Consider the following 56,584-nt stretch of genomic DNA (forward strand, 5'->3'; position numbering starts at 1 on the left):
TTGTCGCGGCGTCGATCTGATGCGCGGACCGCAGGCGCTCGGCCAGCGCCTTGAGCTGGTCGCCGCTGCGGGCGGCGAGCAGGAGGTGGCAGCCCTCCTCGGCGAACGCTTCGGCGGCGGCTGCACCGATGCCCTTGGACGCGCCGGTGATCAGGACGCGCTTGCCACGCAGATGCAGATCCATGGGAGTTACTCGCAGGAAAGGAACAGGATGAAATCAGTAGGCGGTCGGCCGCGCCACGGTCAACATTGCAGTGCAGCGTTGCACTGCCGCTGACTTTGGTCCATTGCAGTGCGATCAAAAAGGCGGCGGTTGCCGGACTAATCAGGGACGTTTTCGATGAGCAAGAAGCAATACCGGATCGCGGTCATTCCCGGCGACGGCATCGGCAAGGAAGTGATGCCCGAAGGCCTGCGCGTTTTGGAAATGGCAGCGAAGAAGCATGGAGTTTCCCTGCATTTCGATCATTTCGACTTCTCGTCCTGGGACTATTACGAGAAGCACGGCCAGATGATGCCGGACGATTGGAAGGAAAAGATCGGCAAGCACGACGCGATCTACTTCGGTGCGGTCGGCTGGCCGGCCAAGATTCCCGATCACGTTTCGCTGTGGGGTTCGCTGATCAAATTCCGCCGCGAATTCGACCAGTATGTGAACTTGCGCCCGGTGAGGCTGATGCCCGGTGTGCCGTCACCGCTGGCGGGCCGCAAGCCCGGCGACATCGATTTCTGGGTGGTGCGCGAGAACACGGAAGGCGAATATTCCTCCGTCGGCGGCCGCATGTTTCCGGACACCGACCGGGAATTCGTGACGCAGCAGACCGTGATGACTCGCGTCGGTGTCGACCGCATCCTGAAATTCGCCTTCGAGCTTGCGCAGTCGCGGCCGAAGAAGCACCTGACTTCGGCGACCAAGTCCAACGGCATCTCCATTACCATGCCCTATTGGGACGAGCGAGTGGAGGCGATGGCGAAGAAGTATCCAAGCGTGAAGTGGGACAAGTACCACATCGATATTCTGACCGCGAACTTCGTGCTGCATCCGGACTGGTTCGACGTCGTGGTCGGCTCCAACCTGTTCGGTGACATCCTGTCCGACCTTGGCCCCGCCTGCACCGGCACCATCGGCATTGCGCCGTCCGGCAACATCAATCCCGAGGGCAATTTCCCATCGGTGTTCGAGCCGGTGCATGGCTCGGCGCCCGACATCGCGGGGCAAGGCATCGCCAACCCGATCGGCGCCATCTGGTCGGGTGCGATGATGCTCGAGCATCTCGGCGAGAAGGAAGCCGGCAAGTCGATCGTCGATGCGATCGAGCGAACGCTCGCCGAACGCACACTGCGCACCAGGGATCTCGGCGGCAACGCCGACACGACAGCCTGCGGCAAGGCTGTGGCGGAGATGGTGGATTAGGATGCTGCTTTCCCTCTCCCCTTGTGGGCCCCCTTGTGGGAGAGGGTGGCTTCGATGCGAAGCATCGAAGACGGGTGAGGGGTCTCTCTCAGCGAGTGAGACTCTCACCATTGAATTCGCGGATACAACCCCTCATCCGGCGCTTCGCGCCACCTTCTCCCACAAGGGGAGAAGGGAAGAGTAGCGTCATAGCTGCCCTATCTTCGATCAACCCACGATCTTTTCGATCGCCGCCTGATCGAGCCCGAACCGCTTCCCGGCCTTCAAAATCTCCTGCCACGTGGTCGGGTCGACCGGAATGCCTTCAGCCAGGCGCTTCTTCTTCGTCTCGCGCTCGGGTTCGCCGGCGATCCTCACCTTGTCGACGCCGGGGGCAGGAGGCGAGCCGGTGTGCCAGGCGACGAAGCTCTCGACTTCGCGCGCCAAATTGTCGCCCGTGCCGAGTTTGGTCGGGTCGATCAGGATCGAGAGCATGCCGTTGAGGACGCGGCGCTTGCCGTCGGCCGGGCCTTTGACCACCTCGCCACCGGAGAGTGCGCCGCCGAGCAGTTCGCACACCAGCGCCAGTCCCGAGCCTTTGTGCTCGCCGAACGGGAGGATGGCGCCGTGCGGGGCAATCACGGTGTAGCGCGGATTGTTGGTGGGTCTGCCCTCGTTGTCGATGATGGTGCCGGGTTCCAGCTCGACGCCCTTGTTGTGGGCGACGCGTGTCTTGCCCTGCGCGATCTTGCTGGTGGCGAAGTCGAGCACGATCGGCTCCTTGCCGGCGCGCGGGATGCCGACGCAGAACGGGTTGGTGCCGTGGCGTGCATCGCTGCCACCCCAGGGCGCCACGATCGGGCGCGAGATCACGTTGACGAAGTGGATCGATACCAGCCCGTGGTCGATGCACTGCTCGGCCCAGTGGCCGATGCGTCCGATATGGTGCGAGTTCGACAGGCCGACGACGCAGACACCGTTGCGCTTGGCGCGCTCGGCACCGAGCTCCATCGCTTCATGGCCCATCACCTGGCCGTAACCGGTGAGGCCGTCAAGGGTGAGCAGGGGGCCCGTGTCCATCACGATCTTGACGTGCTGGTTGATGGCGAGGCCGCCTTCGACGACCGCTTCGACATAACGCGGGATCATGCCCACGCCATGGGAGTCGTGGCCCTTCAGGTTTGCCTCGACGAGGTTGGTGGAGACCAACTCGGCTTCGCGGTCCGTGGAGCCGCCCGCCTTGGCGATGGCGCGGATGGCGTTGGTGAGCGGCTGTGCCTTGATGTTGCGATACTCGGCCATTGTTGTTGTTCTTATCCCATTGCGATCCGGCGGCAGTGTTGCCACGCCGCCTCGATTAGATTCTCGCTCGCCTCCGGCGTGCGGAAGGCCGAATGCGCCGACAACGTCACGTTCGGCAGTTTTGTCAGCGGATGATCTCCGGGCAGCGGCTCGATGTTAAAGACGTCGAGGCCGGCATGGCGGATATGACCGGATTTCAGCGCGTCGATCATCGCTTGCTCGTCGACCACCGCGGCGCGGGCGGTGTTGATGAGGATGACCCCCGGTTTCATCGCAAAAATCTTCTCGCGGGTGATCATGCCGCGGGTCTCGTCATTGAACTGCAGATGCAGCGATACAACGTCGCTTCTCGCCAGTACCGTGTCGAGATCAGTGAACTCCACGCCGGGATGGCTCTTCGGCGAGCGGTTCCAGGCAGTCACCTTCATGCCGCTGCCCGACGCGATACGCGCGACTTCCGCGGCGATGCCGCCGAAGCCGATGAGGCCGAGCGTCTTGCCGGTGAGCTGCATGCCGTCCTCGCGCAGCCAGTTGCCGACACGCATCTCGCGATCCATCATCGCGATCCCACGGGCCGACGCCCACATCAGCGCGATCGCGGATTCCGCGACCGCCGTGTCGCCATAACCCTTGATCAGATGCACGGAGATGCCGAGCTCGGCGAGCTCTTCGGGGTTCATGTAGCTGCGCGCGCCGGTGCCGAGAAACACGACGTGCTTGAGGCCCGTGCATTTCTTTGCGACTTCGGTCGGCAACGCGGTGTGATCGACGATCGCGATCTCGGCGCCGTCGAGGATATCTGGATACTGTTCGGGCTTGATGTCGGGATCCCTGTGGATCCGCACCTTGGCATCGCCGGGCTGCTCCAGCCGCTCCATGATTACGGCCAGGGCTTCGTTGGCGTCGACGAAAACTCCGCGCATGGCTCTCTCCGATCAGGACGCGACGCCGGCGATCGCCAGCACGGTATGCATCAACACATTGGTGCCCGCGGCGCAGTCGGGCTGCGTCGCATCCTCCAGCTCGTTGTGGCTGATGCCGTCCTTGCAGGGCACGAATACCATGGCGGCCGGCATGATGGTGTTGAGGTTGCAGGCGTCGTGGCCGGCGCCGGAGGTGATGCGGCGCGAGGAATAGCCGAGCGTCTTCGCCGCATTCTCGACCGCCGCAATGAGCTTGGGATCAAAGTGTGTCGGCGGCTTGCGCCAGACCAGGTCGATGGTCACCTCGACCTTGCGGCGCGCGGCGATCTCGGCGATGGCCGCGCGCAGGTCGCGATCGAGCGCATCCATGATTGCGCCATCCGCGCTGCGGCAATCCATCGTGAAGGCGATCTCGCCGGGAATGACGTTGCGCGAGGGATTTGCGATCACGGCCTCGCCGATGGTGCCGACCGCGTTCGGCCCATGCTTCTTCGCAATGCTCTCCATCGCCAGCACGATCTCCGACAGCGTCGCCAGCGCATCGCGCCGCAGCGGCATCGGCGTTGAACCTGCGTGGCTCTCGAAGCCGGAAATCTTGCCGTCGTACCAGAGCACGCCCTGGCCGGAATCGACCACGCCGATGGTCTTACCTTCGGCTTCCAGAATGGGACCCTGCTCGATGTGCAGCTCGACGAAGCAGCCGAGCTTCTGGAAGCCGACCGGCTTGTCGCCGCGATAGCCGATGCCGTCGAGCGCCTGGCCCACGGTCGTGCCCTCGGCGTCCTTGCGCGACAAAATGTCGTCGGTGGTGAAGTCGCCGACATAGGCGGCGGAGGCCATCATCGCAGGCGCGAAGCGCGAGCCTTCCTCATTGGTCCAGTTGACGACGCAGATCGGCGCCTCGGTCTCGATTCCGGCGTCGTTGAGCGTGCGGATCACTTCGAGCGCGCCGAGCGTTCCCAGAATGCCGTCATACTTTCCGCCGGTCGGCTGCGTATCGAGATGCGAGCCGATGCCGACCGGCAGCTTCGACGTGTTCCGTCCCTTGCGCAAGCCGAACTGAGAGCCGAGCGCATCGACATGCACCTCCAGGCCGGCGTCCTCGCAAGCCTTGCGAAACCAGTCGCGCACCTGCTTGTCCTCGGCGCTCAAGGTCAGTCGCCGCACGCCGCCTTTAGCTGTCGCGCCGAATTGCGCGGTCTCGTGAATGGAGCCCCAGAGGCGGGCGGAATCGATTTGCAGGTTGGTGGCGGCTCGGCTCATGCGGTCAGTCTCTCAATTGTCCGGCGTCTTTTTCAATGACGCGCTGGCGCGGGCTCGTCAACCGCGAGGCTGCTCTGCGCAATCTGCCGTGCAAGCTCGGCGACGCGCTCCACCGCCACGACGTCGGGCGAGGCGAGCCAGCTCGCCGTGAACGTCAGCGGTGCGATGTTCAGATCCGTATCAAGCAGTTGCAGCCGCCCGTCCGCGAGCTCGTTCTCGACGATGGCGTTGGGGATCACGGCGATGCCAAGTCCCTCGATCGCCATGTGAATGACGGTCGCAAGCGAAGCGGAGGCGTGCAGGCGGATCGGCGGCAGCTCGGGCCGGTCGAACACCTCGCGCACGACCTCGTAGGGCCTGGTCTTGCGCGGGAAGGTGATGATCGGAAACCGCGCCAGCTCCGCCCGAGTGACCGGTCCATCGCCAAGTCCGAGCGAGGGGCTTGCGAGCAGGCCAATGGGATAATCCGCCAGCACGCGGTTATGTACGCCGGAGGCCGACAGCGGTCCCACCACAAATGCAAGCTCGATCTCCTGCGCGAGCAGGCGTGCGGTGAGGTTCGGCGTGATGTCGACCTCGATCTCGAGCGACAGGTTGGGATAGACTTCGTTCATGCTCTTGACGAGCCGCGGCAGCCAAGTATGCACGATGGTCTCGGCGACGCCGAGCCGCATCACGCCGCGCATCGCCGAGCGATCGCCGACCTCGGCCACCATTGCGGCGCGCAGGCCAATCAGCTTCTCCGCATAGACCATCATCTGCCGGCCGCTCGGCGTCGGCGAGGCCACGCGATGGTCGCGGTTGAGGAGCTTCACGCCCATCTCGCGCTCCAGTTGGGCGATACGCTGCGAGATCGCGGGCTGGGTCGTATTGAGCCTTTGTGCAGCGCCACGAAAGCTGCCGAGCTTCACAACCCAGAGGAACGTCTCGATCGATCTGAAGTCCAGCATTGGAAGGATTTTCCCGATCGATAAGGCATATTTATCGATATTGATTAGAAACGAAGATTAGACTTTATAGCACGCCTGGTGTTGGCTGTCTTTGTCGAGTTTGTAGGCAGGTCGATCACATGACTGTTTTGGTGGCAGCGCAGCAAACTCAAACGCCCGACACCCTCCCGAGCCGCCAGGCGCGGCTTGCTTATCGAGGTGGTCAGGTCGGCTCGACCGCTGGTGTCGCCCCCGGCTTCGTCCAGGGCAATTTGGCGATCTTGCCGGCGGAATATGCCAGCGCCTTTCACCGTTTCTGCCAGCTCAATCCGAAACCGTGCCCGATCATCGGTATGTCCGACGTCGGCAGCCCCCACATTCCCTCGCTCGGCGCCGATCTCGACATTCGCACCGACGTGCCGCGCTACCGCGTCTGGCGCGACGGCGAGGTCGTCGACGAGCCGACCGACGTGACGAAGCATTGGCGGGACGATCTCGTCACCTTCGTGCTTGGCTGCTCGTTCTCATTCGAAGAGGCTCTGCTCGACGAGGGCATGCCGATCCGCCACATCGAGCAGAACGTGCGCGTGCCGATGTACCGCACCAACATCGCGTGCGGCGAGTCCGGTCCGTTCGCCGGTCCGATGGTGGTGTCGATGCGCCCGTTCAAGGCGGCGGATGTGATCCGCGCGGTGCAGATCACCTCTCGCTATCCCGCCGTGCACGGCGCGCCGGTGCATCTGGGCCATCCCCACCTGATCGGCATCAAGGACATTGCCAAGCCCGACTATGGCGATCCGGTGCCGGTCGCCGACGACGAGATTCCGGTGTTCTGGGCGTGCGGCGTCACGCCGCAATCGGTGATTAACGCCGCCAAGCTGCCATTCGCGATCACGCATTCGCCGGGCTTGATGCTGGTGACGGATCTCAAGAACAGGAACATGGCCGTGATTTAGCGGGCAGGATTTGCTGCTTCTTCGGGCTTTACTGCATCCATCGATCGCTTCATTCGATCAATCAAATTAAGTAACAGGGGACTTTGCCATGACGATCTCTCGCCGCGACGTGTTGTTAGGTGCCACCGCCACTGCCGCGCTGGTACCGTTGGCGGCCCGTGCGCAGACCTCGGAAGTCGTGATCGGCGTCATCTATCCTTTCTCCGGCGGCAGCGCCCAGCAGGGTGTCGACGCGCAGAAGGCCTATGAGACCGCGCTCGAGGTCATCAACAAGAACACCGATTTCGACCTGCCGCTGGCGAAGGGCGAAGGCCTGCCGGGCCTTGGCGGCGCCAAGATCCGCCTCGTGTTCGCCGACCACCAGGCCGATCCGCAGAAGGGCCGCGCCGAGGCCGAACGCCTGATCACGCAGGAGAAGGTTTCCGCCATCATCGGCACCTACCAGAGCGCGGTCGCGGTCACCGTCAGCCAGATCTGCGAACGCTACCAGATCCCATTCGTGTCCGCCGACAACTCGTCGCCAAGCCTGCATCGCCGCGGTCTCAAATATTACTTCCGCGCCTCCCCGCACGACGAGATGTACTCGGCCGCGATGTTCGACTTCTTCGACGCCATGAAGAAGAAGGGCACCAAGATCGAGACGCTATCGCTGTTCCACGAGGACACCATCTTCGGCACCGATTCCGCCAACGCCCAGGCCAAGATCGCCGGCGAGCGCGGCTACAAGATCGTTACCGACATCAAGTACCGCGCCAACTCGCCGTCGCTCTCCGCCGAGGTGCAGCAGATCAAGACCTCCAATGCCGACGTGCTGATGCCGTCGAGCTACACCACCGACGGGATCCTGCTGGTCAAGACCATGGCCGAGCTCGGCTACAAGCCGAACGCGATCGTGGCGCAGGATGCCGGCTTCTCCGAGAAAGCGCTCTACGACGCCGTCGGCGACAAGCTCGAAGGCGTGATCTCGCGCGGCACCTTCTCGCTCGACCTCGCGCAGAAGCGCCCGATGGTCGGCAAGATCAACGAGATGTTCAAGGCGAAATCGGGCAAGGATTTCAACGATCTCACCTCGCGCCAGTTCATGGGCCTGATCATCCTGGCCGATGCGATCAACCGCGCCAAGTCGGCCGATGGCGAGAAGATCCGCGATGCGCTGGCGGCGACCGACATCCCGGGCGAGCAGACCATCATGCCCTGGAAGCGCGTCAAGTTCGACGAGACGGGCCAGAACAACGACGCCGATCCGGTGCTGCTGCAATATGTCGGCGGCAAGTTCGTCACCATCTTCCCGCCGCAAGCCGCGATCGCCGATGCGATCTGGCCGATGAAGTAAGCGGCGCGCAGGGCAGGTGGGGGACCAAATACTGTGACAGCCGAGAGGACCGAACTGCTTCACCGCATCGTCATTGCGAGCGTAGCGAAGCAATCCAGGAATGTATCCGCGGAGACAGTCTGGATTGCTTCGTCGCATCAGCGCAAAATTGCTTCGCAATTTTGTCGCGAGCTCCTCGCCATGACGGATGCCGTAGCTCCCGCCCTCATCCCTGCGCAACGGCGAAGCCGTTGTCGCCGGAGGAGCGGGCGCAGCCCGCGTCTCGAAGGACGATGGCGGGCCCATCCTTCGAGACGCGCGCTGGGGCGCGCTCCTCAGGATAAGGGCGTATTGCGGGGGACAACCTTTTGACAGCCCAAGCCATAATCCAAAGTCTCGCGAGTGGCCTGCTGATGGGCCTGCTCTACGGACTGATCGCCGTCGGCCTCGCGCTGATCTTCGGCCTGATGGACGTCGTGAACTTCGCCCATGGCGAGTTTCTGATGATCGCCATGTACGTCAGCTTCTTCCTGTTTGCGTTCTTCGCCATCGACCCGCTGCTGTCGGCGCCGCTGGTCGCCGCGACACTCTTCGTGTTCGGGGCGGTGGTCTATCTGTTGATCGTACGCTTCGCCATGCGGGCAAAGGCCAATGCCGGCATGGTCCAGATCTTCTCGACCTTCGGCCTGGCCATCGTGATGCGCGGGCTGGCGCAGTTCTTCTTTACGCCGGACTACCGCAGCATTCCGCAGTCTTGGCTTGGCGGCAAAACCATCTCGGTCGCCGGCGTCTTCCTGCCGGAGCCGCAACTGATCGGCGCGCTGGTCTCGATTCTCGCCTTTGCTGGCCTCTACTTCTTCATCCACCGCACCGACTTTGGCCGCGCGCTGGAAGCGACGCGTGAAGACCCTGGCGCGGTGGCGCTGGTCGGCATCGACAAGAACCGCGTATTCGCGCTGGGCTGGGGCCTCGGCGCCGCGCTAGTCGGTCTCGCGGGCGCGATCATGGCGAGCTTCTTCTATATCTATCCCGACGTCGGCGCGTCCTTTGCGCTGATCGCCTATGTCACGGTTGCGCTCGGCGGCTTCGGCAGCGTGTTCGGCGCCTTCGCCGGCGGCATCGTCGTCGGCCTCGTCGAAGCCACCACCGCGCTGGTGCTGCCACCCTCGCTGAAATCGGTCGGCATCTACGCCGTGTACCTGCTGGTCGTCTTCATCCGGCCGCGCGGCCTGTTCGGGCAGATGTGATGGACAAGAATTTTGCCGCGCGGCGCCGCCGCGACCTGATCATCGCCGCGGTGCTGGCCGCACTGGCCGCGCTCGCGCCGCTGTTCGTGAAGGACGTCTACGTCCAGAATATCCTGATCCTGACCTTGATGTATGCGGCGCTGTCACAGAGCTGGAACGTCCTGTCCGGCTATTGCGGACAGATCTCGCTCGGCCACGCGCTCTATTTCGGCATCGGCGCCTACACCACCGAGCTCCTGTTCACCAAGTTCGGCGTGCTGCCCTGGTTCGGCATGCTTGGCGGAGGCGTGATTGCGGCCTTGATCGCAATGGGGCTCGGTTATCCCTTCTTCCGCTTGCGCGGCCATTACTTCGTGATCGCGACTATCGTCATCGCGGAGATCGGGCTGCTCTTGTTCCAGAACTGGGAATGGGCGGGGGCCGCGATGGGAATTACCATTCCGGTGCGCGGCGACAGCTGGCTGAAATTCCAGTTCATGCGCAGCAAACTGCCGTACTTCTATTTCGCGCTGGTGCTGTGTTGTCTCGCCTGGTTCGTTACCTGGTGGCTCGAAGACTCCAAATGGGGTTTTTGGTGGCGCGCGGTGAAGGACAATCCGGAAGCTGCCGAGAGCCTCGGCGTCGTCGTGTTCAACTCGAAGATGGGCGCGGCTGCCGTCTCAGCTTTTCTCGTTGCCATCGGCGGCGCCTTCTATGCGCAGTTTCTCGCCTATATCGATCCTGAGAGCGTGATGGGCTTCCAGTTCTCGCTGCTGATGGCGCTGCCGGCCGTGCTCGGCGGCATCGGCACCCTCTGGGGCCCGGTGCTGGGGGCGGCTATCCTGATCCCGATGACGGAGCTGACGCGCTCCTATATCGGCGGGTCTGGCCGCGGCGTCGATCTCATCGTCTACGGCACGTTGATCGTGTTGATCTCGCTCGCCTTGCCGCAAGGCCTGGTGAGCCTGTTCTCGCGCGCGAAGTCGAAGGGAGCCACACGATGACCGCGCTCCTTGAAACCCGCGGCGTCTGGCAGCGCTTCGGCGGCCTTGTCGCCAACAGCGACGTCTCGATCTCGGTCGGGCGCGGCGAAATCGTCGGGCTGATTGGGCCGAACGGCGCCGGCAAGTCGACGCTGTTCAATCTCATCGCCGGCGTGCTGCCGCCGACCCAGGGCTCGATCTGGTTCGACGGCGAGGATGTCACCAAAATGCCGGCGGCCGAGCGCTGTCAGCGCGGCGTCGGGCGAACTTTCCAGGTCGTCAAGAGCTTTGAGACCATGACCGTCATCGACAACGTCATCGTCGGCGCACTGGTGCGCAACACCGTGATGCGCGAAGCGCGCCGCAAGGCGCACGAGGTGTTGGAGTTCACCGGCCTTGCCGCCCGCGCCGACGTGCTCGCGAGCGACCTCGTGCCGGCCGAGAAGCGCCGCCTCGAAGTCGCGCGCGCGCTCGCGACCGAACCAAAGTTGCTGCTGCTCGACGAAGTCCTCACCGGCCTGACGCCGACCGAGGCGCAGACCGGCGTTGCGCTGGTGCGCAAGGTCCGCGATGCCGGCATCACCGTGCTGATGGTCGAGCATGTCATGGAGATCGTGATGCCGCTGGTCGACCGCGCCATCGTGCTCGACCTCGGCAAGGTGCTGGTCGAGGGCAAGCCCACTGAGGTCGTCCGCGATCCCAAGGTGATCAGCGCATATCTGGGAGATCGTCATGCTGTCGGTGCATGAAGTCACGACTGCCTATCAGGGCCTGGTCGCGATCTCCGCGGTCAGCATCGAGGTCGCCAAGGGCGAGATCGTCTGCGTGGCCGGCGCCAACGGCGCAGGCAAGTCGACGCTGCTCAAATCCATCGCGGGGGCCGAGCGTCCGCGCTCGGGCACGGTGACGTTCGACGGCAAACGCCTCGACGGCATGGCGCAGCATCACGTCACGGCCACCGGCATCGCCTATGTGCCGGAGAACCGCCGCCTGTTCCCGCGTCTCTCCGTGCGCGACAATCTCCGGCTCGGCAGCTATCTCTACCGTGGCGAGGCGAACCGCGAAGAGCCGCTCGATCTCGTCTTCACGCTGTTTCCGCGCCTGTCCGAGCGCCTGGAGCAACGCGCCGAAACGCTCTCCGGCGGCGAGCAGCAGATGCTCGCCATCGGTCGCGCCTTGATGACGCGGCCGCGGCTGCTGATGCTGGACGAGCCCTCCCAGGGCATCATGCCAAAGCTGGTCGACGAGATCTTTCAGGCGGTCAAACGCATCCGCGACGCCGGCATGACCGTGCTGATCGTCGAGCAGCGCATGGCCGAATGCCTCGAGATCGCCGACCGCGCCTACATCCTGCAAACCGGCCGCGTGCTGATGCAGGGCGCGGCGAGCGAGATCAGGGGCAACCCGGACGTGCGCAAGGCGTATCTGGGGCTGTAGGCAAAGTGTTTGGCAGGCGCGCGCCACACTCTCAGTGTCATCGCCCGAGAAGGCGGGCGATCCAGTAATCCGAGACGTCAGTGGGACGCGGAGAAGCCGCGGCGTACTGGATTCCCCGCCTTCGCGGGGAATGACGGCGGCGAATGGGGCGACTCTATCCCGCCCGTGACCGCGCCGCTAATGCCCATGCTCCGGCAGCGCCACGCCAAACACCTTCACCAGATCCTTGATTTGCTCAGGCGAAAGATAGCGCGGGTTCAGCCCGCGCAGCAACAGGTACAGCTTCGCCGTCTCCTCCAGCTCCTCCGTCGCGAACACCGCGGCCTCCAGCGTGTCGCCGGCGACCACCGGGCCGTGATTGGCGAGCAGTACGGATGAGTATTTCCCCGCCAGCCCCTTGATCGCATCGGCGACCGCGGGATCACCGGGGCGGTAATAGGGCACGAGCGCTGTCCGCCCGCATTTCATCAGATAGTAGGCCGTCATCGGCGGCAGCGCGGCGCGCGGGTCAATCTCCGGCAGCATCGAGAGCGCAACCGAATGGGTGGAGTGCAGATGCACGATCGCGCGTGCACTGCCGCGCGTCTCATAGAGCGCGGTGTGCAGCGGAACTTCCTTGGTCGGGGCATCGCCCGAGATCAGCCGGCCGCACTCGTCTAGCCGCGACAGCCGAGCCGGATCGAGGAAGCCGAACGAGGCGTTGGTCGGCGTCACCAGCCAGCCGCCGCCCTCCAGCCTGACGCTGATATTGCCGGAGGAGCCAGGCGTCAGCCCGCGCTCGAACAGGGAACGCCCGAAGCGGCAGATGTCCTCGCGAAGCCGTGTCTCGCTCATGGCCGTCATGCCTGCTTGTCTCACGCTTTGGCAGCGCGGCCAAGCCGTGTTATTCGATGCCACGAGCTGCCGCAAAGGGCGGCCGTCCGGGAAACGTTCGTAAGGATCAGCCGCATGTCCGCCTCCGCGTCACAAGATCAGCGCATCGCCGTCATCGGGCTCGGCTCGATGGGCTTTGGGATGGCGACCTCGCTGAAAAAGACCGGCTTTGCCGTCACCGGCTGTGACGTCTCGACCGATGCGGTGGCGCGCTTCGTCAAGGACGGCGGTGCCGGCGCCAAAACGCCGGCCGAGGCGGCCAAGGACGCCGACGTCGTGGTCAGCGTCGTCGTGAATGCCGCGCAGACCGAAGCGGTCCTGTTCGGCAAGGATGGTGCCGCCGAGACCATGCCGAAGGACAGCGTCTTCATTTCCTCTGCCACCATGGATCCCGACGTGGCGCGCCGCCTCGCCAAACAGCTGGAGGCGACCGGCCGGCATTACCTCGATGCACCGATCTCCGGCGGCGCGCAGCGCGCCGCGCAGGGCGAGCTGACGATCCTCGCTTCCGGCAGTGCGGCTGCCTTTTCGAAAGCGCGCCCCGCGCTCGATGCGATGGCAGCCAAGCTCTACGAGCTCGGCGATGCGGCGGGGCAGGGCGCTGCATTCAAGATGATCAATCAGTTGCTTGCGGGCGTACATATCGCCGCCGCCTCGGAGGCGATCGCCTTCGCCGCCAAGCAGGGTCTCGACATCCGCAAGGTCTATGAGGTGATCACGGCGTCCGCCGGCAATTCCTGGATGTTCGAGAACCGCATGCCGCACGTGCTCGACGGCGACTATACGCCGCGCAGTGCGGTCGAGATCTTCGTCAAGGACCTCGGCATCATCCAGGACATGGCGCGGACAGCCAGATTCCCGGTGCCGGTCTCGGCTGCGGCCCTCCAGATGTTCCTGATGACGTCAGCCGCCGGCATGGGCCGCGATGATGACGCGTCCGTGGCGCGGATGTATGCGCAAGTCACCGGCGTCAAGCTGCCCGGCGACAAATAAGGAAGAGGATCCAATGCCCCGTTTCGCCGCCAACCTCTCGATGATGTTCACCGAGGTGCCGTTCCTCGACCGCTTTGATGCAGCAGCCGAAGCCGGCTTCACCGCCGTCGAATTTCTCTTTCCGTACGAGCATCCGGCCGAGGCGGTCGGCGAGCGGCTGAAGCGCAACGGCCTCACGCAAGCCTTGTTCAACCTGCCGCCGGGCGACTGGAATGCCGGCGAGAAGGGGTTTGCCGCGCTGCCGGCGCGCTTTTCCGATCTCAAGACGAGCCTCGAGACCGCGCTGCCTTACGCCAAGGCCACCGGGGTCAAGCGCCTGCATCTGATGGCCGGCATCGCCAATCGCGGCGAACGCGTCGCGATCGAGGCGTTCTACAAGTCGGTGGCGTGGACCGCAGAGTTCTTCGGACCGCACGGCATCGATATCGTGCTCGAGCCGATCAATGCGCGCAACGTGCCCGGCTACTTCCTCAACGATTTCGGCTTCGCGCGCGACCTGATCCACGAGCTGAGGCTTCCGAACCTGAAGCTGCAGTTTGATATCTATCACTGCCAGATCATCCATGGCGATGTCACCATGCGGCTGCGCGAGATGATGCCGATCATCGGCCACATCCAGATCGCCAGCATTCCCTCGCGCAATGAGCCCGATGGCGAGGAGCTGAACTATCCGTTCCTGTTCGCCGAACTCGACCGGCTCGGCTATGCCGGCTTCGTCGGTTGCGAATACAATCCGCGCGGCAAGACCACCGATGGTCTTGCCTGGTTCAAGCCGTATGCGGGAGTAAAGCCGTGACACTTGCGTTGGGCTGCATCGCCGACGACTACACCGGCGCTTCCGATCTCGCCAACACGCTGACGCGCGCGGGCCTGCGCACGGTGCAGACCATCGGCGTGCCCGCGGACGATCTCGCGCTGCCCGAGGTCGACGCGGTCGTCGTTTCGCTCAAGAGCCGCTCGATCGAGGCAGGGCTTGCCGTGTTGCGCTCGCGCGCGGCGGAAACATGGCTGCGCGGTCGCGGCGCGGGCCACGTGCTGTTCAAGATCTGCTCGACCTTCGATTCCACCGATGCCGGCAACATCGGCCCGGTGATGGACGCGCTGCGCGCCGATTGCGGCGAGGCCATCGTGCTGGTGACGCCGGCCTTCCCGGAGACCGGCCGCACCGTCTACCAGGGCAATCTGTTCGTCGGCGCGGTGCCGCTGAACGAGAGCCCGCTGAAGGACCATCCGCTCAACCCGATGCGTGATTCCAATCTGGTGCGCGTGCTGGCTCGGCAGAGCAAGACGCAAATCGGGCTCGTCGACCTCGCGACCGTCACGCGCGGAGCGGCTGCCGTGCGGGCGCGCCTTGCGGAATTGTCGGGCAAGGGCATCGGCGCCGCCATTATCGACGCCGTGTTCGATCGCGACCTCGAGACCATCGGCCTTGTCGCGGCCGAGCGCCGGCTGTCTGTCGGCGCTTCCGGCATTGGTTTGGGGCTGGCGCGGGCGCTGGTCTCGACAGGCAAGGTCAAGTCGACAGCGGCAAGCAGCGGGGCGGGGGCAGCGGTCGGCGGACCGGCGGCCTGCCTTGCCGGAAGCTGCTCGCAGGCCACGCTTCAGCAGATCGCCAATGCCGAACGCGTCATGCCGGTGCTTCATCTCGATCCGGACGGTATTATTACGGCGCCGGGCGAGGCGCAGCGCGCGCTGGACTGGGCCAGGCCGCGAGTAGTCGATGGTCCGGTCCTGATCGCATCGAGTTCGACGCCGGATCAGGTCGCAGCGCTTCAGGCGCGCCACGGCCGCGACGCTGTCGGTCATGCCGTCGAGCAGGCGATGGCTGATATCGCCGAAGGCCTGGTGCAGGCTGGCGTCAGGCGCCTGATCGTTGCTGGCGGGGAAACGTCCGGTGCGGTGGTCGATCGGCTGAGGATTCCCGGCTTTCTCGTAGGAGTAGAAATCGCTGCAGGCGTCCCAGTGCTGCGCGTGGTCGGTGCTGAACAAGGCGACATGTTGCTTGCTTTGAAGTCCGGAAATTTCGGTGGCACCGATTTCTTTTCGGATGCGCTTACGCTCATGCGCTGAGCGCAGAGCATTCTTAGCGCCATGTTCATTTGTTTCGGGCTTCCGTACTCGTACGGAGTCGTGGTTAACATCTGCTCAGGTGCTCTGTTGTCTGATGTCGGCGCTGCTCCCTTTGTTTGATTCGTAAAACTTCCGGACGCGCGCCCGCGCCAGTACAAAGAGACCCATTATGCTCTCCCAAATCTCCATCCGCGCCAAGATCATCAGCGTCGTGGCGTTCCTGCTGGTCGCCATGACCGGCATGGGGCTGCTCGCCGTCATGAAGATGCGGGCGATCAACGCCAATACGGTCGACATCACCGCGAACTGGATGCCCAGCGTGCGCGTGATCGGCGATCTGCGCGCCGGCGTCATCACCTACCGCAACGTCATTCGAGAGCACATGCTGGCGGAAACGCTGGAGGACAAGCTTGCGGCAGAGAAGACGCTCGCGACCGTGGTCGAGGCCAACACCAAGTTTCGCAGGACCTATGAGACGATGATTACCTCGCCCGAGGAACGTGCTCTCTACAGCCAGTGGTCCAAGACGTGGGAGGACTACAAGAAAGGCACCCAGGAAGTCATGGCGCTGTCCCGCCAGGAGGCCGGCAAGATCCCGCACGCGGCGCACGAGTTGAACACCAAGACGGTCAACAAGATCGGGCTCGAGGCCGACGCTATCCTGGCCAAGGATATCGAGCTCAACACCAAGGGCGGCGATCAGGCCGCCGCGGACGCCTCCGACACCTATTACTCCGCCTTCGTGCTGGTCGCGATCATCCTCGGTGCTGCCGTTATCGCCGGCATTGGCGTCAGCTTCTACCTCGTCCACGACGTCTCCAACGGTATCAACTCGATCATCGAGCCGATGCAGGCGCTGGGCAAGGGCGACCTGAGCGCGGAAGTCCCGCACCGCGGCGAGAAGACCGAGATCGGCGCCATGGCCGACGTGCTCCAGATCTTCAAGGAGGCGCTGATCGCCAAGAAGGCGGCCGATGAAGCCGCTGCCGCCGATGCCGAAGCCAAGATCGAGCGCGGCCGCCGCGTCGACAACGTTACCCGCGAATTCGAAACGATGATCGGCGAGATCGTGCAGACCGTATCCTCGGCCTCGACTCAGCTCGAAGCCTCGGCCTCGACCCTGACCTCGAGCGCCGACCGCTCCCAGCGGCTGGCGACCACGGTCGCGGCGGCTTCGGAAGAGGCTTCGACAAACGTGCAGTCGGTGGCCTCGGCGACGGAGGAGATGGCTTCCTCGGTCGGCGAGATCAGCCGGCAGGTGCAGGAATCGGCGCGGATGGCGGGCGACGCCGTCGGCCAGGCGCGCACGACCACCGAGCGCGTCAGCGAGCTGTCCAAGGCGGCCTCGCGCATCGGCGATGTCGTCGAGCTGATCAACACCATCGCCGGGCAGACCAACCTGCTGGCGCTGAACGCGACCATCGAGGCGGCGCGCGCCGGTGAAGCCGGCCGCGGCTTCGCGGTGGTGGCTTCCGAGGTGAAGGCGCTCGCCGAGCAGACCGCGAAGGCGACCGGCGAGATCGGCCAGCAGATCTCCGGCATCCAGGCGGCGACCAACGATTCGGTCGGCGCGATCAAGGAGATCTCCTCGACCATCGAGCGCCTGTCGGAAATCTCCTCGGCCATTGCAGCTGCGGTGGAAGAGCAGGGCGCGGCGACCCAAGAGATCGCCCGCAACGTGCAGCAGGCAGCCCAAGGCACCCAGCAGGTCTCCTCCAACATCACCGACGTGCAGCGGGGCGCGACCGAGACCGGCACGGCCTCCTCGCAGGTGCTGTCGGCGGCGCAGATGCTGTCGAATGATTCGAGCCGGCTGAAGACCGAGGTCAGCAAGTTCCTGATCAACGTCCGCGCGGCGTAAGTCGGCGGAAACGCGCAATCGCAACGACCGGTGCTCTCGGGCACCGCTCGTTCCGTGCGCGTGGCCGGCGCCAAGGGCAAACCGGCGACCGCGTCGGAGCAGCAGGCGCCGAAGGGGTAGGTCATTTCGTGCCCCGGACGCTGCGCAGCACGAAGTGATGCGATGCAGAGCCGGGGGCCATCTCACCGCCGCGTACCGTATCGCCATCTGAGTCCCTGCTCTGCGGAGCAGCACTGCGTGCTGCACCGCGTCCGGGACACAGGGGCTCACACCACCCGCCATTCCGGCACGCCGTCGGCGGCCATCGTGATCTCGCCGAGCGAGCCGACCGGCGTACGTTCCATATCGAGCAGACGCGCCAGCGTCGCTCTGTCGCCCGCCGGAATCCGCGCCAGCGTACGGTGGTCGTCTTCCGTACGCAGCATCACCGCGCCATGCTCGACATCGCCGCTCCGGCCGTAGAGCACCGTAAAACTCTCGACCTTGCCCTTGCCGCCAGCCTCGGCGACGAACTCCGGCACGGCGCGCTTGTTGCGGTCGGCGTCGGATTGCACGCTGGTCTCCTGCGCCAGCGCCTCGCGCGGCGGCGTCTTCGAGACCACCAATGCATGATGCTTGGTGACGAAGCCGCCCTGTCCGTAGAGCAGGCCGAGCCTTGCGCCGTCGCGCAGGCGCCGCACCATCGCGCAGGCGGCATGCGTCATATAGGTATTGAGCGGCGCGCCGAAGAAGGTGAGCCCGCCGGTCACCGTCGGCTGCACGTCGGCGGAAAGGCCCAGCGTCCGCCGCGCCATCTTCGGCACGCAGGGAAAGCAGCTGTAGAGCTCGATCGCGTCGAACTTCCTGCCGTCGCCGCCCGCGAGATCTATCACCGCTTTCAGCACCGCGTTCTGCGGATGGCTCTCGTAGAACTGGTCGCGCAAGAGATAGTCGCGCGGCTCTTCCGCCGCTGCTCCACCCAGCGGGTACACCAGCTTGTCCTCCGCGATGCCGGCCGCACGTGCCTTGGCAAGGCTGGTGAGCAGTAGCGCACCGCCCATGTTGACCATGGGATTGGCCACCATCAGCTTTGTATAGGGCCAGGCGATCAGCCGGTTATCCGTGTTCGGTGTCGTGATCTCGTCCGGCGCAAAGCGCCGCTGCAGCCATGCGCTCGGATTTTGCGCGGCGGCTTGCGAATAGCGCGACCACAGCGTTCCCGACTCTTCCATCGCCTCGCGCGGCGTCTGGCCCCAATGTGCCGATGAAGCCGCCTCATAGAACGGATAGACGGTGACGGGACGAAACACGCCGAGCTTCACGGCCAGCGGCTTCTGGAACGCCGCGCCGCGCTTCGGCTCCTCGACGTCATGCGCGAACGGCGTCCACGGCAGCTTTACGCCGGCACGTTCGGCCTTGGTCGCAGTCGACTGTGCCTCCGCGCCGCACACCGCAGCGACGCTGCATTCGCCGCGCGCGATGCGCTGCGCCGCCTCGTGAATGTAGCGGATCGGACTCTCGCCGCCGACCGGGCCGTAGTAGCAATGGGAAGGCGCAATGCCGAGCCGCTGCGCCAGCAGTTTTTCCGGATCGCGATAGCGCCAGCTCAGGAAGTTCACGATGTCGAGCGACTGCACCTCGCCGAGCAGCTTCGCGCCGGCATCCGCTTCCGCGCGACGCAGCGCCTGTTCGAGCAGATCGAGCGGCTCGAGTCCCTCAGTGATCTCCTTGGGGCGGTCGACGATCTCGCCGACGCCGACGATGACGGGAATGCGATCTTCAGAGAGGATAGTCTTGTCTGTCATGATTTCAATTCGCGATATCAGTTGTTTTCGTCATTGCGAGCGGAGCGAAGCAATCCAGAATCTTTCCGCGGAGACAGTCTGGATTGCTTCGCTTCGCTCGCAATGACGAGTGGGGTCTACTCCGCCACCAGCGCATTCATGTGCTCAACGGCTTCGGCAAAGTCTTCCTTGAACTCCTGCACCACGGCGCCGGCCGACTTCACGCTGTCGATCAGGCCGACGCCCTGGCCGACGAAATAGCTGACGAGATCGCGCGCCCGTGCGTTGCCGCTCGCCGCCGCGCGGTCGATCGCGTTGAAGGCATCGCGGCTGATGATGCTCTGAAGCGGCATCGGCAGCGCGCCCGGGCTCTCCGGCGCGCGGTCCCAGGCATCGGTCCAGACCGAACGGAGCTGCCGCGCCGGTTTGCCGGTGCGGCCCTTCGAGCGCACCGCGTCGCGCGAGGATGCCGCGATCATCTTCTCGCGAAAGATCTCGGTGGTCTCGGCCTCGACGGTCGCAAGCCACACCGAACCGGTCCACGCGCCGGCCGCGCCCATGGCCATGCAGGCCGCCATCTGCCGTCCCGTCATGATGCCGCCGGCCGCCAGCACCGGAACGTCGCGGATGCCTTTGATCGCCTTGATCACCTCGGGCACCAGCACCATGGTCGAGACCTCGCCGCAATGGCCGCCGGCCTCGGTGCCCTGCACCACGAGGATATCGACGCCGGCTGCGACCTGGCGCAGCGCATGCTCCTTGGCGCCGACGAGGGCCGCCACCGGCACGCCGTGTGTCCTGCCCATTTCGATCATGGCCTTGGGCGGCACACCCAGCGCATTCGCGATCAACCGGATCGGATGGCGAAAGGAGACTTCCAGCAGCTCCAGCGCGTTCCTGGCGTCGAACGGCTGCGGCTGGTTGTCCGCGACGCTGGTCATTGTGAGCTCGATGTCATACTTCTTCAGGAGATCGCTTGTGTAGTCGCGGTGCTCCTGCGGCACGCGGGCCTCAAGGCTCTTCCAGGTGACATCCTTCTCGCCTGCGGTCGACATGTTTTCGGGGATCAGCACGTCGATGCCGTAGGGCTTGCCATCGACGTGCGCGTCGATCCATTTCAGCTCGCGCTCGAGTGTGTCCGGCGTATGCACGGTGGCGCCGAGCACGCCGAAGCCACCGGCGCGGCTGACGGCGGCAACGACGTCCCGGCAATGGCTGAAGGCAAACAGCGGGAACTCGATCCCCAGCATGTCGCAGATCGGCGATTTCATGGCTCCCTCCCGGCGGCCGCCCCGCGTTGCTGTTGTTGCTCTCTTGAGCGAATGCTCATCGACGCTAGATCATCGTCTTGCGCAATGCCAATCCGGATTTGATGGTGCATCTTGCGTGCACACGCCGTCGGCAGATGCGCGTGATCCAGGAGCTCCTCGGCAAGGTCAAGTTGCATGACACGGGCATGAGCTCCGCGCCTCGTGCAGATCGGGCGGCCTTGCCATCGGCCATTTGCGGGCTAATTAATGCAGACGCATCTTTTCGCCGGAGCCCATTGCATGACCGATGCCCCCGCCTACGTACCGCCCAAGGTCTGGACCTGGAATAAAGAGAATGGCGGGCAGTTCGCCAATATCAACCGTCCGATCGCCGGTCCCACCCACGATAAGGAACTGCCGGTCGGCCGCCATCCGCTCCAGCTCTATTCGCTGGCGACGCCGAACGGCGTGAAGGTCACGGTGATGCTGGAGGAGCTTTTGGCGCTGGGCCACAAGGGCGCCGAATACGACGCCTGGCTCATCAACATCGGCAAGGGTGAGCAGTTCGGCAGCGGTTTTGTCGACATCAATCCGAACTCGAAGATCCCGGCGCTAATGGACCGTTCCGGCCCCGAGCCGATCCGCGTATTCGAGTCCGGGTCGATCCTGTTCTACCTCGCGGAGAAATTCGGCGCCTTCCTGCCGAAGGACATCAAGACCCGCACCGAAGCTATGTCCTGGCTGTTCTGGCAGATGGGCAGCGCGCCCTATCTCGGCGGCGGCTTCGGCCATTTCTACGCCTACGCGCCGAGCAAGATCGAATACGCCATCGACCGCTTCGCGATGGAGACCAAGCGCCAGCTCGACGTGCTCGACCGGCGGCTCGCCGATAACGAGTACCTTGCCGGCAGCGAGTACAGCATCGCGGACATCGCGGTATGGCCCTGGTACGGCGCGCTCGCCAAGGGACTGGTCTACGGCGCCGGCGAATTCCTCTCGGTGCAGGACTACAAGAATGTGCAGCGCTGGACCGACCAGATCGCAAAACGTCCGGCCGTGAAGCGCGGCCGCATGGTCAACCGCGTCTCCGGCGATCCCGCAAGCCAATTGCACGAGCGCCACGACGCCGGCGATTTCGACACCAAGACGCAGGACAAGATCGGCGAGGCTGCCGCGTCGTAGGCGGTGTTCGCTTCACCTCGCCCCGCTTGCGGAGAGAGGTCGAATTCGATCGCAGATCAAATTCGGGTGAGGGGGAGTCTCCGCGAGTCCGACTGACACTGTTTTCCCAGAAACAGCCCCTCACCCCAACCCTCTCAGCGCGAGCGAAGCTCGTCGCGTCCCCGTAAGAACGGGGAGAGGGAGAGGCGAGACCTTACGCCATGCTCAGCTCGTGGCGTCCGACCACCATCCAGTGCACCTCGTCCGGACCATCCGCAAATCGCAGGTGGCGTACGTCCTGATACATCTCGGCGAGCGGGGTCCAGTGCGAGATGCCGGTGGCGCCGTGCATCTGGATCGCCTGGTCGATGATCTTGCAGGCGCGCTCCGGCACCATGGCCTTGACCATGGAGACCCAGACGCGGGCCTCCTTGTTGCCGAGCACGTCCATCGCCTTCGCCGCCTTCAGCACCATCAGCCGCATCGCCTCGATCTCGCAGCGCGCCTGCGCGATGATCTGCATGTTGCCGCCGAGATGGGCGATCTTCTTGCCGAAGGCTTCGCGGGTCAGCCCCCGCTGCACCATCAAATCGAGCGCCTTCTCCGCCTTGCCGATGGTGCGCATGCAATGATGGATGCGGCCGGGTCCGAGGCGGAGCTGCGAGATCTCGAAGCCGCGGCCTTCGCCGAGCAGGATGTTCTCCCTGGGCACGCGGACATTGTTGAATCGCATGTGCATGTGGCCGCGCGGCGCGTGATCCTGCCCGAACACGTACATCGGGCCGAGCACCTCGACGCCGGGCGTGTCGCGCGGCACCAGGATCTGCGACTGCTGCTTGCTCGGCGCCGCATCAGGATTGGTCTTCACCATCACGATGAGGATCTTGCAGCGGGGATCGCCGAGGCCGGAGATGTAGTACTTCTCGCCGTTGATGACCCATTCGTCGCCGACGAGCTTTGCGCTTGTCGAGATGTTCTTGGCATCGGAGGAGGCGACATTGGGCTCGGTCATGACATAGGCCGAACGGATCTCGCCGTTGAGCAGCGGCTTCAGCCATTTCTCCTTCTGCTCCTTGGTGCCGACGCGCTCCAGCACCTCCATGTTGCCGGTGTCGGGCGCCGAGCAGTTCATGCTCTCGGATGCCAGCGGGCTCTTGCCGAGTTCGGAGGCGATATAGGCGTAGTCGAGATTCCTGAGGCCCTGGCCGGTCTCGTCGTCGGGCAGGAAGAAGTTCCAGAGACCTTCCTGCTTGGCCTTGTTCTTGGCCTTCTCCAGCACCTCGAGCTGCTTCGGCGTAAAGCTCCAGTGGTCCTCCTTGGTCTCGCCCGCCTTGGCAAACTCGATCGACATCGGCTCGACGGTGTCGCGGATGAACTTCTTGACGTGGTCGTAGAGTGGCCGGACCTGGTCCGACATGCGCAAATCATTGAGCTCGTCGCCGGGATTGAGCGTGTAGTTGGTGGTGCGGGGAATGTAGGCGTGTTTTGTCATTGTTCCTCCCGGGTCGCTGAGATCGCATTGGTCCGAAGAATAGTCGCAGTGCGACGAAATCGCGAGCGCGTATTTTTTCACGCGACCATGCCACGTGATGGAATATCGCGAGGGCGTTTGAAATGTTGTTTGAAGGCTGTGGGCCGAGAGGTGTAGCCCGGATGGAGCGTAGCGCAATCCGGGTCACGTGAGGCTCGCTCTGTCCCGGATTGCGCTTCGCTCCATCCGGGCTACGGCATTCGATGTACGGATGGCTCACGCCATCCGATGCATCGCGCAGATCTTGTTGCCATCGAGGTCGCGCAAGTACGCGAGGTAGGCCTTTCCGGCCGAGCCTTCGCGAATGCCGGGCGGATTCTCGCAAGTCTTGCCGCCGCCGGCGAGGCCGGCCGCATGCCAGGCGTCGACCTGCTCCGGCGAGTTGCAGGCAAAGCCGATGGTGCCGCCGTTCGCCGCTGTCGCCGCTTCCCCGTTGATCGGCTTCGACACCGAGAACACGCCGGTCTTGGTGATGTAGAAGATGCGATGGCCGTCGACCCGGGCCGGCCGCACCTCGAGCGTGGCGAGCAGCTTGTCGTAGAAGGCCTTGGCCTTGTCGAGGTCGTTGGTGCCGATCATGACATGTGAAAACATTTGCCCGCTCCCTTCTGCACTTATTAAATGCGAACTTGTAGCCCGGATGGAGCGCAAGCGTAATCCGGGGGAGTTGCCCCAAGTTACACCGGTCCCGGATTGCGCTTCGCTCCATCCGGGCTACGCGGCCGAACATCAGAACGCCGTATAGCCGCCGTCGATCACGAAGGTATCCGCCGTGTGATAGGACGACGCTTTACTCATCAGGTACACGGCGATGCCGCCGAAATCGGATGCCTCGCCGAAGCGCCGCAGCGGAATCCGCGGCATCACGTTGGCGACGAATTTGTCGTTGGCCATGAGGCCAGCGGTCATGTCGCTCTTGATCCAGCCGGGCAGGATCGCGTTGGCGGTGACGCCATGGCGCGCCAGCTCGACGCCGAGCGCGCGCACCAGCGCGTTGATCGCGGCCTTGGTCGCCGCATAGTGCTCGTTGCGCGCGGTGCCGAAGATCGAGGCGAGGCTCGAAGTCGCAACCAGGCGGCCAAAGGGATCGCCGGCATTGGCGCGGTCGGTCATGTGCCTGGCGGCGGCCTGGAATGCGTGGAAGACGCCGTCGAGATTGGTCGAGAACATCGTGCGCCATTCCTCCTCGGTGCGCTCGATGAAGGAGCGCCGCCCGCCGCCGCCGATGCCGGCATTGGCAAAGCAGCCGTCAACCCGTCCGAAAATGTCAAGCGTCGCCTTCATCGCCGCATCGACCGAGGCTGGGTCGGTGACGTCGCAGATTCGGGTATCGACCTTGCCGGGCAGGCCGGCCAGGCTCGCGGCAGCGCTTCTGTTCTTGTCAGGATTACGTCCCCAGATCGAGACGTTGCAGCCCTGGCTGGCAAGCGCGTGCGCAATGCCGAGCCCGATACCGCCATTGCCGCCGGTGATTACGGCCACGCGGCCGGTGAGGTCGAAGAGGTTCATGGCGCGTTTCCCGTTTTTGCTTAAGGCGCATCAGCCGCTGCGCGCAAGATTGCTTGCTATGCTCTGATCACCATGGACAAGAGCGCGCCAAAAATCAAATATGCGCACCGGCAAAAGAAATTCCGGTCTGCGAAACATCGCGGGCGACAACTGACGAGGAAACCATGCAGTTCAAACATGTCACGCTCGATTTCGATGGTTCGGTCGCGATCCTGAGGCTCGACCATCAGGAGGTGATGAACGCGGTTTCCGTGGATATGCTGGGCGGTCTTGCGGAAGCGCTCGATACGATCGAGGAAAAGAGGGACGAGGTGCGCTGCGTCGTCCTGACTGGCGCGGGCCGGGCATTTTGCACCGGTGCGAATCTCCAGGGCCGCAACAACCAGTCGAAGAAGACCAAAGCCGGCCTGACGCTCGAGACCGGTTTTCATCCCTTCCTGCGCCGCATCCGCAATCTGCACTGTCCGATCGTCACTGCGGTCAACGGTCCTGCCGCCGGCGCCGGCATGAGCTTTGCGCTGCTCGGCGACATGATCCTGTGCGCGCGCTCGTCCTATTTCCTGCAAGCCTTCCGCCGCATCGGGCTCGTGCCGGATTGCGGCTCGACCTGGCTCTTGCCGCGCCTCGTCGGTCGGGCGCGCTCGATCGAATTGTCATTGATGGGCGAGCGGCTGCCGGCCGAGAAGGCGCTCGAATGGGGGCTCGTCAACCGCGTCTACGATGACGGCGTGCTGATGGAGGAGGCGATGAAGCTCGCGCGCGAGCTCGGCAGCGGTCCGACGGTCGCGCTCTCGCTGATCCGCAAGCTCTACTGGGACAGCCCGGAAAATTCCTTCGAGGATCAGCTCAATCTCGAATTCCAGTGCCAGCTGCGCGCCGGCGATACCCAGGACTTTCGTGAAGGCGTCGGCGCGTTTCTGGAGAAGCGCCCGGCGCAGTTCAAAGGCAAATGATCGAGGCGGAGCTTTCCCGCAGCGTCGTGCGTTGGTGCCCGGGCGCGACCGGCGCGACGGACGCAGCAAAGCTGTCGGGGGGCGCCAGCCAGGAAACCTGGCGCTTCGATATCGTGCATCCCGAGGGCCCGATCGGCGCGATCCTGCGCCGTGCACCGAAAGGCTATGGCGCGGCGCCGACGCGTGCGGCGGGCCCTGCGGCTGAGGCACGGCTGATGCAGCTCGCCTACGAGGCCGGCGTGCCATCGCCGCGCGTCATGCATGTGCTGGTGCCGGAAGACGATCTCGGCACCGGCTTCATCATGCAGCGGATCGAAGGCGAGACCATCGCCCGCAAGATCCTGCGCGATGACGAGTTTGCTGCGGCGCGGCCGCTTCTGGCGCGGCAGATCGGCGAGGTGCTGGCCGGTCTGCACGGGCTGCCGCTGTCAAAGCTGCCTGAGCTCCGGCACATGACGGCAACGAAGGAGATCGCTGAGTTCGAGCGCGACTATCGCAGCCTGGAGTGGCCCAAGCCCGTGTTCGAGCTGGCGCTGCGCTGGCTGCGAGAGAACGATCCCGGTCCTTCGCCTGAGGAGACGCTGGTGCACGGCGACTTCCGCAACGGAAATCTCATCATTGGTTCCGACGGCATCCGCGCGGTTCTGGACTGGGAACTCGCCCATCTCGGCGACCCCATGGAGGATCTCGGCTGGGTCTGTGTCAACTCGTGGCGCTTCGGCGAGATCGACAAGCCCGTCGGCGGTTTTGGCTCGCGCGAGGAGATGTTCGCCGGCTACGAAGCCGCCGGCCGCAAAGTCGTCCCGTCGCGCGTAAAATTCTGGGAAGTGATGGGAACGCTGCGCTGGGGCATCATGTGCGGCGGCATGATGCAGCGCTTTCGCGAAGGGCCGGACCATTCGATGGAGCGCGCCATGATCGGCCGCCGCGTCTCCGAGACCGAGATTGATCTGTTGCGGCTGCTTGCGCCGCGCGGGAGCTGAAGCATGCAGGACGAACCGACACCGCCCGAGCTGACCAAATCGGTCTCCGATTTTCTCCGCAACGACATCGCGCCGCTGATCTCCGGCCATCAGGCCTTCAAGCTGCGCGTCGCCATCAACATGCTCGACCTGGTGACGCGGCAATTGACCCTGGAGGAAGGCAGTGACGCTGCCGAAGTGACGCGGCTGCGCGCGCTGCTCGGAACGGACGGCTCGGTGACGGAGCTCAACCGCGTCCTCTCCGAACGCATCGCCAAGGGCGAAGTCGACCTTGCAACGCCGGGCCTCGCCGAACACCTCTGGCAAACCACGATGGACAAGCTCGCGATCGATCAGCCGAACTATGCGTCCTATAAACGAGAGCTGTCGAGAGACGGCTAAGCGCAGCTCCATCTTCCGTCATTGCGAGCGTAGCGAAGCAATCCAGAGCCTTTCCGCGGAGGCAGTCTGGATTGCTTCGCTGCGCTCGCAATGACGACGTTGAGGCAGAGGCGCGCACTCTCTCCGCATCGTCGTGCCCGGGCTTATCCCGGGCATCCACGTGGTGCTGCGCGGCGAAGCGTGGATGGCCGGGACAAGCCCGGCCATGACGCGACAATCCTACTTCCCCACCCATTTCGGCGGACGCTTCTCCGAGAACGCCTTCGGGCCCTCGATGTAGTCCTGCGAGGCCACCATCGCCTTGACCGCCGGATACTCCCGCTGCTGCTCGATCGCCTGCTCCAGCGAGACGCCAAGCCCCTTCTGGATGGTCTGCTTCGAGGCGCGGATCGACATCGGCGAGTTCTTCGTGATCATCTCTGCCCAGCGCAGCGCGCCCGCCAATGCCTCGCCCTGTGGCACCACCTCGTTGACGAAGCCGAGCTCATGGCCCTCTTTGGCGCTGACATGGCGCGCAGTGAGGATCATCCCCATGGCGCGCTTCAGGCCGATCTGGCGCGGCAGCCGGTGCAGACCGCCGGCGAGCGCGGCGAGACCGACGCGCGGCTCCGGCAGCGCGAAGGTCGCATTCTCGGAGGCGATGATCAGATCGCAGGCGAGCGCGATCTCGAAACCGCCGCCCATGGCAACGCCGTTGACCGCCGCAATGATCGGCTTGTCGCAGTCGAAACGCGAGGTGAGGCCAGCAAAGCCGCCCTTGTCCCAGCCGCGCTTGCCGCCCGCCGCCTGCCACTTCAGGTCGTTGCCGGCGCAGAACGCCTTGTCGCCGGCACCGGTGACGATCGCGACCCACTGCTCGGGGTCGGCGGAAAAATCGTTAAAAACCCGTTGGAGCTCGAAATGCGCATCCGTGTGCAGCGCATTGTAGACCTCCGGCCGCGACAGCGTGACGATCGTGATCGGCCCCTTGCGTTCCACCTTCGAAAATTTCAGGTCCATGGTCGCTCCCCGCATTTTCTCTTGAAGGAATATTGGTGCCATACTAGCGCGGCGGCACGGTTCAACACCATCGATTTGCGCAACGCGGCTTGCGCACCTCACACGCCTCGGCTTGCTTGACTTGCGCATGCGCTTCTCACCTTAATCGCGTGAAGCAGAGGCACGCGTAGCGCCTTAACGCAAACCAAAAATCATCCGGGAGAGAGCCGTGGATTTTTCATTGCCTGCCGATCTCGTCGCCTATCTCGGAGAGCTCGACCGTTTCATCGAACGCGAGATCAAGCCGCTGGAAGCGGCCGACGACAACATCCGCTTCTTCGATCATCGCCGCGAATGGGCGCGCACTGATTTCGAGAATGGCGGCCTGCCGCGGCATGAATGGGAATCGCTGTTGCGCAAGGCAAAGGATCTCGCGGATGCCGCCGGCCACCTGCGCTTTCCAGTCCCGAAGCAATATGGCGGCAAGGACGGTTCCAACCTCTGGATGGCGGTGATCCGCGAGCATTTTGCCGCAAAGGGGCTCGGCCTGCACAACGATCTGCAGAACGAGCACTCCATCATCGGCAATTTCCCGGTCGTCACCATGCTCGACCGCTATGGCCGCGACGACCAGAAGGCGATGATCGACGGGTCGATCAAGGGCAAGTACCGCATCACCTTTGGCCTGACCGAGCCCAACCACGGCTCGGACGCCACCCACATGGAGACGCGCGCGGTGCCGGCGACCCGCGACAACGTCAAGGGCTGGATCATCAACGGCGAGAAGATGTGGACCACCGGCATGCACGTCGCCACCCATTGCGCGCTGTTCGCGCGCACCAGCGGCAATGACGGCGATGCCCGCGGCATCACCTGCTTCCTGGTGCCGGCTAAAAGTCGTGGCGTCAGGATCGAAGAGTACATGTGGACCTTCAACATGCCGACTGACCATCCCCGCGTGAGCTTTACGGACGTGTTTGTGTCGGAGGACGCGCTGTTCGGCGAGGTCGGTCGCGGCCTATCGCTGGCGCAATGCTTCGTGCACCAGAATCGGATCCGTCAGGCGGCGAGCTCGCTCGGTGCCGCCGTCTACTGCATCAACGAAAGCGTCAAATATGCGCGCGAGCGAAAGCCGTTCGGCAAGGCGCTCGCCGAGAACCAGGCGATCCAGTTCCCGCTGGTCGAGCTCGCGACGCAAGCCGAAATGCTGCGCCTGTTGATCCGCAAGACCGCCTGGGAGATGGACCAGCTCACCGAGGAGCAGATCGAGCGCACGCTCTCTGACCGCGTCTCGATGTGCAACTACTGGGCAAATCGCCTCTGCTGCGAATCCGCCGACCGCGCCATGCAGGTCCACGGCGGCATGGGCTATTCACGCCACAAACCGTTCGAGCACATCTACCGCCATCACCGCCGCTATCGCATCACGGAGGGAAGCGAGGAAATCCAGATGCGCAAGGTGGCGGGATTCTTGTTCGGGTATATGGGGCCGGGGAAGCATTAGCCGTCATTGCGAGCGAAGCGAAGCAATCCTGAATCATTTCGGGGAGACGCTCTGGATTGCTTCGTCGCATCAGCGCAAAATTGCTTCGCAATTTTGTCGCGAGCTCCTCGCAATGACGTAGGAGAGAGGCGCGCATCTGCCTCCACACCGACATTGCGAGCGAAGCGAAGCGATCCAGAATCTTTCCACGGAGGCGGCCTGGATTGCTTCGTCGCTTCCGCCTTCGCTCTTCGGGCTACAGCGGACAAGTCGCTCCTCGCAATGACGATCAATTCACCCGCCGGTCCTTCCCCGCCCAATACGGCTCGCGCAACTGCCGCCGCAAAATCTTGCCTGACGGATTGCGCGGCAGCGCCGGCAGGAACTCCACGCTCTTCGGCGTCTTGAAGCCGGCGATGCGCTCGCGGGTGAAGTTGATGATGTCGGTGGCGGTCGCCTGCTTGCCGGGCTTCATCACCACGACGGCCTTCACGGCTTCGCCCCATTTGTCGTCGGGCACGCCGATCACGGCGGCCTCCGCCACATCGGGATGATCGTACAGCGCGCTCTCGACTTCGGCGGGATAGATGTTCTCGCCGCCGGAGATGATCATGTCCTTGATGCGGTCGTGGATGACGGTGCGGACACTCGGCAGCTTGTCCTTGATCTGATGAACGAGTGCGATGAACTCCGGTGCCACGAACAGCACCGGCGCCTTGCAGTCGCCGACGATGAAGGCGACCTCGGGTCCTGCGAGCCGCCAGTTCACCGGCGCCATCACCACGCCGGCCTTCATCGCGCCCATCAGCAGCTCGAAATAAATGTCGCTGTTCTTGCCGAGATAGGCGATGCGCTCGCCGTGCCTCACGCCCATCGCAATCAGTGCATTGGCGACCTGGTTGGTCTTGACGTCGAAGTCGGCAAAGCTGGTGGCGCGCCGCTCGAACTCAAAGGCAATGGCGTTGCCGCGGCTCTTCGCGCGCTCGCGCACCATGTCGGCGAGATTCGCCAATGGCTGTGTGGACATGTTTCTCCCGTGGCGTCTGTTTTTATGCCGCAGAGTGTGGCGTCATCCGTGGGCAAAGACAATACGGGGGAGGGAAGAGGCGGGTTTGGTGTCCCGGACGCGCTGCAGCGCTCTTTGCGCTGCTGCGCAGAGCCGGGACCTAGTCTGCTTCCATGTGTGAGGAGCTAGGCCCCGGCTCAGCAGCGCACCACGCCGCAAGCGCGGCGCGCTGCGCTGCGTCCGGGGCACGAGATCAGCCCCTTGCAGCCCGGTCCTTCTCGTTCTGCGCCATGATGCTGTCGCGGGCGGTTTTCCAGTCGTCGTCGCTCCAGTCGCGCAGCTGGTAGAAATTGCCGCCCATCGCGAGCGCCTGTGCACCGTCCATGGCGATGGTCTCGCCACTGATCCAGTCGCAGCCGCCGGAGATCAGGAACACCGCGAGGTTTTGCAACTCCTCCATGGTGCCGACGCGGCCCATCGGGTTCATCGCCTTGGTGCGCGCGCCGGCCTCGTCGCCGGGCTTGATGCGCTTGCTCATGCCCTCGGTCGGGATTTCTCCAGGGGCAATGGTGTTGAGGCGGATGCCGTAGCGGCCCCATTCGGCCGCGAGCGACATCGTCATGGCGTGGATCGCCGACTTGCTCATCGCCGACGGCACCACATAGGGCGAGCCGTTGCGCACCCAGGTCGTGGTGATCGAGACGACGTTGCCGGGCTGCTTCAAGGCGATCCAGCGCTTGCCGACCGCATGCGTCACGTAGAACGTGCCGTGCATGACGATGTTGGCGACCGCGTCGAAGCCGCGCGGCGAGAGCTCTTCGCTGCGCGAGATGAAATTGCCGGCGGCGTTGTTGATGAGATCGGTGAGGGGACCGTCGCGAAAGATGTTCTCGACCATCTCGTCGACGGCGAGCGCGTTGCGAATGTCGACGCCATGGCTGGTGACGCGGCCGCCATACTGATCCATCAGCTCGGTCGCGGTTTCGTCGCAGACGATCTTGCGCCGGCCGCAGATGTGCACCTCCGCACCAAGCTGGAGAAAGCGGGCCGCCATCGACTTGCCGAGGCCCGTGCCGCCGCCGGTCACGAGGATGCGTCGGCCGGCCAGAAGATTTTCCTTGAACATGGGCGTTTCCCCCGTAGGGATTGTTAGTTAATTGGTCGATTGACTAAATCCGGCCGCCGTCTTCCTGTAAAGCGGCACCGAACAAGAACAGGGGAGAATTCGTCCATGGAAGAGCGCGTCTCGATTTCGATCTCGGAAGGCGTCGCCGATGTTCGCCTGGTGCGGGCGGACAAGATGAATGCGCTCGATCAGGCCATGTTCGAGGCCCTTGTCGCTGCAACCGACCGGCTTTCGAAGGAAAAAGGCGTGCGCGCCGTCGTGCTGTCCGGCGAGGGCCGCGCCTTCTGCGCCGGTCTCGACATGGGGCGTTTTGCCGCCATGAAGGAAAAGGGCGGCAACGGAATTCCGGGTGGCGAAAATCGCGACCTCACCAAGCGCACGCATGGCCAGGCGAACTTCGCGCAGCAGGCGGTGTGGGGCTGGCGTCAGCTTCCGGTGCCGGTGATTGCCGCAATCCAGGGTGTCGCCTTCGGCGGCGGCTTCCAGCTCGCGCTCGGCGCCGACATGCGCTTTCTCACACCCGATGCACGGATGTCGGTGATGGAGATCAAGTGGGGCCTCGTGCCCGACATGGCGGGCACGCCGATCCTGGCGAGCCTCGCGCGCGATGACATCCTGCGTGATCTCACCTACACCGGACGCATCTTCTCCGCGCAGGAGGCGATGGCTTACGGCCTCGCCACCCGCATCTGCGACAACCCGCGCGCCGCGGCGCTGGACGTCGCGCGCGAGATCGCCGGCAAGAGCCCCGATGCGATCCGCGCCGCAAAACGTTTGCTGAACAATCTCTCCGTCGATCCCGGTCCCGCGCTGCTCGCCGAATCCGTCGAGCAGCAGAAGTTGATCGGCAGCGCAAACCAGATCGAGGCGGTGCGTGCCAATCTGGAGAAGCGTGCGCCGAGATTCGCGGATTGATGAGTTCTCCGTCATGGCCGGGCTTGTCCCGGCCATCCACGTTCTTCGCTCACCGCGACGAACCAAGAACGTGGATCACCGGGACAAGCCCGGCGATGACGACTAACCGGCTCCGTCGCTAAGCAACAAAGAAAAACAAACAAATGAGCGAAACGTCCCAATTCCGCGGCATCGTCTCCGGCGAGCGCCGCCGCGCCCACGGCGAGGTCGCCAATCGCGCCGACCGCATCGCCGCCGGTCTTGCCAAGATCGGCGTCCGCCAAGGCGATTGCGTCTGCATGCTGATGCGCAACGACATCGCCTTCCTGGAGGCCGCCTACGCCGCGATGCGGCTCGGCGCTTATGGCGTGCCGATCAACTGGCACTTCAAGCCGGAGGAGATCAACTATATCCTGAAGGACACCGGCACCACCGTGTTGATCGGCCATGCCGACATGCTGCACGGCCTGCGCGAGGCGATTCCGTCGGGTGTCATCGTGCTCAGCGTGCCGACGCCGCCGGAGATCCTTTCCAACTACAAGATCGATCCGGATCATCTGGCGACGCCGGAGTTTGCGATCGACTTCGAGCCCTGGCTTGCGCGGTACCAGCCCTATGACGGCCCAGTCGTGCCGCAGCCCATGAACATGATCTACACCTCGGGCACCACCGGCCACCCCAAAGGCGTGCGGCGCAATGCGCCGACGCCGGAGCAGGCCGCAGCCGGCGAGCGCATGCGTGCGATGATCTACGGGTTGAAGCCCGGCGCCCGCGCGATTCTGCCGGGGCCGCTCTATCATTCCGCGCCGAACTCGTTCGGCATCCGCGCCGGCAAGCTCGGTGGTGCGCTGGTGCTGATGCCGCGCTTTGAGGCCGAAGAGTTCGTGGGCCTGATCGAGCGATACAAGATCGACACCATCTTTATGGTGCCCACCATGTTCATTCGCCTGATGAAGCTGCCGGAGCAGGTGCGCAAGAAATACGACGTCTCCTCGCTGCGCCATATCATCCATGCCGCGGCGCCTTGCCCGGCCGACGTCAAGCGCGCCATGATCGAATGGTGGGGGCCGGTGATCTACGAGTTCTACGGCTCCACCGAATCCAGCGCCGTCACCTTCGCCACCTCCGGGGACGCGCTGAAGAAGCCCGGCACGGTCGGCAAGATATCGCCCGGCGCCGAGCTGCGCTTCATCGGCGATGACGGCCGCGTGCTGGGCGTGGGCGAGATCGGCGAGATCTATTCGCGCATGCCCGGGATGGCCGATTTCACCTACCACAACAAGCCGGAGAAGCGCGCCGAGATCGACCGTGACGGCTTCATCACCTCGGGCGACGTCGGCTATATCGACGAAGACGGCTACGTCTTCATCTGCGACCGCAAGCGCGACATGGTGATCTCCGGCGGCGTCAACATCTATCCGGCCGAAATCGAGTCGGTGCTCCACGCCGTCCCCGGCGTGCATGATTGCGCGGTGTTCGGCATCCCCGATGCGGAATTTGGCGAGGCGCTGATGGCGGTGGTGGAGCCGCAAGAGGGCATCGCGCTCGATGCTGGCGACATCCGGGCGCGGCTGAAAACCTCGCTCGCCGACTACAAGGTGCCAAAACACATCGAGATCCGTACCGGGCTGCCGCGCGAAGACTCCGGAAAAATCTTCAAGCGCCGCCTGCGCGATCCCTATTGGGAGCAGGCGGGACGGAAGATCTGACAGTCCGTAGCCCGGATGGAGCGGAAGCGTAATCCGGGACCTCTCGCCGCGGAGAGATTTCCCCGGATTGCGCTGCGCTCCCTCCGGGCTACGCGAACCCGCAAAGACGTGAGTAGCGCCATGAACCACGACCACGCAGGTCGTGTTATAAGAACGTGGTCATCCACTTCCGGATCATCCCATGGCTCCCGTCTCCATCCTGCTCAACCTGCTTTGGATTCTCATCGGCGGCGCCTGGATGGCGTTCGGCTGGCTGATCGCTTCCGTCATCATGGCCATCACCATCGTCGGCCTGCCCTGGGCGCGGGCGGCGTTCAACATCGCCGTCTACACGCTGCTGCCGTTCGGCTCGAAGGCGGTCAGCCGCTACGAGGTGACAGGCATGAGTGATGTCGGCACCGGCCCGCTCGGGGTGATCGGCAACATCATCTGGTTCGTGCTGGCCGGCTGGTGGCTGGCGCTCGGCCATCTCGTGACGGCCTTGGTCCTCGCGATCACCATCATCGGCATTCCCTTCGCCTGGGCCCATCTCAAGCTCGCGGGCATCGCGCTTTGGCCGATCGGCAAGGTGATCGTGCCGGCGTAGCTCTGGCGAGAAGCGCGAGCTGAAATTCGCCCCAAGTGTGCGCCGCCCCCAAGTTCATCTTGCGCTGCGACAAAAAACTTGCACACTCGGCCGGGCCAGGCAGCGGAGCTCGCCATGTCCCTCCAGACCGTAATATCCGACGCCGACCATCGCCCCAACCGCTCTGAGGACGTCCAGGCACTGGAGGCCGATGCCCGGCTGCGCGACGACATCCGCCTGCTCGGGCGTATCCTGGGCGACACGGTGCGGGACCAGGAGGGGGCCGAATTGTTCGATCTTGTCGAGCGCATCCGGCAGACCTCGATCCGGTTCCACCGCGACGAGGACCGGCTCGCCCGGCATGAGCTCGAGCAGATCCTCGACAGCATGTCGACGTCCGAGACGGTGCGCATCGTCCGCGCCTTCAGCTATTTCTCCCATCTTGCCAACATCGCCGAGGACCAGAACAACATCCGCCAGATGCGCGCGCGGACCGCCGCCAAGAACGGCGGCTCCGGTGTGCTCGCGGAAACGCTGGCCCATGCCAAGGCGGCGGGCTTCAGCGCCGACGCGTTGCGCAGCTTCTTCAGGGATGCCCAGGTCAGCCCGGTGCTGACGGCACACCCGACCGAAGTCCGCCGCAAGAGCACCATGGATCGCGAGATGGAGATCGCGGCCCTGCTCGACCGCCGCGAGCGGGTCGCGCTGACCGAAGACGAAGCTGCGGCCAGCGACGAGCAGCTTCGCCGCGAGGTGCTGACGCTGTGGCAGACCAATCTGCTGCGCCGGACCAAGCTCACCGTGCTCGACGAGGTCGCCAACGGCCTGTCGTTCTACGATTACACTTTCCTCCGCGAGGTGCCGCGGCTGATCAATGCGCTGGAGGACCGGCTGGAGGAGGGCGGCGAGCAGGCCGCAGGCGAGCTCGCCTCGTTCCTGCGGATGGGAAGCTGGATCGGCGGCGACCGCGACGGCAACCCCTTCGTCACTGCCGATGTGATGCGTGGCACGCTGCGGCTCCAGTCCAGCCGGGTGATGCAGTTCTATCTGAACGAGCTGCACGTGCTCGGCTCGGAATTGTCGATCGCGGCGCATCTTGCCGACGTGTCCGAGGAGCTGCGCAGGCTCGCGGAGCGCTCGCCGGACACCTCGCCGCACCGCAGCGGCGAGCCCTACCGCCTCGCAGTGTCCGGCATCTATGCACGTCTTGCGGCGACGGCCGAAAAACTTCAGGTCGAGATCACCCGCCGCCCGGTCGGCAAGGGCGCGCCTTACGAGAGCGTCAAGGAGCTTCAGGCCGATCTCGATGTGCTGCATCGCTCGCTGATCTCCAACAATGCCCGCGTCATCGCGCGCGGCCGGCTGCGGCTGCTGCGCCGCGCGGTGGATTGCTTCGGCTTCCATCTGGCCCGGCTGGATATTCGCCAGAACTCGGCCGTGCATGAGCGCACCATCGCCGAGCTGATGGACGCTGCGAACCCCGGCACGTCCTACCTCGCGCTCGGCGAAGACGCACGCATCGCACTGCTCAGCAATGAACTGCGCAGCACGCGCTCGCTGGTTTCGCAATTCGTCAAATACAGCGACGAGACCATGGGCGAGCTCAACGTCTTCCATGCTGCCGCGGAGGCGCATGCCAAGTTCGGCTCGGACGCCATCCAGCAGTGCATCATCTCGATGTGCAAGAGTATGTCGGACATGCTCGAGGTCGCCGTGCTGCTGAAGGAGGTCGGCCTCGTCCATCCCTCCGGCCGCAGCGCCATCAACATCGTGCCGCTGTTCGAGACCATCGAGGACTTGCAGGCCTCGAGCGGCATCATGGACCGCATGCTCTCGCTGCACGATTACCGCCGCCTCGTCGACAGCCGCGGCAGCGTGCAAGAGGTCATGCTCGGCTATTCCGACAGCAACAAGGATGGCGGTTTCGTCACCTCGGGCTGGGAACTCTACAAGGCCGAGATCGGGCTCGTCGACGTGTTCGAGCGGCATAGCGTGCGCCTGCGGCTGTTCCACGGCCGCGGCGGCTCGGTCGGCCGCGGCGGCGGTCCGAGCTACGACGCCATCATCGCGCAACCCGGCGGCGCTGTGAACGGTCAGATCCGCATCACCGAGCAGGGCGAGATCATCTCGTCGAAATATTCCAACGCCGAGGTCGGCCGCAACAATCTGGAGATCCTGGCAGCGGCGACGCTGGAGGCAAGCCTGTTGCATCCGCGCCAGAGCGCGCCGCGCCGCGAATATCTGACTGCGATGGACGAGCTTTCAAATCTCGCCTTTAGGGCTTATCGCGGTCTCGTTTACGAGACCGAGGGTTTTGTCGATTATTTCTGGGCGTCCACAGTCATCAACGAGATCGCGACGCTCAACATCGGCAGCCGTCCGGCCTCGCGCAAGAAGACCCGCGCAATCGAGGATCTGCGCGCGATCCCGTGGGTGTTCTCCTGGGCGCAATGCCGCCTGATGCTGCCGGGCTGGTACGGCTTTGGCAGCGCAGTCGAGCAATGGATCGCCGAGCATCCCGACCAGGGCATGCCGTTCCTCAAAGAGCTTTACAAGGAATGGCCGTTCTTCCGCATGCTGTTGTCGAACATGGACATGGTGCTGGCGAAAAGCTCGATCGCGATCGCCTCGCGCTATGCCGAGCTCGTGCCCGACGAAGCCCTGCGCGAAAAAATCTTCGGCCGCATCCGCCGCGAATGGCATTCCTGCATCGAGACGCTGCTCGACATCATGGGCCAGGACCGTCTGCTTCAGGGCAATCCGCTGCTGGAGCGCTCGGTGCGCCACCGCTTCCCGTATCTCGATCCGCTCAACCACGTGCAGGTCGAGCTGCTCAGGGAGCACCGCGCGCAGAACCCGGACGAGCAGGTGCTGCGCGGGATTCAACTGACGATCAACGGCATCTCGGCGGGGCTGCGGAATACGGGTTAAATCCAGGAGCCACGCGGCCGCCTCGCACTCAGTCGTCATGCCCGGGCCTGTCCCGGGCATTCACGTTTCTTCGTGCCGTGTGTCAAGACGTCATGGCCGGGACAAGCCCGGCCATGACGAGGAGAGGGGCTCTCAACAGAAATGCGCCCCCTGCGTCTCCACATAGACCGCATACAGCGACTGGCTCGCGGTCATGAACAGGCGGTTGCGCTTCTTGCCGCCGAAGCAGACATTGGCGCAAGTCTCGGGCAGCAGGATCTGGCCGATACGCGCGCCGTCGTTCGGCGCGAACACCTGCACGCCGTCATAGCCCGGGCCGACCCAGCCGGCGCCGACCCAGATATTGCCTTCGGTGTCGACACGGAGGCCGTCAGGGAAGCCCGACTTGCCCTCAAGCTTCATGTCGATCAGCCGCTTCGGGTTCGACAGCTTCGCACCGTCGATGTCGTAGGACCACACCACGTTCTCCGCTTGCGGATAATGCGTGATGCCGGTGTCGCAGACATAGAGCTTCTTGTAGTCGTGGCTGAAAGCAATGCCGTTCGGCTTGAACGGCTCGTCGGCGACCTTTGCCACTTGGCCGGTCTGTGTGTCGAGGCGATAGACCGCTTCCTTCTGGTGCGGCTGGAGCGAACCGGTATTGGCAAGCTTGCCCTCATAGATGCTGATCGCGCCGTAGCCGGGATCGGTGAACCAGATCGCCTTGTCGTTGGGATGCACGACCATGTCGTTGGGGCCGTTGAGCGGCTTGCCATTGGCTTGCTCGGCCAGGGTCGTGACCGAACCGTCGTGCTCGTAGCGGACGAGGCGCGTGCGCTCGGCGCTGATCTGGCGGCCCTCGGTGTCGAACGAGTTGCCGTTGGCTTCGTTCGACGGCTTGTGGAACTGCTCGGAGATGTGGCCGTCGTCGTCGAGATAGCGCAGCTGCCGGTTGGCGGGGATGTCGCTCCAGACCAGATATTGCCCCTGCGCATTCCAGGCCGGCCCTTCCGCCCAGAGGCAGCCGGTGTAGAGCCGCTTGATCGCGGTGTTGCCGACCTTGGCCTTGAACCGCTTGGGGTCGATCGCGACGATGTCGGGGTCGGGATAACGCTGCGGCTCGGCGTTGGCGCCGAAGTCGCGGGCGTCAGCCTTCGAGGCGAGCAGGGTGGATGCGGCCAGCGCCGCCGCGCCCTTGATGAGATCGCGGCGGCCGAGGCCGTCGCGCTCCGTTGCAATCGTGTCGTTGGGCTTGGTCAGTATTCTTGTCATGGTTTCCTCCCAAAATGTGTTGGGAGGACACCATCCGTCTGCAATCAGGCGTAAACCGGGGCGATCTCTGGCTGAGGCAGCCAGAGATCGCAGGGCAGGAATGCCGGAAATGCAGCTAGACGGGATCCTTACACGGGATCCCAGGGGAAGATGTCGGCTGAGCGGTCGAGCTTGTAGAACGAGCCTTTCAACGCGGGCATGCCGTGCTCCGCGATTGACTGAGGTGTCCAGCCTTCGCTTCGATGCACCGAACGAAGCGGCCTGTTCTGGCTGAACAGGAAGAGCTCGTTCATGCGCGCGCCGAAGATCTGCCCAGTGACGTCCTTGGCGGCATCGGAAAGCAGATAGGCGCAAACCGGCGCGATCTTCTCTGGCCCCATCTGTTTGATCTTCTCGACGCGCGCCTTCTCGGCTTCGGTCTCGGTCGGGATGGTGCCGATCATGCGGGTCCAGGCGAACGGCGAGACGCAGTTGGAGCGGACGTTGAAGCGGCCCATGTCGAGCGCGATCGATTTCGACAGGCCGACGATGCCGAGCTTGGCGGCGGCGTAGTTGGCCTGGCCGAAATTGCCGATCAGGCCGGAGGTCGAGGTGAAGTGCACGAAGGAGCCGGACTCCTGCTCGCGAAAAATCCGCGCCGCCGCGTGCGAGACGTAGAACGAGCCCATCAAATGCACCTTGATGACGGCCTCGAAGGCTTCGACGCTCATCTTGTGGAAGATCATGTCGCGCAGGATGCCGGCATTGTTGACGACGCCGTCGAGCCGGCCGAAATGATCGGTCGCGGTCTTGACGATCTTGCTTGCGGGAATGGCTTCCGCCACCGATTCGAAATTGGCAACGGCAGTGCCGCCGCGCTTCTTGATCTCCTCGACCACCTCCTCGGCGGGCGTGGCGCTGGTGCCGGCGCCGTCGGCGGCGACGCCGGGATCGTTGACGACGACCTTGGCGCCTTCCGCAGCGCAAAGCAGCGCGATCTCCCGCCCGATGCCGCGGCCTGCGCCGGTGACGATGATGACCTTGTCTTGCAGTGATTTCGTCATGTGGGTTCTCCGCTGTCGATCCGGTGTTTCTTACCTCGCCCCGCTTGCGGGGAGAGGTCGGATCGCATCGAAGATGCGATCCGGGTGAGGGGGACTCTCCGCGAGTCCGAGTGCGTGGAAGCGGCCCCTCACCCCAACCCTCTCAGCGCGAGCGAGGCTCGTCGCGGCCCCGTAAGAACGGGGAGAGGGAGAGGCAGGCAGCTCACTCATTTCTCGTTCGTAAACACGATCGTGCCTGATGCCGCGAACATGCCGCCGACGCCGTGGCACACCGAAATCTTCGCATTTGGCACCTGCGCCGGCGCAATGCCGCGCATCTGGCGTACGCTCTCCTGAAGCGCGTACATGCCGTACATGCCCGAGTGCATATAGGATAAGCCGCCGCCATTGGTGTTAAGCGGCAGCTTACCGCCGGGCCGCGTATTGCCGTCGGCGATGAACTTGCCGGTTTCCTCATGCGGCATGAAGCCGAGGTCGCCGAGACCGAACAGCGGCAGATGCGCAAACGCGTCGTAGATCATGAGATGGTCGACATCCCCATGCGTGATGCCGGCTTCCTTGAACGCGAGGGGCCCCGCGGTCTTGAAGGCGCGTGAGGAGTTGAACGTCTCCATCTGGCTCACCATCGGCGTCTCCACGCTCTCGCCGGTGCCCATGATGTAGACGGGCTTCCTCGGAAAATCCCTGGCGCGGTCGGCTGAGGTCAGGATCAGTGCGCCGCCGCCGTCGGTGACCAGGCAGCATTGCAGCAGCCGGAACGGATAGGCGATCATGCGCGAGTTAAGGACGTCGGCGACCGTGATCGGGTCCTTCATCATCGCCCGCGGGCTTTTCGCCGCCCATTCCCGCTGCACCACGGCCACCGAGGCGAGCTGCTCATGGGTGATGCCATAGGTCTTCATGAAGCGCAGCACGGGGATCGGGAACATGCTCGGCGGGCCGTAGACGCCGAACGGCGCTTCGAACTGGCCTTGCAGGCTGTCGGCAGGGATCGAGCGCGGCGCCTTGCCGATCATCGACTTGCCGCTCTCGGCATGTGTGATCAGCACGGTCTTGCAGAGACCGGCCTCGATCGCCGCGGCGGCATGGCGGACGTGCAGCATGAATGAGCAGCCGCCGACCGAGGTGCCGTCCACCCAGGTCGGCTTGATGCCGAGATAGTGGCAGACCTGCTGCGGCGTTTCGACCGCCGTGGCGAAGCCGTCGATGTCGGACAGCTTCAGCCCGGCATCGGCGATGGCATTGAGCGCCGCGTCCGCGTGAAGCTGGAGCTGCGAGGCGTTGGGGATGACGCCGAGCTCGGTGGTCTCGGCGGCGCCGACGACGGCAACCTGGTTGCTGCGCATGGTCTATCCCTTCGCCGGACGGAAGACGGGGAGGCTGATCGTGTCGTCGAGCTTCTCGAAGGCGACCTCGAGCTTCATGTCGAGCTCGAGCGCCTCCGGCGTCTGCGGGCAGTCGATGATGTTGCTCATCATCCGCGGTCCCTCGGCAAGCTCGACCACGGCGATCGCGTAAGGCGGCGTGAAGCCGGGTGCGGCGGGACGATGGTTGATCACGTAGCTGTAGAGGAAACCCTTGCCGCTCGCCTTGAAGGCAGAGACCTTGCGCGACGCACAGGACGGACAGAACGGGCGCGGCGGGAAGTAGACATGCGCGCAGGCATCGCAGCGTTGCAGGCGCAGCTCGCCCGCCTTGGTGCCGTCCCAGAAGTGCTGGGTCTCCGGCGTCGGTTTCGGTCGCGCGCGCTGCGGTTCGGCCATGTCGGCAAGTCCTCCCAAGGTTCAGGCTCCGAGGCCCGCCCGTTGCGATCTTGATGCGACAATTGACCATGGCGCGTCAACGGTCCAGCAACGCGCATGCATGCCATCATGCGCACAATGCTTGTATCGAACTAGGGCGGCGCTATAGATTGCGCGCGAAATATTCCGTGAGACAGACATGCCCGATTTTCCGACACTGGCGAAGCTTGCCGAAGACCTCGAGAGCGGCCGCACGACCTCCCGCAAGCTGGTCGAGGCCTGCCTCGACAAGATCGCCGATCCCGCCGGCGAGGGCCAGCGCGCCTTCATCCATGTCGACAAGGCCGCCGCGCTAGCCGCGGCGGACGCGATGGACGGCCTGCGCAAGGTCAACGCGGCGCCCTCGCGCTACGCCGGCATTCCGATCTCGATCAAGGATCTTTTCGACATCAAGGGCCAGACGACGCGGGCCGGCTCCCGCGCGCTCGACGACTCCGATCCGGCGGAGCACGATGCGACGACGGTCGCTCGGCTGCGCCAGGCCGGCTTCGTCGTGATCGGGCGGACCAACATGACCGAGTTCGCCTATTCCGGCATTGGCATCAATCCGCACTATGGCACGCCGAAGGGCGCCTGGAACCGGGCCCAGGGACATGTGCCCGGCGGCTCGTCCTCGGGCGCTGCGGTGTCGGTGCTGGACGGCATGGCGCACGGCGCGCTCGGCACCGATACCGGCGGCTCCTGCCGCATTCCCGCCGCCTATAACGGCATCGTCGGCTACAAGCCGACGCAGCGCCGCGTACCGCTGGACGGCGCGGTGCCGCTGTCGTTCTCGCTCGACAGCATCGGACCGCTGGCGCGATCGGTCAGTTGCTGTGCCATACTCGATGCCGTGCTGGCGAACGAACCGATCGTCGCGTTGAAGCCGCGCCCCGTGAAGGGCATGCGGCTGGCGGTGCCGACCACCATCGCGCTCGACGATCTCGACGCCGAAGTGGCCGAAACGTTCGAGCGTGCGCTGAAGTCGCTCGCCGACCACGGCGCCGTCATCGAGCGCATCGAGATGGCGGAATTTCACGACATCGGCCCGATGAACGCCAAGGGCGGTTTTGCCGCATCCGAGAGCTACGCCTGGCATCGCTATCTCATCGCCGCCAAGGGTGACGTCTACGACCCCAGAGTCTCCGTGCGCATCATGCGCGGCGAGGCGCAGAGCGCGGCCGACTATATCGATCTCCTCAACGAGCGCCGCTCGCTGATCGCGCGCGTCAACGCGCGCATCGCGCCCTATGACGCGCTGGTGCTGCCAACCACCGCCAACACGCCGCCAAAGATCGCCGACCTCGCCGACGACAAGGCGTTCACCACCGAGAACCTGCGCGCCTTGCGCAATTGCACTCTGATCAACATGATCGACGGCTGCGCCATCTCTCTGCCTGCACATCGCGAGGGCGACGTTCCCGTCGGCTTGATGCTGGCGGGTAGCGGTGGATCGGATCGCCGTATTTTCGAACTTGCTGCCGGCATGGAGGCCGTAATTCGTGTTTGACCTGACTTTCACCGTCGACGCCCAGGACACCACAACACCGCTGACGCTGGCGATCGACCAGGCCGTCATTGCCGGCTGGACCGGCCGCGATCCCGTCGCGCGCGACAAGCATATCGCGGAGCTGGAGGCCGTGGGCATCGCCCGGCCGGCCTCGACGCCGATCTACTACCGCGTCTCGGCGCGGCGGCTGACCATGGAAGACAGCATCGAATGCTGCGGCGGCGATTCCTCGGGCGAGGTCGAGTTCGTGCTGATCGGCTGGCAGGGCCGTATCTTCGTCGGCTGCGGCTCCGACCACACCGACCGCAAGGTCGAGGCCTACAACGTCACGGTCTCCAAGCAGATGTGCGACAAGCCGATCGCGTCGGTGCTGTGGGAGCTCGAGGACGTGATCGGCCATTGGGACAAGATGATCCTGCGCTCCTATGCCTGGATCAAGGGTGAGCGCGTGCTCTACCAGGAGGGCACGCTCGACGCGATGCTGCCGGTCGACGATCTCATCATGCGCGGCTTTGGCGGTAAGAAGCTGCCCGACGGCTGCGCCATGTTCGGCGGCACCTTCGCCGCCAAGGGCGGCATCCGCCCCGCCGACCGCTTCGAGTTCGAGCTGGGGGATCCCGTGCTGAAGCGGACGATTCGGCACGCCTACGACGTGGTGACGCTGCCGGTGCGGGGCTGAGGCGCCTCCGCCGCCATTGCGAGCGAAGCTCCCTCCGCCGTCATTGCGAGGAGCCCTTGCGACGAAGCAATCCAGACTCGTTCCGGGGAGGGACCCTGGATTGCTTCGCTTCGCTAGGAAGAAAGTGGTCGGTTCCAGATCAGAATCCGACCAGATGTGCTGACCCATTTTCGTTTACATCGGGTCGGCGCCTCGCCGCCGGTCCCAACTCGCAATGACGGGGAAGCAGTCGGAAATCGGGTGGCAGCAGAGGGGGCGTATTGCGAAGGTCGTAGTCATGACAGCAACAGCACGCAAATCATCCCATAAACCATCCGTCGACCTCGCCGCCCGCGTCGATGCCCTCGACTGGCCTCAAATCACCGGCGAACTCGACGCTCAAGGCTGCGCTGTCCTCAAAAGCCTGCTCACGCCGGATGAATGCCGCGCCGTCGCCGCGCTCTATCCGGAGGACACGCACTTCCGCAGCCGCATCGTCATGGGTCGCCACGGCTTCGGCCGCGGCGAATACAAATATTTCTCCTATCCGCTCCCCGACCTGATCGCGCAATTGCGACCGGCGCTTTACGCGCATCTGCAAGGCGTTGCCAATCGCTGGAACGAGGCGATGGGGATCGACATCCGCTATCCCACCGCGCATGCGGCGTTCCTCAAGCGCTGCCACGAGGTGGGGCAGGTGCGGCCGACGCCACTGCTGCTGCAATACGGGGACGGCGACTACAATTGCCTGCACCAGGACCTCTATGGTGAGCACGTGTTCCCGCTCCAGGTCGCGATCCTCTTGTCCGAGCCGGGACGCGACTTCATCGGCGGCGAGTTCGTGCTGACCGAGCAGCGCCCGCGCATGCAATCCCGCGCCGAGGTCGTGCCGCTCGCGCAGGGCGATGCGGTGGCTTTTGCCGTGCACCACCGCCCGGTGCAGGGGACGCGCGGCACCTATCGGGTTAATCTGCGCCATGGCGTCAGCCGGATTCGCTCGGGGCAACGCCACACGCTGGGCGTGATCTTTCATGACGCCAAGTAGACCAAGTGAGGCCGACGATTGACGGCGGATTTGTTCGACAGCCTTGCCGAGGCGCAGCCGTCGCGCGAGGAGATCGCTGACGGCGCCGCGTTGTTGCGCGGATTCGCCAAGCCGATCGAGCAGGAGTTGATCGCGGCCGTGCATGCGATCATTGCGCAGTCGCCGTTTCGCCGGATGACCACGCCCGGCGGCTATCAGATGTCGGTGGCGATGACGAATTGCGGTGAGCGCGGCTGGATCACCGATCACACCGGCTACCGCTATGATCCGATCGATCCGCGATCCGGCGCGGAATGGCCGGCGATGCCGCCCGTGTTCCGCGATCTCGCCCGCCGCGCGGCGGAGCAGGGCGGCTTCACGGGCTTTGCGCCCGATGCGTGTCTCGTCAATCGCTACGACCCCGGCACGCGGCTGTCGCTGCACCAGGACAAGGACGAGCTGGATATGTCCGCGCCGATCGTCTCGGTCTCGCTCGGGCTGCCCGCGACCTTCCTGTTCGGAGGCATGGCGCGCAGCGACAAGCCGCGCCGCTTCCGGCTGGTCCACGGCGATGTCGTGGTCTGGGGTGGTCCGAGCCGGCTCGCCTATCACGGTGTGGCGCCCCTCGCCGAGGGCGAGCACGCGCTGCTCGGGCGGCAACGGATCAATCTGACGTTCCGCAGGACGCGCTGACGCATTTCCTCCGGGCCATCTCTCGTCTAGGCTTGCTCCCTCGGGGGAGGCGGCGACATGACCAGCGCACAATTATCGGCCCAGGCCGGCGCGAGCGCCAAGCGCACCGGCCTGTATCTGGCGGTGCTGCAACTGGTGTTCACGCTGGGCTGGACGACTTATGTCATCTATCTGCCGAGGCTCGCTGCCGAAGTCGGTCTCGCGCCGACGACCGTCATTCTCATCCTGATGCTCGATCAGGCGATCTTCACCATCGCTGATACCGCGATGGGAGTAGCTGCCGACAAGATCGCGCCCCGCGTCGGCAGGCTTGGTCTGTTCGTAGGCCTGATGGCAGGCGTCTCCTGCGCTGCGTTCGTGGCGCTGCCCTTCGTGGCCGGCGCTGGCGCTGCCGCGCAAGGCGCGTTCATCGGACTGATCGTGGTCTGGTCGATCACCTCCTCGGCCTTGCGCGCGCCGCCGCTGACCCTGCTCGGCAGGTACCGCGCAAAGCCTCAGATGCCGTTGCTCGCGGCCCTGGCGATGCTGGGTTATGGGATCGCGGGCGCTGTTTCGCCCTATCTCGGCGTGGTCCTGCGCGACCACGACGCGCGATTGCCCTTCGTGATCTCCAGTGCCGTTTTGCTGCTCACGGCGCTTGCGCTGTCGCGGATCGAGTACGACGTGGCGCGCAACACCTCGCCACACGCGCCGGCAGAGGCCGCCAAGCCGCTCGGTCTTGTTCCGACCGCCTTCATCGTTGCGATGGTGGCGCTCGCGCTCGGCTATCAGCTCCATTTCGCCATGAACAGCGCGCCGTTCTACCTCCGCTTCGCCAAGCCCGACCAATTGCAATGGCTGATGCCGGTGTTCTGGATCGGCTTCAACATCGCGATGTTTCCGGCAAGCCTGGTCGTCAAGCACCGTGGCGGCCTGATCGTGATGGGCGCGGCCGGGTTGTTCGGCGCGGTGGCGATCGTAACCGCCGAGCTTGCCGGCAGCCTCAGCGTTCTGACCGCGGCGCAATTCCTGGCGGGCGCCGCCTGGGGCTGCATGCTGATGAGTGCGGTCTCCGCCGCGCTCGCGATCGGCGCAACCGGCGCGGAAGGCAAGGTGACCGGCCTGGTATTCTCAGCCCTCGCGCTCGGCACGTTTGCGCGGATGGCGGCGGTTGCCGGCGGCTTGCAGAAAATGCCTGATTACGCGCCGCTGCTGCACTGGGCACCGGTCGCCTGCTGGTCGGTCGCAGGCGCCGGCCTGCTCGTGATCGCGGCCGCGCGGCTTCAGGGTGGCCTGATCGGAAAAATTAACTCCTCATCCTGAGGAGCGCGCCCTTCGTGCGCGTCTCTAAGGAGAGGCCGAGATGCGGGACCCGGGTCTGCATGGTTCGAGACGGCGCTGACGCGCCTCCTCACCATGAGGATAATCAGGGCTTCGGCGGGTGAATGAACGCCCACGGACTCGCTTCGGAGTCCCGGGGCACCTCAACCGAGATCAGGTATGGCCCGCCATGGGCCAGCGCCTTCTCCATCGCCGCCTTGAACTGATCCGGCGCAGTGACCTGAGCAGCCGCAACGCCAAAGGACTCCGCAAGCTTGACGAAATCCGGGTTGACCAGATCGGACGCCACCACGCGGCCGTCGAACCGCTCGCGCTGGTCGCGGCGGACGTTGCCGTAGGCGTTGTTGTTGAACACCAGCGTCACCACGGCAATGTTGAACTGCACGGCGGTGGCGAGCTCCTGCACGCCGAACATGAAGCCGCCGTCGCCGGTGATCGCCACCACCGCCTTGTCCGGATTGGCGACCTTGGCGCCCAGCGCGGTCGGGAAGCCCGAACCGAGCGTGCCCTGGTAGCCCGAGGTGATGAAGGTGCGCGGCTGGTAGATCGGAAAGCCGTACCAGGAGGCGAAGCCGACCTGGGACAATTCATCGGTCACGATCGCATTCGCCGGCAGCACCTCGCGCAGGATGTTCAGATACGCCATCTGCGGCTGGATGCGCTGGATCTCGGTTTGCGCGCTCGCGGTGGCCTCGCGGATCTCCGCGCGGCGGCCGCTGCTCTTCGCATAGCCGGCCTTTTTCACGGCGGCGACGAGATCAGCCGTCCCGGCCTTGGCATCGGCGACCACCGCAGCGTCGGAGACGACCCGGCGCATCTCGGCCGGATCGATATCGATACGAACGGATTTCAGCCCGTTCGGCTGATACGGCCAGCGGAAGCCCGACGCAGGCAGCTCCGCGCGGGTGCCGATTGCAATCATCAAATCGGTCTTCGCCCACAGCTTGTAGGCCGCCGCCATGGTCAATCCGAGCTCATGCGCGTTGGAGACGATGCCGCGGCCGCTGCGGAAGGCGACCACAGGCGCATCGATCATCTCGGCAAGTTCGAGGATCTCATCGCTCGCCTCGATCGCGCCGCTGCCGACGAAGATCATCGGCGCCTTGCTGGTCCTGATGAGCGCGGCTGCCTGCTTGATCATATCAGGGTCGGGCAGGGGCGCCGGCAGGGGCTCCAGCACCTTTGCCGCCGCGGTATCCGCGCGCTGCGTGAAGACGTCCCAGGGCATCTCGACCGAGGCGGGGCCGCGCCGTCCCGACGTCATCTCCTGGAAGGCGCGCGCGACCACGGTCGGCGCGTTGCCGGGATATTCGATCCGGTCCGCCCATTTCACATAGGTGCGCAACGTTGCGAGCTGGTCCGGCATCTCATGCAGATGGCCGCGGCCCTTGCCCAGGAATTGCGTCGGCACCTGTCCCGTCACGCACAGCACCGGCTCGTTGCAGCCGTACGCGGTCAGCAGCGCCGCACTGGCATTGAGCACGCCGGGGCCGGGCACCACGCTGAACACGCCGGGCCTGCCGCTGGAGCGCGCATAGCCGAACGCCATGTAGCCGCAGGCCTGCTCGTGCCGGGCGCCGATCACCTTGAGCTGGGCCTGATGGAAGGCGTCGAACAGGCCGTAGACCTGCGCGCCGGGCAGTCCGAACACGGTGTCGACGCCGTGGGCGACGAGGCCGCTTACGATCGCTTCGCCGCCGGTGAGGGTGGTCATCGCATCATTCCATTCGTTCGTTGATCAGGCTTCGTCGACGACGCCGTTGCGCAAAGCTCCGATGCCCTTGGCTTCGACCTCGACGACGTCGCCCGGTTTCAGATAGCGCGGCGGCTCGAACCGCGCGCCTGCGCCGGTCGGCGTGCCCGTGACGATGATGTCGCCGGGCACCAGCGTGGTAAAGGTCGAGATGTAGTTGATGAGGTAGCGGAACGGGAACATCAGCCGGCTGGTTCGGTCGTCCTGGCGCAGCTCGCCGTTGACGCGTGTGGTCAGGCGGATGTCGGCGATCTGCGATTCCTGCGTATAGGGCACGAGCCACGGTCCGAGGCTGCCGCTGGAGTCGAAATTCTTGCCTTGCGTGACATTGAACTTGGCGTGGCGCAGCCAGTCGCGCACCGAGCCTTCGTTGCAGAGCGTGAGCGCCGCGATGTGATCGAGCGCCGCGCTTTCGGCGATGTGCCGGCCCGCCTTGCCGATCACCAGCACGATCTCGCCCTCATAATCGAGCTGCGCCGAGGCGCGCGGGCGCACCAGCGGCGTGTCATGGCCGACGAAGGAGCGGGGCGAGCGCATGAACATGCTCGGATATTTCGGCGCGTCCTGGCCGTCCCTGTACTCGGCGTTGCGGTCGGGATAGTTGACGCCGATGCAGATGATCTTTTCCGGCGCGGGCACCGGCGGCAGCCAGGTGATGTCACTGAGCGCATGATCCGGCGTGCGTCCGGCGGCTTCTTCCGCAAGGCTCGCGAGCTTGCCAGCGGCGATGAGCTCGCGCAGCGTCGGATAGTCCTTGGCGTGTCGCGCGGAGAGATCAACGATGCCGCCGTCCCCGACGGCGCCATAGTAGGTTGCACCCTTGATAGAATAGGTGGCGAGGCGAGGGAGGCTCATGGGCAGCTCACTATTTCTCGTCGTCCCGGCGAAGGCCGGGACCCATACCGCGTGATCTACCGGTCGTGCGCGATGACAATCCCGAACGACCAACCTTCGTCAAACTTCTCCCTGTGGTTATGGGTCCCGGCCTTCGCCGGGACGATGGGAGAGAGTTCTTAATTGTCACAAGCATCAATCCGCCACCAGTACATCGGCCACGAATTTCGGCTCGCGCATGGCTTGCCCCGTGAAGGGCGAGCCCTGCTCGAACCACGAGCGCGGGGCGGGTGCGCCCCACAGCGTCTGGCGGCGCGGGTCGCGCAGCGACCAGCGCAGCGGCTCGTGGTCGTGATCGCCGGTAAAGTAGTCGCTGGTGTAGAGCTCGAGCCGGTGGCCGTCGGGATCCCTGACATAGAGGAAGAACGCGTTGGAGATGCCGTGGCGTCCGGGGCCGCGCTCGATGTTCTTCACGAAACCCTGCGACGCCATCACGTCGCAGAGGTGGATGATGTTCATCGCAGTCGGCGTCCAATAGGCGAAGTGATGCAGCCGCGGGCCCTTGCCATTGGTGATGGCGAAGTCGTGGACGTTACCCTTGCGGTGCATCCAGGCCGCGGCGATGCGCCCGTTCGGCCCGTCCTCCTCGGCATATTCGGTGAGGCGGAAGCCGAGCCGGGCATAGAAATCGACGGTGTCCTGCACTTCGGCGGCGAAGACGTTGAAATGGTCGAGCCGTTGCGGATGGCAACCCCTGTAGAGATCGTAACGGCGCAGCAGATGCGGCCGCCTGTCCATCGTTGCATAAAGCTCGATCTGGAAGCCGAAGGGATCGGTGAATTGCAGCGTGCGCCCCTGGAACGGCTGGTCGACGAAAGCGTAGCCAAGGCCGTTCTCGGACAGGAACGCAGCCGCTTTGTCGAGATCCTTGTCGTTGCCGACCTTGAAGCCGAGCCGGTTGCAGGCGGGAGCGGCCGCCTTGCGCAGCACCAGCGAATGATGCTGGTGTTCTTCGGCGGCGCGCAAGTAAACGACATTGTCGTCGGCGTCCTCGACATGCAGGCCGACGGTGGTCTCGTAGAACTCGCGGCTGAGCTTCAAATCGGTCACGTCGAGCACGGCGTGGCTGGAGCGGATGATGTTGAACGGCGGCTCGAAGACGTGTTGCGGTACCGGCATTTGCGTTTCCCCTCGGAGTCATTCCGGGGCGGCTCGAAGAGCCGAACCCGGAATCCATCGTGCAGCAGAGTTGGTGGATGAATGGATTCTCAGATGCGCAATTGCGCATCTTAGCTCGTGCTCCGGGCCGCTGTTGCGGTCCCGTCGCCCGTCCCGGAATGACGAAGACTTACATTCCCAGTTTCTGTATCTTGTGCGTGCCCCGCGCCAGCGAGACGTGCTTGGTTTCCATGTAGAAGTCGAACGAGTAGTCGCCGCCGTCGCGGCCGATGCCTGATGCCTTCATGCCGCCGAACGGCGTCGGCAGATGGCGGACATTTTCCGAGTTCAGCCAGATCATGCCGGCTTCGAGTGCGTCGGCGACGCGGAGCGCCCGGCCCATGTCGTTGGTCCAGACATAACCGGTGAGGCCATATTGGATGTCATTGGCGATCTCGATCGCATCCGCCTCGTCGCGGAAGGACAGCACGGTGAGGAAGGGGCCGAACACCTCTTCCTGCGCGACGCGCATCTTGCCATGCGCGCCGGTCACCAGAGTCGGCTCGACGTAGTGTCCGCCGCCCGGGCCGTCATAGGCCTTGCCCCCGACGGCGATCACAGCGCCGTCCTGGCGCGCGACATCGAAATAGGAACAGACCTTTGCCAGGTGCCGCTCGTGGATCAGCGGCCCGATCTCGGTCGCGGGATCGAGGGGGTGGCCGACCTTCAGCGCCTTCACACGCGCGATCAGCTTCTCGACGAATTTCTCTGCAATGCTTTCCTGGATCAGCAGTCGGCTAGAGGACGTGCAGCGCTCGCCGTTGAGCGAGTAGATCATGAACACGACCGCATCGAGCGCACGGTCCAGATCGGCGTCCTCGAACACGATCACCGGGTTCTTGCCGCCGAGCTCGAAATGCACGCGCTTCAGCGTCGGTGCGCCCTGCTTCATGATGGCGGAGCCCGTTGCGCTCTCGCCGACGAAGCCGATCGCCTTGATTGCGGGATGCTCGGTCAGCGCCTTGCCGGCCTCTTCGCCAAAGCCGTGGACGGTGTTGAGCACGCCATCGGGAACGCCGGCCTGCTTGACGAGCTTCGACAGCATATCCGCGGTCACCGGCGACCATTCGGCCGGCTTGTGCACGACGGTGCAGCCGGCCGCAAGCGCAGGCGCAATCTTCCAGGTCGAGAGCATAAATGGCGTGTTCCATGGCGTGATCACGCCGACCGGGCCGATCGGCACGCGGGTGGAGACGTTCCAGTGCTCGTCGCTCGGCGTGTTCTGGCCATCGCGGGCTTCGCCGCATCTGTCGGCGAAGAAGCGGAAGTTTTCTGCAGCGCGGACCGCAGCCTTGGCCATGAAGCGATAGGCCTGGCCGGTGTCGATGCATTCGAGCACCGCGATGTCTTCGGCATTGTCCTCGATGGCGTCGGCGACCCGATGCAGCAGCTTCTTCCGCATCGCAGGCGCCATGTCGCGCCAGGATTTGAAGGCAAGCGCAGCGGCGGTGGCCGCGCGGTCGACGTCCTCGGCGTTGCCGCGGGCGACGCTGGCGAGCGTTGCGCCATCGACCGGCGACTTGGTCTCGAAGATCTCGCCGGAGATCGAGGCGACGGTCTTGCCGTCGATCAAATGGCCGATGCCGTCGGCGCGAAGCTTCTTGAGCAGCGGCGCGACACGGTCGCGGTTGGCCCGGAACTCATCGGCCTTCGGCGTGGGCTTATCCATGGGCGGCCTCCACTTTCAGGGCGTCGTGGATGTTGTTGCGCTTCCAGCTGGCGTCCTTGTCGTTGATCTGCATGTCGAACGACAAGGCGAATTTGCTGGCGGCAAAGACGGGATCGAGATGTCGGGAGAGCGCCTGGAAGACATGCTCGCCGGCTTTCTTACGGGTCGCAAGGTCGCGGCCCTCGCCGATGCGAAGCACCATGTCGAGAAAGCCGTAGTCCTGCCGGGCGTCGGCGATCGCATAATGCTCGCACCTGACAGCGCGGACTCGGATGCCGCCGAGCGGGAAGATGCCGGTCTCGACCGCGGCCTTGCGCACGACCTCGCACACCGCGCCGATGTCGAGGCGGCCCTCGAGATTGGCCGAATATTCGATCGTGAAATGCGGCATCGCGGTTTCACTCCCTGCATCTTTTTGTTCGTCAGGCGAAGTAGCAGCTCACCGAACCGTAGGCGCCATAATCGGCTTGAATTGTGTCGCCCTTGCGGGTCTCGATCGGGCGGATGAAGGATCCCGCGAGCACGATCTGCCCGGGCTCCAGCGCGAGACCGAACGGTGCGATCTTGTTGGCGAGCCAGGCGACGGCGGTGGCGGGATGATTGAGCACGCCGGCGGCAAGGCCGGTTTCCTCGAGTTGGCCGTTCTTGAAACAGAGCGCGCCGATCCAGCGCAGATCAGCTTCCGAGGGGCGGATCGGCCGCCCGCCGAGCACGATGCGGGCATTCGCCGCATTGTCGGCGATGGTGTCGAAGATCTTTCGAGTCGCCTTGGTCGCGGGATCGACGCGCTCGATCCGCGTATCCAGAATTTCCAGCGCCGGCACCACGAAGTCGGTGGCGTTGAGCACGTCGAACATCGTGCAGTCGGGACCGGAGAGGCGCTTGCTCATGATAAAGGCGAGCTCGGCCTCGACCCGCGTGGCAATGAAGCGCTCGGTTGGGACCAGCCCGCCGTCGGCAAAGAACATGTCGTCGAGCAGCACGCCCGAATCCGGCTCGTCGATGTTGAGCGCGCTCTGCATCGCCTTGGAGGTCAGGCCGATCTTGTGGCCCTTCACCACGCGTCCTTCGGCAATCTTGACATCGACCCACGCCTGCTGAATCGCGTAGGCATCGGCGATGCTGATGCCGGGAAAATCCTGCGAGAGCTGGCGGATCTGCGTGCGGGTCTTCTCTGCCTGGTGCAGACGCTTCGCGCAAGCTCGGATATCGTCGTTGGAAAGCGCCATGTGATCTTACAACATGTGATCTTACAAAATGTGTGATCTTACAGATCGTGGTGCCGGGAAGATACTTAACATGTTAAGTGAATGCGTCAAACACAATTTGGGCTTGCTGCACTGCAAACGTTTTGGGGTTTGAAGGCGGGGTATCATGGCGAAGAGACCGGCTGATCCAGCGAACGGGGGTGCACCTGCCGCGCGGCAGGTGCCGATGCGCGACTTCTCGCGCTCGCTGCCGATGTCGCTGCTCAGGGCGCGCGAGGCGGTGATGCGGCAATTTCGTCCCTCGCTGCGCGAGCACGGCCTGACCGAGCAGCAATGGCGCATTTTGCGCGCACTTGCGGCCATCGAGGCGGTCGAGGTCACGGAACTCGCGCGCACGGCGTTCCTGCTCGGACCGAGCCTGTCGCGCATCCTGCGCGATCTCGAGGCGCGCAATCTGATCGAGCGCAAGACCGCGAAGGCGGACCTGCGCCGCAGCATGGTCTCGATCTCGGAGAAAGGCGTGAAGCTGATGGCTTCCGTCGCGCCGTCATCGGAGGCCATCTATTCCGAGATCACGCGACGCTATGGCGCACGCAAGCTCGCCGAGTTGCAGGACATGCTGGCCGAGCTCGAACGGAGCCTCGGCGAACTTGGTGCCTCCGACGAGGCAATAGCCGAGGAGTGAACCCAGATATGCGCGGGCGCGCGGCGAGAGCGATGGACATCGCCGCGTTTTTTCGCTCAAAGTGCCGCGGAAGCCGATCTGTTCAAATCGGCGCCGGGACGGATGGCGCCACCCTTGCCGGATGGTGACGAAGGGTCCAACAACAAAGAAGGAAGGCAACGTGCCGAACAAGGTCAAGGAAATCTGGAAGTCGGGCAAGGCCGTGGTCAACGCGTGGCTCGCGATTCCCTCCGGCTTCTCGGCCGAGATGATCGCGCAATGCGGCTTCGACAGCGTCACGGTCGACATGCAGCACGGCGTGCAGGACTACCTGTCGATGGTGCAATGCTTCCAGGCAATGGACAAGCATCCGATCACGCCGATGGTTCGCGTGCCCTGGAACGAGCCAGGCATCATCGGCAAGGTGCTCGACGGCGGTGCCTATGGCGTGATCTGCCCGATGGTCAACACGCCGCAGGAAGCCAGGAACCTCGTCTCCTATTCCAAATATCCGCCGAAGGGCGTGCGCTCCAACGGCCCGATCCGCGCCGGCATGTACGGAACCGCGGGCTCCTACCAGAAGACGGCGAACGACGACATCGTGCTGCTGCCAATGATGGAGACCAGGACCGCTGTCGAGAACATGGAAGCGATCCTCGATGTCGAGGGCCTCGATGGCGTCTATATCGGCCCGTCCGACCTTGGCTTCTCCTACGGCCTCGAGCCGAAGCTCGATCGCACCGAGCCGGAGATCCTCGCGATCTACGACAAGATCATCAAGGAGTGCGGCAAGCGTGGCCTCAATCCGGGCATCCATTGCAGCGGTGCCGAAGGCGCCGCGCGCGCCATCAACATGGGCTTCAAGCTGGTGACGCTGTCAAACGAGGTCGGCCTGATGACGACCTACGCCAAGATGCAGGTCAACGCGACCCGGAAGGATTCCGCCGGGAAGGCGTGATATTCCTCCCTCTCCCCGCTCTTGCGGGGAGAGGGTCGGGGTGAGGGGCCTCTCTCAACAGGCACTGAACTAACGATCGAGCGCGCGGCTTGCCCCTCACCCGGATCGCACCGGTCGATGCTTCGCATCGCCGGGAGCGATCCGACCTCTCCCCGTAAGAACGGGGAGAGGTGAAGAAAAAAGACCAAGGAGACTCCCATGACCATCAGTCCCGTCATCCGCCTGCATCCCGATGATGGCGTGCTGATCGCGCGCGCCAGCCTGCCGCCCGGCACGGTGGTGGCCGACGGCGTGACGACGGTCGAGCGCATTCCCTCCGGCCACAAGGTCGCGATCAAGCCGATCGCGTTGGGCGAGCCGGTCAGGCGCTATGGCCAGATCATCGGCTTTGCGACGATACCGATCGCGCCGGGCCAGCACGTGCACACGCAGAATTGCGGCATGGGCGATTTCGCCAAGGACTACGCCTATTGCGCCGACGTCAAGCCGACGCCGAATTTCGACCTGCCGGCGACGTTCGAAGGCATCCGCCGCCCGGATGGCCGCGTCGCCACCCGCAACTATATCGGCATTCTCACCTCGGTGAATTGCAGCGCGCATGTTGCCAGCCTCGTCGCCGACGTCTTCAAGAAGAATCCGTTCAGCGGCGACAATCCGCTGGCCGACTTCCCCAATGTCGACGGCGTGGTCGCGCTGACTCACAAGACCGGCTGCGGCATGACCCAGAACGAGCCTTTGGCGCTGCTCCGTCGCACGCTTGGCGGCTATGCGCGGCACGTCAATTTCTCCCACGTCATCGTGCTCGGCCTCGGCTGCGAGGTGAACCAGATCGGCGGCCTTATGGAGGAGCAGAAGCTCGCGGGACGTCTGCGTGCGATGGACATCCAGGAGGTCGGCGGCACTCGCAAGACCGTGGAGGCGGGCATTGCCTTCGTGCGCGAGGCGCTCGCTGACGCCAACAAGGTGAAGCGCGAGTCCGTGCCGGCGAGCGAACTCACCGTGGCGCTGCAATGCGGCGGCTCCGACGGCTATTCCGGCGTGTCGGCCAATCCGGCGCTTGGTGCGGCGAGCGATCTGATCGTGCGTCACGGCGGCACCGTGATCCTGTCGGAGACGCCGGAGACTTATGGCGCCGAGCATCTGCTCACGCGCCGCGCCGTCAGCCGCGAGGTCGGCGAGAAGCTGGTCGATCTCATGCGCTGGTGGGACGCGTACACCGAGCGCGAAGGCGCCGAGATGAACGCCAATCCGAGTCC

52 protein-coding genes (2 of these 52 cut by a window edge) are annotated in these 56,584 nt (G+C 64.5%); 28 read left to right on the forward strand and 24 right to left on the reverse strand.

Going from position 1 to position 56,584, the window contains the following annotated elements:
• On the reverse strand, positions 1–184 hold the 5' end (the start) of the coding sequence (locus tag GWG65_RS01035; RefSeq protein WP_275193427.1) for an SDR family oxidoreductase. It extends 593 nt beyond the left edge of the window; 184 of the gene's 777 nt are visible here — the first part of the coding sequence; its start codon is at positions 182–184; its stop codon lies beyond the left edge, outside the window.
• 156 nt (positions 185–340) lie between these two features.
• Between GWG65_RS01035 and GWG65_RS01040 the strand changes: the two genes are divergently transcribed.
• Positions 341–1,414, forward strand: a complete 1,074-nt coding sequence (locus tag GWG65_RS01040) for a tartrate dehydrogenase (RefSeq protein WP_275193428.1) — start codon at positions 341–343, stop codon at positions 1,412–1,414.
• Between the two features lie 207 nt (positions 1,415–1,621).
• On the opposite strand, the gene GWG65_RS01045 is transcribed toward GWG65_RS01040, so the two are convergent.
• From GWG65_RS01045 to GWG65_RS01060, 4 genes are read right to left on the reverse strand one after another with little or no spacing between them, the layout of a single operon-like run.
• On the reverse strand, positions 1,622–2,695 hold the full coding sequence (locus GWG65_RS01045; protein WP_275193429.1) for a malate/lactate/ureidoglycolate dehydrogenase: 1,074 nt from the start codon (positions 2,693–2,695) through the stop codon (positions 1,622–1,624).
• 11 nt (positions 2,696–2,706) lie between these two features.
• The gene (locus tag GWG65_RS01050) at positions 2,707–3,618 is read right to left on the reverse strand and encodes an NAD(P)-dependent oxidoreductase (RefSeq protein ID WP_275193430.1); all 912 of its coding nucleotides are present in this window, start codon (positions 3,616–3,618) and stop codon (positions 2,707–2,709) included.
• 12 nt (positions 3,619–3,630) lie between these two features.
• Positions 3,631–4,881: a Zn-dependent hydrolase gene (locus tag GWG65_RS01055; protein ID WP_275193431.1), complete on the reverse strand. Its 1,251-nt coding sequence runs from the start codon at positions 4,879–4,881 to the stop codon at positions 3,631–3,633.
• 32 nt (positions 4,882–4,913) lie between these two features.
• Positions 4,914–5,831, reverse strand: a complete 918-nt coding sequence (locus GWG65_RS01060; RefSeq protein ID WP_275193432.1) for a LysR family transcriptional regulator — start codon at positions 5,829–5,831, stop codon at positions 4,914–4,916.
• A gap of 119 nt (positions 5,832–5,950) precedes the next feature.
• Between GWG65_RS01060 and GWG65_RS01065 the strand changes: the two genes are divergently transcribed.
• The 6 genes from GWG65_RS01065 to GWG65_RS01090 all read left to right on the forward strand — a co-directional run bounded on the left by GWG65_RS01065 (position 5,951) and on the right by GWG65_RS01090 (position 11,724).
• Positions 5,951–6,766: a putative hydro-lyase gene (locus tag GWG65_RS01065; RefSeq protein WP_275193433.1), complete on the forward strand. Its 816-nt coding sequence runs from the start codon at positions 5,951–5,953 to the stop codon at positions 6,764–6,766.
• A gap of 88 nt (positions 6,767–6,854) precedes the next feature.
• Positions 6,855–8,099, forward strand: a complete 1,245-nt coding sequence (locus tag GWG65_RS01070) for an ABC transporter substrate-binding protein (RefSeq protein WP_275193434.1) — start codon at positions 6,855–6,857, stop codon at positions 8,097–8,099.
• Between the two features lie 392 nt (positions 8,100–8,491).
• The gene (locus GWG65_RS01075) at positions 8,492–9,325 is read left to right on the forward strand and encodes a branched-chain amino acid ABC transporter permease (protein WP_275193561.1); all 834 of its coding nucleotides are present in this window, start codon (positions 8,492–8,494) and stop codon (positions 9,323–9,325) included.
• Positions 9,325–10,308, forward strand: a complete 984-nt coding sequence (locus GWG65_RS01080; RefSeq protein WP_275193435.1) for a branched-chain amino acid ABC transporter permease — start codon at positions 9,325–9,327, stop codon at positions 10,306–10,308. Before GWG65_RS01075 ends, GWG65_RS01080 begins: the two co-directional genes overlap by 1 nt.
• Positions 10,305–11,036 carry an ABC transporter ATP-binding protein gene (locus GWG65_RS01085; protein ID WP_275193436.1) on the forward strand — a complete coding sequence of 244 codons (732 nt, stop codon included), beginning with the start codon at positions 10,305–10,307 and terminating at the stop codon, positions 11,034–11,036. Before GWG65_RS01080 ends, GWG65_RS01085 begins: the two co-directional genes overlap by 4 nt.
• On the forward strand, positions 11,020–11,724 hold the full coding sequence (locus GWG65_RS01090) for an ABC transporter ATP-binding protein (RefSeq protein ID WP_275193437.1): 705 nt from the start codon (positions 11,020–11,022) through the stop codon (positions 11,722–11,724). The genes GWG65_RS01085 and GWG65_RS01090 overlap by 17 nt, the downstream gene beginning before the upstream one ends.
• A 177-nt stretch (positions 11,725–11,901) precedes the next feature.
• Here the strand turns inward: GWG65_RS01090 and GWG65_RS01095 are convergent, their stop codons facing one another.
• The gene (locus GWG65_RS01095) at positions 11,902–12,567 is read right to left on the reverse strand and encodes an aldolase (RefSeq protein WP_275193438.1); all 666 of its coding nucleotides are present in this window, start codon (positions 12,565–12,567) and stop codon (positions 11,902–11,904) included.
• A gap of 96 nt (positions 12,568–12,663) precedes the next feature.
• On the opposite strand from GWG65_RS01095, the gene ltnD reads away from it, so the two are divergent.
• The 4 genes from ltnD to GWG65_RS01115 all read left to right on the forward strand — a co-directional run bounded on the left by ltnD (position 12,664) and on the right by GWG65_RS01115 (position 17,521).
• A complete protein-coding gene (ltnD, locus tag GWG65_RS01100; protein ID WP_275193562.1) occupies positions 12,664–13,590 on the forward strand; it encodes an L-threonate dehydrogenase in 927 nt (308 codons plus the stop codon).
• Positions 13,591–13,603: 13 nt separating this feature from the next.
• Positions 13,604–14,386, forward strand: a complete 783-nt coding sequence (otnI, locus tag GWG65_RS01105) for a 2-oxo-tetronate isomerase (protein ID WP_275193439.1) — start codon at positions 13,604–13,606, stop codon at positions 14,384–14,386.
• Positions 14,383–15,660, forward strand: coding sequence for a 3-oxo-tetronate kinase (otnK, locus tag GWG65_RS01110; RefSeq protein WP_275193440.1), 1,278 nt, complete (start codon positions 14,383–14,385; stop codon positions 15,658–15,660). Before otnI ends, otnK begins: the two co-directional genes overlap by 4 nt.
• A gap of 169 nt (positions 15,661–15,829) precedes the next feature.
• Positions 15,830–17,521 carry a methyl-accepting chemotaxis protein gene (locus GWG65_RS01115; RefSeq protein WP_275193441.1) on the forward strand — a complete coding sequence of 564 codons (1,692 nt, stop codon included), beginning with the start codon at positions 15,830–15,832 and terminating at the stop codon, positions 17,519–17,521.
• Between the two features lie 266 nt (positions 17,522–17,787).
• Here the strand turns inward: GWG65_RS01115 and GWG65_RS01120 are convergent, their stop codons facing one another.
• Positions 17,788–19,305, reverse strand: a complete 1,518-nt coding sequence (locus GWG65_RS01120; protein WP_275193442.1) for an acetyl-CoA acetyltransferase — start codon at positions 19,303–19,305, stop codon at positions 17,788–17,790.
• A gap of 116 nt (positions 19,306–19,421) precedes the next feature.
• Entirely contained in the window at positions 19,422–20,555 is a 1,134-nt protein-coding gene (locus tag GWG65_RS01125) for a nitronate monooxygenase (protein WP_275193443.1), read from the reverse strand.
• A gap of 279 nt (positions 20,556–20,834) precedes the next feature.
• Between GWG65_RS01125 and yghU the strand changes: the two genes are divergently transcribed.
• Positions 20,835–21,716 carry a glutathione-dependent disulfide-bond oxidoreductase gene (yghU, locus tag GWG65_RS01130; RefSeq protein ID WP_275193444.1) on the forward strand — a complete coding sequence of 294 codons (882 nt, stop codon included), beginning with the start codon at positions 20,835–20,837 and terminating at the stop codon, positions 21,714–21,716.
• 193 nt (positions 21,717–21,909) lie between these two features.
• Here yghU and GWG65_RS01135 read toward each other — a convergent pair whose 3' ends face one another.
• The 3 genes from GWG65_RS01135 to GWG65_RS01145 all read right to left on the reverse strand — a co-directional run bounded on the left by GWG65_RS01135 (position 21,910) and on the right by GWG65_RS01145 (position 24,735).
• A complete protein-coding gene (locus GWG65_RS01135) occupies positions 21,910–23,187 on the reverse strand; it encodes an acyl-CoA dehydrogenase family protein (protein ID WP_275193445.1) in 1,278 nt (425 codons plus the stop codon).
• A 255-nt stretch (positions 23,188–23,442) separates the two neighbouring features.
• Entirely contained in the window at positions 23,443–23,820 is a 378-nt protein-coding gene (locus GWG65_RS01140) for a VOC family protein (RefSeq protein ID WP_275193446.1), read from the reverse strand.
• A 135-nt stretch (positions 23,821–23,955) separates the two neighbouring features.
• A complete protein-coding gene (locus GWG65_RS01145; RefSeq protein WP_275193447.1) occupies positions 23,956–24,735 on the reverse strand; it encodes an SDR family oxidoreductase in 780 nt (259 codons plus the stop codon).
• Between the two features lie 164 nt (positions 24,736–24,899).
• On the opposite strand from GWG65_RS01145, the gene GWG65_RS01150 reads away from it, so the two are divergent.
• Genes GWG65_RS01150 through GWG65_RS01160 form a run of 3 tightly spaced genes read left to right on the forward strand, consistent with a single transcriptional unit; the run spans position 24,900 to position 27,052 of the window.
• Entirely contained in the window at positions 24,900–25,688 is a 789-nt protein-coding gene (locus GWG65_RS01150) for an enoyl-CoA hydratase/isomerase (RefSeq protein ID WP_275193448.1), read from the forward strand.
• Entirely contained in the window at positions 25,685–26,671 is a 987-nt protein-coding gene (locus GWG65_RS01155; RefSeq protein ID WP_275193449.1) for a phosphotransferase family protein, read from the forward strand. The genes GWG65_RS01150 and GWG65_RS01155 overlap by 4 nt, the downstream gene beginning before the upstream one ends.
• A gap of 3 nt (positions 26,672–26,674) precedes the next feature.
• Positions 26,675–27,052: a DUF6285 domain-containing protein gene (locus tag GWG65_RS01160; RefSeq protein ID WP_275193450.1), complete on the forward strand. Its 378-nt coding sequence runs from the start codon at positions 26,675–26,677 to the stop codon at positions 27,050–27,052.
• Between the two features lie 219 nt (positions 27,053–27,271).
• Here the strand turns inward: GWG65_RS01160 and GWG65_RS01165 are convergent, their stop codons facing one another.
• Entirely contained in the window at positions 27,272–28,051 is a 780-nt protein-coding gene (locus GWG65_RS01165) for an enoyl-CoA hydratase-related protein (protein ID WP_275193451.1), read from the reverse strand.
• A 208-nt stretch (positions 28,052–28,259) separates the two neighbouring features.
• On the opposite strand from GWG65_RS01165, the gene GWG65_RS01170 reads away from it, so the two are divergent.
• The gene (locus GWG65_RS01170) at positions 28,260–29,534 is read left to right on the forward strand and encodes an acyl-CoA dehydrogenase family protein (protein ID WP_275193452.1); all 1,275 of its coding nucleotides are present in this window, start codon (positions 28,260–28,262) and stop codon (positions 29,532–29,534) included.
• Positions 29,535–29,802: 268 nt separating this feature from the next.
• On the opposite strand, the gene GWG65_RS01175 is transcribed toward GWG65_RS01170, so the two are convergent.
• Both GWG65_RS01175 and GWG65_RS01180 read right to left on the reverse strand, forming a co-directional pair.
• Entirely contained in the window at positions 29,803–30,540 is a 738-nt protein-coding gene (locus GWG65_RS01175; protein WP_275193453.1) for an AMP-binding protein, read from the reverse strand.
• Between the two features lie 232 nt (positions 30,541–30,772).
• On the reverse strand, positions 30,773–31,645 hold the full coding sequence (locus tag GWG65_RS01180; protein ID WP_275193454.1) for an SDR family oxidoreductase: 873 nt from the start codon (positions 31,643–31,645) through the stop codon (positions 30,773–30,775).
• A 105-nt stretch (positions 31,646–31,750) separates the two neighbouring features.
• On the opposite strand from GWG65_RS01180, the gene GWG65_RS01185 reads away from it, so the two are divergent.
• From GWG65_RS01185 to ppc, 4 genes are all read left to right on the forward strand, one after another.
• On the forward strand, positions 31,751–32,560 hold the full coding sequence (locus tag GWG65_RS01185) for a crotonase/enoyl-CoA hydratase family protein (RefSeq protein ID WP_275193455.1): 810 nt from the start codon (positions 31,751–31,753) through the stop codon (positions 32,558–32,560).
• 143 nt (positions 32,561–32,703) lie between these two features.
• Complete coding sequence (locus GWG65_RS01190; protein ID WP_275193456.1) at positions 32,704–34,248, forward strand: acyl-CoA synthetase; 1,545 nt, start codon at positions 32,704–32,706, stop codon at positions 34,246–34,248.
• Positions 34,249–34,429: 181 nt separating this feature from the next.
• On the forward strand, positions 34,430–34,834 hold the full coding sequence (locus tag GWG65_RS01195; protein ID WP_275193457.1) for a YccF domain-containing protein: 405 nt from the start codon (positions 34,430–34,432) through the stop codon (positions 34,832–34,834).
• 114 nt (positions 34,835–34,948) lie between these two features.
• Positions 34,949–37,744 carry a phosphoenolpyruvate carboxylase gene (gene ppc, locus GWG65_RS01200; protein ID WP_275193458.1) on the forward strand — a complete coding sequence of 932 codons (2,796 nt, stop codon included), beginning with the start codon at positions 34,949–34,951 and terminating at the stop codon, positions 37,742–37,744.
• 132 nt (positions 37,745–37,876) lie between these two features.
• Here ppc and GWG65_RS01205 read toward each other — a convergent pair whose 3' ends face one another.
• From GWG65_RS01205 to GWG65_RS01220, 4 genes are all read right to left on the reverse strand, one after another.
• Positions 37,877–38,995, reverse strand: coding sequence for an SMP-30/gluconolactonase/LRE family protein (locus GWG65_RS01205; protein ID WP_275193459.1), 1,119 nt, complete (start codon positions 38,993–38,995; stop codon positions 37,877–37,879).
• Between the two features lie 128 nt (positions 38,996–39,123).
• Entirely contained in the window at positions 39,124–40,038 is a 915-nt protein-coding gene (locus GWG65_RS01210) for an SDR family oxidoreductase (protein WP_148743334.1), read from the reverse strand.
• A gap of 206 nt (positions 40,039–40,244) precedes the next feature.
• Positions 40,245–41,384, reverse strand: a complete 1,140-nt coding sequence (locus GWG65_RS01215) for a thiolase (protein ID WP_275193460.1) — start codon at positions 41,382–41,384, stop codon at positions 40,245–40,247.
• Between the two features lie 3 nt (positions 41,385–41,387).
• Positions 41,388–41,801, reverse strand: a complete 414-nt coding sequence (locus tag GWG65_RS01220) for a Zn-ribbon domain-containing OB-fold protein (protein ID WP_275193461.1) — start codon at positions 41,799–41,801, stop codon at positions 41,388–41,390.
• Positions 41,802–41,979: 178 nt separating this feature from the next.
• On the opposite strand from GWG65_RS01220, the gene GWG65_RS01225 reads away from it, so the two are divergent.
• The 5 genes from GWG65_RS01225 to GWG65_RS01245 all read left to right on the forward strand — a co-directional run bounded on the left by GWG65_RS01225 (position 41,980) and on the right by GWG65_RS01245 (position 47,006).
• Entirely contained in the window at positions 41,980–43,329 is a 1,350-nt protein-coding gene (locus GWG65_RS01225) for an amidase (protein WP_275193462.1), read from the forward strand.
• Positions 43,322–44,008, forward strand: a complete 687-nt coding sequence (locus tag GWG65_RS01230) for a DUF2848 domain-containing protein (RefSeq protein WP_275193463.1) — start codon at positions 43,322–43,324, stop codon at positions 44,006–44,008. The genes GWG65_RS01225 and GWG65_RS01230 overlap by 8 nt, the downstream gene beginning before the upstream one ends.
• A 277-nt stretch (positions 44,009–44,285) precedes the next feature.
• Positions 44,286–45,032 (forward strand): 2OG-Fe(II) oxygenase, encoded by a 747-nt coding sequence (locus GWG65_RS01235; RefSeq protein WP_275193464.1) that lies wholly within the window; start codon positions 44,286–44,288, stop codon positions 45,030–45,032.
• A gap of 18 nt (positions 45,033–45,050) precedes the next feature.
• Complete coding sequence (gene alkB / locus GWG65_RS01240; RefSeq protein ID WP_275193465.1) at positions 45,051–45,704, forward strand: DNA oxidative demethylase AlkB; 654 nt, start codon at positions 45,051–45,053, stop codon at positions 45,702–45,704.
• Between the two features lie 57 nt (positions 45,705–45,761).
• The gene (locus GWG65_RS01245; RefSeq protein WP_275193466.1) at positions 45,762–47,006 is read left to right on the forward strand and encodes an MFS transporter; all 1,245 of its coding nucleotides are present in this window, start codon (positions 45,762–45,764) and stop codon (positions 47,004–47,006) included.
• A gap of 103 nt (positions 47,007–47,109) precedes the next feature.
• Here GWG65_RS01245 and GWG65_RS01250 read toward each other — a convergent pair whose 3' ends face one another.
• The 6 genes from GWG65_RS01250 to hpaH form a co-directional block, all read right to left on the reverse strand.
• Positions 47,110–48,738 (reverse strand): thiamine pyrophosphate-dependent enzyme, encoded by a 1,629-nt coding sequence (locus tag GWG65_RS01250; protein ID WP_275193467.1) that lies wholly within the window; start codon positions 48,736–48,738, stop codon positions 47,110–47,112.
• Between the two features lie 24 nt (positions 48,739–48,762).
• Positions 48,763–49,632, reverse strand: coding sequence for a fumarylacetoacetate hydrolase family protein (locus GWG65_RS01255; protein ID WP_275193468.1), 870 nt, complete (start codon positions 49,630–49,632; stop codon positions 48,763–48,765).
• Between the two features lie 174 nt (positions 49,633–49,806).
• On the reverse strand, positions 49,807–50,790 hold the full coding sequence (gene hpaD / locus GWG65_RS01260; protein WP_275193469.1) for a 3,4-dihydroxyphenylacetate 2,3-dioxygenase: 984 nt from the start codon (positions 50,788–50,790) through the stop codon (positions 49,807–49,809).
• 169 nt (positions 50,791–50,959) lie between these two features.
• On the reverse strand, positions 50,960–52,498 hold the full coding sequence (gene hpaE / locus GWG65_RS01265; protein WP_275193470.1) for a 5-carboxymethyl-2-hydroxymuconate semialdehyde dehydrogenase: 1,539 nt from the start codon (positions 52,496–52,498) through the stop codon (positions 50,960–50,962).
• Complete coding sequence (locus GWG65_RS01270) at positions 52,491–52,889, reverse strand: 5-carboxymethyl-2-hydroxymuconate Delta-isomerase (protein ID WP_275193471.1); 399 nt, start codon at positions 52,887–52,889, stop codon at positions 52,491–52,493. The genes hpaE and GWG65_RS01270 overlap by 8 nt, the downstream gene beginning before the upstream one ends.
• 31 nt (positions 52,890–52,920) lie before the next feature.
• On the reverse strand, positions 52,921–53,727 hold the full coding sequence (gene hpaH, locus GWG65_RS01275; RefSeq protein ID WP_275193472.1) for a 2-oxo-hept-4-ene-1,7-dioate hydratase: 807 nt from the start codon (positions 53,725–53,727) through the stop codon (positions 52,921–52,923).
• A gap of 145 nt (positions 53,728–53,872) precedes the next feature.
• Between hpaH and hpaR the strand changes: the two genes are divergently transcribed.
• The 3 genes from hpaR to GWG65_RS01290 form a co-directional block, all read left to right on the forward strand.
• On the forward strand, positions 53,873–54,391 hold the full coding sequence (gene hpaR / locus GWG65_RS01280) for a homoprotocatechuate degradation operon regulator HpaR (protein WP_275193473.1): 519 nt from the start codon (positions 53,873–53,875) through the stop codon (positions 54,389–54,391).
• A 160-nt stretch (positions 54,392–54,551) separates the two neighbouring features.
• Positions 54,552–55,328 (forward strand): aldolase/citrate lyase family protein, encoded by a 777-nt coding sequence (locus GWG65_RS01285; RefSeq protein WP_275193474.1) that lies wholly within the window; start codon positions 54,552–54,554, stop codon positions 55,326–55,328.
• 198 nt (positions 55,329–55,526) lie between these two features.
• Positions 55,527–56,584 carry the 5' portion of an altronate dehydratase family protein gene (locus GWG65_RS01290; protein ID WP_275193475.1) on the forward strand. Its footprint extends 466 nt past the window's final position, so the window shows 1,058 of its 1,524 coding nt (coding positions 1–1,058); it begins with the start codon at positions 55,527–55,529; its stop codon lies off the right edge, out of view.

The organism is Bradyrhizobium sp. CSA207, from assembly GCF_029051685.1.
Taxonomy (GTDB): domain Bacteria; phylum Pseudomonadota; class Alphaproteobacteria; order Rhizobiales; family Xanthobacteraceae; genus Bradyrhizobium.

Excerpts from the sequence above, each read along its gene's own strand:
- GWG65_RS01040 (WP_275193428.1), top strand. The coding sequence starts at position 341 with ATGAGCAAGAAGCAATACCGGATCGCGGTCATTCCCGGCGACGGCATC.
- GWG65_RS01045 (WP_275193429.1), bottom strand. The coding sequence starts at position 2,695 with ATGGCCGAGTATCGCAACATCAAGGCACAGCCGCTCACCAACGCCATC.
- GWG65_RS01050 (WP_275193430.1), bottom strand. The coding sequence starts at position 3,618 with ATGCGCGGAGTTTTCGTCGACGCCAACGAAGCCCTGGCCGTAATCATG.
- GWG65_RS01055 (WP_275193431.1), bottom strand. The coding sequence starts at position 4,881 with ATGAGCCGAGCCGCCACCAACCTGCAAATCGATTCCGCCCGCCTCTGG.
- GWG65_RS01060 (WP_275193432.1), bottom strand. The coding sequence starts at position 5,831 with ATGCTGGACTTCAGATCGATCGAGACGTTCCTCTGGGTTGTGAAGCTC.
- GWG65_RS01065 (WP_275193433.1), top strand. The coding sequence starts at position 5,951 with ATGACTGTTTTGGTGGCAGCGCAGCAAACTCAAACGCCCGACACCCTC.
- GWG65_RS01070 (WP_275193434.1), top strand. The coding sequence starts at position 6,855 with ATGACGATCTCTCGCCGCGACGTGTTGTTAGGTGCCACCGCCACTGCC.
- GWG65_RS01075 (WP_275193561.1), top strand. The coding sequence starts at position 8,492 with ATGGGCCTGCTCTACGGACTGATCGCCGTCGGCCTCGCGCTGATCTTC.
- GWG65_RS01080 (WP_275193435.1), top strand. The coding sequence starts at position 9,325 with ATGGACAAGAATTTTGCCGCGCGGCGCCGCCGCGACCTGATCATCGCC.
- GWG65_RS01085 (WP_275193436.1), top strand. The coding sequence starts at position 10,305 with ATGACCGCGCTCCTTGAAACCCGCGGCGTCTGGCAGCGCTTCGGCGGC.
- GWG65_RS01090 (WP_275193437.1), top strand. The coding sequence starts at position 11,020 with ATGCTGTCGGTGCATGAAGTCACGACTGCCTATCAGGGCCTGGTCGCG.
- GWG65_RS01095 (WP_275193438.1), bottom strand. The coding sequence starts at position 12,567 with ATGACGGCCATGAGCGAGACACGGCTTCGCGAGGACATCTGCCGCTTC.
- otnI (WP_275193439.1), top strand. The coding sequence starts at position 13,604 with ATGCCCCGTTTCGCCGCCAACCTCTCGATGATGTTCACCGAGGTGCCG.
- GWG65_RS01115 (WP_275193441.1), top strand. The coding sequence starts at position 15,830 with ATGCTCTCCCAAATCTCCATCCGCGCCAAGATCATCAGCGTCGTGGCG.
- GWG65_RS01120 (WP_275193442.1), bottom strand. The coding sequence starts at position 19,305 with ATGACAGACAAGACTATCCTCTCTGAAGATCGCATTCCCGTCATCGTC.
- GWG65_RS01125 (WP_275193443.1), bottom strand. The coding sequence starts at position 20,555 with ATGAAATCGCCGATCTGCGACATGCTGGGGATCGAGTTCCCGCTGTTT.
- yghU (WP_275193444.1), top strand. The coding sequence starts at position 20,835 with ATGACCGATGCCCCCGCCTACGTACCGCCCAAGGTCTGGACCTGGAAT.
- GWG65_RS01135 (WP_275193445.1), bottom strand. The coding sequence starts at position 23,187 with ATGACAAAACACGCCTACATTCCCCGCACCACCAACTACACGCTCAAT.
- GWG65_RS01140 (WP_275193446.1), bottom strand. The coding sequence starts at position 23,820 with ATGTTTTCACATGTCATGATCGGCACCAACGACCTCGACAAGGCCAAG.
- GWG65_RS01145 (WP_275193447.1), bottom strand. The coding sequence starts at position 24,735 with ATGAACCTCTTCGACCTCACCGGCCGCGTGGCCGTAATCACCGGCGGC.
- GWG65_RS01150 (WP_275193448.1), top strand. The coding sequence starts at position 24,900 with ATGCAGTTCAAACATGTCACGCTCGATTTCGATGGTTCGGTCGCGATC.
- GWG65_RS01155 (WP_275193449.1), top strand. The coding sequence starts at position 25,685 with ATGATCGAGGCGGAGCTTTCCCGCAGCGTCGTGCGTTGGTGCCCGGGC.
- GWG65_RS01160 (WP_275193450.1), top strand. The coding sequence starts at position 26,675 with ATGCAGGACGAACCGACACCGCCCGAGCTGACCAAATCGGTCTCCGAT.
- GWG65_RS01165 (WP_275193451.1), bottom strand. The coding sequence starts at position 28,051 with ATGGACCTGAAATTTTCGAAGGTGGAACGCAAGGGGCCGATCACGATC.
- GWG65_RS01175 (WP_275193453.1), bottom strand. The coding sequence starts at position 30,540 with ATGTCCACACAGCCATTGGCGAATCTCGCCGACATGGTGCGCGAGCGC.
- GWG65_RS01180 (WP_275193454.1), bottom strand. The coding sequence starts at position 31,645 with ATGTTCAAGGAAAATCTTCTGGCCGGCCGACGCATCCTCGTGACCGGC.
- GWG65_RS01185 (WP_275193455.1), top strand. The coding sequence starts at position 31,751 with ATGGAAGAGCGCGTCTCGATTTCGATCTCGGAAGGCGTCGCCGATGTT.
- GWG65_RS01190 (WP_275193456.1), top strand. The coding sequence starts at position 32,704 with ATGAGCGAAACGTCCCAATTCCGCGGCATCGTCTCCGGCGAGCGCCGC.
- GWG65_RS01195 (WP_275193457.1), top strand. The coding sequence starts at position 34,430 with ATGGCTCCCGTCTCCATCCTGCTCAACCTGCTTTGGATTCTCATCGGC.
- ppc (WP_275193458.1), top strand. The coding sequence starts at position 34,949 with ATGTCCCTCCAGACCGTAATATCCGACGCCGACCATCGCCCCAACCGC.
- GWG65_RS01205 (WP_275193459.1), bottom strand. The coding sequence starts at position 38,995 with ATGACAAGAATACTGACCAAGCCCAACGACACGATTGCAACGGAGCGC.
- GWG65_RS01210 (WP_148743334.1), bottom strand. The coding sequence starts at position 40,038 with ATGACGAAATCACTGCAAGACAAGGTCATCATCGTCACCGGCGCAGGC.
- GWG65_RS01215 (WP_275193460.1), bottom strand. The coding sequence starts at position 41,384 with ATGCGCAGCAACCAGGTTGCCGTCGTCGGCGCCGCCGAGACCACCGAG.
- GWG65_RS01220 (WP_275193461.1), bottom strand. The coding sequence starts at position 41,801 with ATGGCCGAACCGCAGCGCGCGCGACCGAAACCGACGCCGGAGACCCAG.
- GWG65_RS01225 (WP_275193462.1), top strand. The coding sequence starts at position 41,980 with ATGCCCGATTTTCCGACACTGGCGAAGCTTGCCGAAGACCTCGAGAGC.
- GWG65_RS01235 (WP_275193464.1), top strand. The coding sequence starts at position 44,286 with ATGACAGCAACAGCACGCAAATCATCCCATAAACCATCCGTCGACCTC.
- GWG65_RS01245 (WP_275193466.1), top strand. The coding sequence starts at position 45,762 with ATGACCAGCGCACAATTATCGGCCCAGGCCGGCGCGAGCGCCAAGCGC.
- GWG65_RS01250 (WP_275193467.1), bottom strand. The coding sequence starts at position 48,738 with ATGACCACCCTCACCGGCGGCGAAGCGATCGTAAGCGGCCTCGTCGCC.
- GWG65_RS01255 (WP_275193468.1), bottom strand. The coding sequence starts at position 49,632 with ATGAGCCTCCCTCGCCTCGCCACCTATTCTATCAAGGGTGCAACCTAC.
- hpaD (WP_275193469.1), bottom strand. The coding sequence starts at position 50,790 with ATGCCGGTACCGCAACACGTCTTCGAGCCGCCGTTCAACATCATCCGC.
- hpaE (WP_275193470.1), bottom strand. The coding sequence starts at position 52,498 with ATGGATAAGCCCACGCCGAAGGCCGATGAGTTCCGGGCCAACCGCGAC.
- GWG65_RS01270 (WP_275193471.1), bottom strand. The coding sequence starts at position 52,889 with ATGCCGCATTTCACGATCGAATATTCGGCCAATCTCGAGGGCCGCCTC.
- hpaH (WP_275193472.1), bottom strand. The coding sequence starts at position 53,727 with ATGGCGCTTTCCAACGACGATATCCGAGCTTGCGCGAAGCGTCTGCAC.
- hpaR (WP_275193473.1), top strand. The coding sequence starts at position 53,873 with ATGGCGAAGAGACCGGCTGATCCAGCGAACGGGGGTGCACCTGCCGCG.